The organism is Streptomyces sp. NPDC004788, assembly GCF_053601115.1.
Window position 1 is genome coordinate 1 of record NZ_JBSGBF010000022.1, and the last position, 55,919, is coordinate 55,919.

At 72.2% G+C, this 55,919-nt stretch carries 49 protein-coding genes, 1 tRNA gene and 2 pseudogenes (1 of these 52 running past the window's edge); 30 read left to right on the top strand and 22 right to left on the bottom strand.

The features are described 5' to 3' along the window. Positions 1-89: 89 nt before the first annotated feature. Positions 90-1,331: pseudogene (locus ACWEJX_RS12625) on the top strand (outer membrane protein assembly factor BamB family protein); the annotation flags it as partial. Positions 1,332-1,421: 90 nt separating this feature from the next. On the opposite strand, the gene ACWEJX_RS12630 reads toward ACWEJX_RS12625, so the two are convergent. Then, the gene (locus ACWEJX_RS12630) at positions 1,422-2,000 is read right to left on the bottom strand and encodes a hypothetical protein (RefSeq protein ID WP_451607439.1); all 579 of its coding nucleotides are present in this window, start codon (positions 1,998-2,000) and stop codon (positions 1,422-1,424) included. Between the two features lie 135 nt (positions 2,001-2,135). Here ACWEJX_RS12630 and ACWEJX_RS12635 point away from each other — a divergent pair, with 135 nt between their 5' ends. Next, complete coding sequence (locus tag ACWEJX_RS12635) at positions 2,136-2,732, top strand: hypothetical protein (RefSeq protein WP_451607440.1); 597 nt, start codon at positions 2,136-2,138, stop codon at positions 2,730-2,732. On the opposite strand, the gene ACWEJX_RS12640 is transcribed toward ACWEJX_RS12635, so the two are convergent. The 3 genes from ACWEJX_RS12640 to ACWEJX_RS12650 are packed head-to-tail and all read right to left on the bottom strand — an operon-like array spanning position 2,719 to position 5,068. Then, positions 2,719-3,495 carry an enoyl-CoA hydratase/isomerase family protein gene (locus ACWEJX_RS12640; RefSeq protein ID WP_451607441.1) on the bottom strand — a complete coding sequence of 259 codons (777 nt, stop codon included), beginning with the start codon at positions 3,493-3,495 and terminating at the stop codon, positions 2,719-2,721. The two genes, ACWEJX_RS12635 and ACWEJX_RS12640, sit on opposite strands and share 14 nt — an antisense overlap. Continuing rightward, on the bottom strand, positions 3,492-3,923 hold the full coding sequence (locus tag ACWEJX_RS12645) for a Zn-ribbon domain-containing OB-fold protein (RefSeq protein ID WP_451607442.1): 432 nt from the start codon (positions 3,921-3,923) through the stop codon (positions 3,492-3,494). Before ACWEJX_RS12645 ends, ACWEJX_RS12640 begins: the two co-directional genes overlap by 4 nt. A 2-nt stretch (positions 3,924-3,925) precedes the next feature. Then, entirely contained in the window at positions 3,926-5,068 is a 1,143-nt protein-coding gene (locus tag ACWEJX_RS12650) for a lipid-transfer protein (RefSeq protein WP_451607443.1), read from the bottom strand. 91 nt (positions 5,069-5,159) lie between these two features. Here ACWEJX_RS12650 and ACWEJX_RS12655 point away from each other — a divergent pair, with 91 nt between their 5' ends. Both ACWEJX_RS12655 and ACWEJX_RS12660 read left to right on the top strand, forming a co-directional pair. After that, the gene (locus tag ACWEJX_RS12655) at positions 5,160-6,695 is read left to right on the top strand and encodes a FadD3 family acyl-CoA ligase (RefSeq protein ID WP_451607510.1); all 1,536 of its coding nucleotides are present in this window, start codon (positions 5,160-5,162) and stop codon (positions 6,693-6,695) included. A 3-nt stretch (positions 6,696-6,698) separates the two neighbouring features. Next, positions 6,699-6,896 (top strand): annotated as a pseudogene (locus ACWEJX_RS12660) (hypothetical protein); the annotation flags it as partial. 393 nt (positions 6,897-7,289) lie between these two features. Here ACWEJX_RS12660 and ACWEJX_RS12665 read toward each other — a convergent pair. Together ACWEJX_RS12665 and ACWEJX_RS12670 are read right to left on the bottom strand one after the other, a co-directional pair. Beyond that, entirely contained in the window at positions 7,290-7,505 is a 216-nt protein-coding gene (locus ACWEJX_RS12665; protein WP_451607444.1) for a hypothetical protein, read from the bottom strand. 238 nt (positions 7,506-7,743) lie between these two features. Continuing rightward, positions 7,744-10,779 (bottom strand): BTAD domain-containing putative transcriptional regulator, encoded by a 3,036-nt coding sequence (locus ACWEJX_RS12670; RefSeq protein WP_451607445.1) that lies wholly within the window; start codon positions 10,777-10,779, stop codon positions 7,744-7,746. Between the two features lie 177 nt (positions 10,780-10,956). On the opposite strand from ACWEJX_RS12670, the gene ACWEJX_RS12675 reads away from it, so the two are divergent. Next, a complete protein-coding gene (locus ACWEJX_RS12675; protein WP_451607446.1) occupies positions 10,957-12,177 on the top strand; it encodes an amidohydrolase family protein in 1,221 nt (406 codons plus the stop codon). Positions 12,178-12,241: 64 nt separating this feature from the next. Here the strand turns inward: ACWEJX_RS12675 and ACWEJX_RS12680 are convergent, their stop codons facing one another. Next, the gene (locus tag ACWEJX_RS12680; protein ID WP_451607447.1) at positions 12,242-12,718 is read right to left on the bottom strand and encodes a DUF2690 domain-containing protein; all 477 of its coding nucleotides are present in this window, start codon (positions 12,716-12,718) and stop codon (positions 12,242-12,244) included. 31 nt (positions 12,719-12,749) lie between these two features. Next, the gene (locus tag ACWEJX_RS12685; protein WP_451607448.1) at positions 12,750-13,220 is read right to left on the bottom strand and encodes a DUF2690 domain-containing protein; all 471 of its coding nucleotides are present in this window, start codon (positions 13,218-13,220) and stop codon (positions 12,750-12,752) included. 253 nt (positions 13,221-13,473) lie between these two features. Here ACWEJX_RS12685 and ACWEJX_RS12690 point away from each other — a divergent pair, with 253 nt between their 5' ends. The 6 genes from ACWEJX_RS12690 to ACWEJX_RS12715 all read left to right on the top strand — a co-directional run bounded on the left by ACWEJX_RS12690 (position 13,474) and on the right by ACWEJX_RS12715 (position 21,630). Beyond that, positions 13,474-14,394, top strand: a complete 921-nt coding sequence (locus tag ACWEJX_RS12690) for a TIGR03619 family F420-dependent LLM class oxidoreductase (protein ID WP_451607449.1) — start codon at positions 13,474-13,476, stop codon at positions 14,392-14,394. A 14-nt stretch (positions 14,395-14,408) separates the two neighbouring features. Further along, positions 14,409-15,170 carry an SDR family NAD(P)-dependent oxidoreductase gene (locus ACWEJX_RS12695; RefSeq protein WP_451607450.1) on the top strand — a complete coding sequence of 254 codons (762 nt, stop codon included), beginning with the start codon at positions 14,409-14,411 and terminating at the stop codon, positions 15,168-15,170. A 103-nt stretch (positions 15,171-15,273) separates the two neighbouring features. Next, on the top strand, positions 15,274-16,398 hold the full coding sequence (locus ACWEJX_RS12700) for an LLM class flavin-dependent oxidoreductase (RefSeq protein WP_451607451.1): 1,125 nt from the start codon (positions 15,274-15,276) through the stop codon (positions 16,396-16,398). Between the two features lie 215 nt (positions 16,399-16,613). Next, complete coding sequence (locus ACWEJX_RS12705; RefSeq protein WP_451607452.1) at positions 16,614-18,353, top strand: N-acyl-D-amino-acid deacylase family protein; 1,740 nt, start codon at positions 16,614-16,616, stop codon at positions 18,351-18,353. Beyond that, positions 18,350-19,822 carry an aldehyde dehydrogenase family protein gene (locus ACWEJX_RS12710; protein WP_451607453.1) on the top strand — a complete coding sequence of 491 codons (1,473 nt, stop codon included), beginning with the start codon at positions 18,350-18,352 and terminating at the stop codon, positions 19,820-19,822. The genes ACWEJX_RS12705 and ACWEJX_RS12710 overlap by 4 nt, the downstream gene beginning before the upstream one ends. 227 nt (positions 19,823-20,049) lie before the next feature. Next, positions 20,050-21,630 carry an APC family permease gene (locus tag ACWEJX_RS12715; RefSeq protein ID WP_451607454.1) on the top strand — a complete coding sequence of 527 codons (1,581 nt, stop codon included), beginning with the start codon at positions 20,050-20,052 and terminating at the stop codon, positions 21,628-21,630. A 76-nt stretch (positions 21,631-21,706) separates the two neighbouring features. On the opposite strand, the gene ACWEJX_RS12720 is transcribed toward ACWEJX_RS12715, so the two are convergent. Then, on the bottom strand, positions 21,707-21,925 hold the full coding sequence (locus tag ACWEJX_RS12720) for a hypothetical protein (RefSeq protein ID WP_451607455.1): 219 nt from the start codon (positions 21,923-21,925) through the stop codon (positions 21,707-21,709). Between the two features lie 76 nt (positions 21,926-22,001). On the opposite strand from ACWEJX_RS12720, the gene ACWEJX_RS12725 reads away from it, so the two are divergent. Further along, the gene (locus ACWEJX_RS12725; protein WP_451607456.1) at positions 22,002-22,484 is read left to right on the top strand and encodes an N-acetyltransferase family protein; all 483 of its coding nucleotides are present in this window, start codon (positions 22,002-22,004) and stop codon (positions 22,482-22,484) included. Positions 22,485-22,490: 6 nt separating this feature from the next. On the opposite strand, the gene ACWEJX_RS12730 is transcribed toward ACWEJX_RS12725, so the two are convergent. Then, positions 22,491-23,249: a GNAT family N-acetyltransferase gene (locus ACWEJX_RS12730; RefSeq protein WP_451607457.1), complete on the bottom strand. Its 759-nt coding sequence runs from the start codon at positions 23,247-23,249 to the stop codon at positions 22,491-22,493. 38 nt (positions 23,250-23,287) lie between these two features. On the opposite strand from ACWEJX_RS12730, the gene ACWEJX_RS12735 reads away from it, so the two are divergent. After that, the gene (locus tag ACWEJX_RS12735) at positions 23,288-23,908 is read left to right on the top strand and encodes a hypothetical protein (protein ID WP_451607458.1); all 621 of its coding nucleotides are present in this window, start codon (positions 23,288-23,290) and stop codon (positions 23,906-23,908) included. On the opposite strand, the gene ACWEJX_RS12740 is transcribed toward ACWEJX_RS12735, so the two are convergent. After that, positions 23,890-25,377, bottom strand: a complete 1,488-nt coding sequence (locus ACWEJX_RS12740; protein ID WP_451607459.1) for a CehA/McbA family metallohydrolase — start codon at positions 25,375-25,377, stop codon at positions 23,890-23,892. The two genes, ACWEJX_RS12735 and ACWEJX_RS12740, sit on opposite strands and share 19 nt — an antisense overlap. A 92-nt stretch (positions 25,378-25,469) precedes the next feature. Between ACWEJX_RS12740 and ACWEJX_RS12745 the strand changes: the two genes are divergently transcribed. From ACWEJX_RS12745 to ACWEJX_RS12765, 5 genes are all read left to right on the top strand, one after another. Next, positions 25,470-26,300, top strand: coding sequence for a TIGR03619 family F420-dependent LLM class oxidoreductase (locus ACWEJX_RS12745; RefSeq protein WP_451607460.1), 831 nt, complete (start codon positions 25,470-25,472; stop codon positions 26,298-26,300). Positions 26,301-26,354: 54 nt separating this feature from the next. Further along, positions 26,355-26,816: a prevent-host-death family protein gene (locus ACWEJX_RS12750; RefSeq protein WP_451607461.1), complete on the top strand. Its 462-nt coding sequence runs from the start codon at positions 26,355-26,357 to the stop codon at positions 26,814-26,816. Beyond that, on the top strand, positions 26,813-27,166 hold the full coding sequence (locus ACWEJX_RS12755; RefSeq protein WP_451607462.1) for a hypothetical protein: 354 nt from the start codon (positions 26,813-26,815) through the stop codon (positions 27,164-27,166). Before ACWEJX_RS12750 ends, ACWEJX_RS12755 begins: the two co-directional genes overlap by 4 nt. A gap of 125 nt (positions 27,167-27,291) precedes the next feature. Continuing rightward, entirely contained in the window at positions 27,292-29,895 is a 2,604-nt protein-coding gene (locus ACWEJX_RS12760) for a bifunctional FO biosynthesis protein CofGH (protein ID WP_451607463.1), read from the top strand. A 140-nt stretch (positions 29,896-30,035) separates the two neighbouring features. Further along, positions 30,036-31,160, top strand: a complete 1,125-nt coding sequence (locus tag ACWEJX_RS12765) for an ADP-ribosylglycohydrolase family protein (RefSeq protein WP_451607464.1) — start codon at positions 30,036-30,038, stop codon at positions 31,158-31,160. 14 nt (positions 31,161-31,174) lie between these two features. Here ACWEJX_RS12765 and ACWEJX_RS12770 read toward each other — a convergent pair whose 3' ends face one another. Next, positions 31,175-31,957 (bottom strand): SDR family oxidoreductase, encoded by a 783-nt coding sequence (locus ACWEJX_RS12770; RefSeq protein WP_451607465.1) that lies wholly within the window; start codon positions 31,955-31,957, stop codon positions 31,175-31,177. An 87-nt stretch (positions 31,958-32,044) separates the two neighbouring features. Here ACWEJX_RS12770 and ACWEJX_RS12775 point away from each other — a divergent pair, with 87 nt between their 5' ends. Next, positions 32,045-32,935 (top strand): hypothetical protein, encoded by an 891-nt coding sequence (locus ACWEJX_RS12775; RefSeq protein WP_451607466.1) that lies wholly within the window; start codon positions 32,045-32,047, stop codon positions 32,933-32,935. Positions 32,936-33,089: 154 nt separating this feature from the next. Here ACWEJX_RS12775 and ACWEJX_RS12780 read toward each other — a convergent pair whose 3' ends face one another. The 3 genes from ACWEJX_RS12780 to ACWEJX_RS12790 all read right to left on the bottom strand — a co-directional run bounded on the left by ACWEJX_RS12780 (position 33,090) and on the right by ACWEJX_RS12790 (position 35,522). Next, positions 33,090-33,290, bottom strand: a complete 201-nt coding sequence (locus ACWEJX_RS12780) for a DUF397 domain-containing protein (RefSeq protein WP_403800380.1) — start codon at positions 33,288-33,290, stop codon at positions 33,090-33,092. A gap of 253 nt (positions 33,291-33,543) precedes the next feature. Then, positions 33,544-34,437, bottom strand: coding sequence for a helix-turn-helix domain-containing protein (locus ACWEJX_RS12785; protein ID WP_403800383.1), 894 nt, complete (start codon positions 34,435-34,437; stop codon positions 33,544-33,546). Between the two features lie 356 nt (positions 34,438-34,793). After that, positions 34,794-35,522 carry a GOLPH3/VPS74 family protein gene (locus ACWEJX_RS12790; RefSeq protein WP_451607467.1) on the bottom strand — a complete coding sequence of 243 codons (729 nt, stop codon included), beginning with the start codon at positions 35,520-35,522 and terminating at the stop codon, positions 34,794-34,796. A gap of 188 nt (positions 35,523-35,710) precedes the next feature. On the opposite strand from ACWEJX_RS12790, the gene ACWEJX_RS12795 reads away from it, so the two are divergent. Both ACWEJX_RS12795 and ACWEJX_RS12800 read left to right on the top strand, forming a co-directional pair. After that, positions 35,711-37,990, top strand: coding sequence for a D-alanyl-D-alanine carboxypeptidase (locus ACWEJX_RS12795; protein ID WP_451607468.1), 2,280 nt, complete (start codon positions 35,711-35,713; stop codon positions 37,988-37,990). A gap of 207 nt (positions 37,991-38,197) precedes the next feature. After that, a complete protein-coding gene (locus ACWEJX_RS12800) occupies positions 38,198-40,069 on the top strand; it encodes an MFS transporter (protein WP_451607469.1) in 1,872 nt (623 codons plus the stop codon). Positions 40,070-40,072: 3 nt separating this feature from the next. Here ACWEJX_RS12800 and ACWEJX_RS12805 read toward each other — a convergent pair whose 3' ends face one another. From ACWEJX_RS12805 to ACWEJX_RS12815, 3 genes are all read right to left on the bottom strand, one after another. Next, on the bottom strand, positions 40,073-40,903 hold the full coding sequence (locus tag ACWEJX_RS12805) for an oxidoreductase (RefSeq protein WP_451607470.1): 831 nt from the start codon (positions 40,901-40,903) through the stop codon (positions 40,073-40,075). Positions 40,904-40,969: 66 nt separating this feature from the next. Further along, positions 40,970-42,529 carry a sensor histidine kinase gene (locus ACWEJX_RS12810; RefSeq protein ID WP_451607471.1) on the bottom strand — a complete coding sequence of 520 codons (1,560 nt, stop codon included), beginning with the start codon at positions 42,527-42,529 and terminating at the stop codon, positions 40,970-40,972. Then, positions 42,510-43,190, bottom strand: coding sequence for a response regulator transcription factor (locus tag ACWEJX_RS12815; RefSeq protein ID WP_451607472.1), 681 nt, complete (start codon positions 43,188-43,190; stop codon positions 42,510-42,512). The genes ACWEJX_RS12810 and ACWEJX_RS12815 overlap by 20 nt, the downstream gene beginning before the upstream one ends. A gap of 94 nt (positions 43,191-43,284) precedes the next feature. Between ACWEJX_RS12815 and ACWEJX_RS12820 the strand changes: the two genes are divergently transcribed. After that, positions 43,285-44,700 carry a DUF2079 domain-containing protein gene (locus tag ACWEJX_RS12820; protein WP_451607473.1) on the top strand — a complete coding sequence of 472 codons (1,416 nt, stop codon included), beginning with the start codon at positions 43,285-43,287 and terminating at the stop codon, positions 44,698-44,700. 105 nt (positions 44,701-44,805) lie between these two features. Here ACWEJX_RS12820 and ACWEJX_RS12825 read toward each other — a convergent pair whose 3' ends face one another. Next, on the bottom strand, positions 44,806-45,243 hold the full coding sequence (locus ACWEJX_RS12825) for an RICIN domain-containing protein (protein WP_451607474.1): 438 nt from the start codon (positions 45,241-45,243) through the stop codon (positions 44,806-44,808). A 569-nt stretch (positions 45,244-45,812) separates the two neighbouring features. Next, positions 45,813-45,888, bottom strand: a tRNA-Arg gene (locus tag ACWEJX_RS12830). Between the two features lie 152 nt (positions 45,889-46,040). Between ACWEJX_RS12830 and ACWEJX_RS12835 the strand changes: the two genes are divergently transcribed. The 5 genes from ACWEJX_RS12835 to ACWEJX_RS12855 all read left to right on the top strand — a co-directional run bounded on the left by ACWEJX_RS12835 (position 46,041) and on the right by ACWEJX_RS12855 (position 50,770). Further along, positions 46,041-46,472 (top strand): SRPBCC family protein, encoded by a 432-nt coding sequence (locus ACWEJX_RS12835; RefSeq protein ID WP_451607475.1) that lies wholly within the window; start codon positions 46,041-46,043, stop codon positions 46,470-46,472. Beyond that, positions 46,472-46,906 (top strand): MarR family winged helix-turn-helix transcriptional regulator, encoded by a 435-nt coding sequence (locus ACWEJX_RS12840; protein ID WP_451607476.1) that lies wholly within the window; start codon positions 46,472-46,474, stop codon positions 46,904-46,906. The genes ACWEJX_RS12835 and ACWEJX_RS12840 overlap by 1 nt, the downstream gene beginning before the upstream one ends. Positions 46,907-47,097: 191 nt before the next feature. Further along, entirely contained in the window at positions 47,098-47,784 is a 687-nt protein-coding gene (locus ACWEJX_RS12845; RefSeq protein WP_451607477.1) for a ScbR family autoregulator-binding transcription factor, read from the top strand. Between the two features lie 239 nt (positions 47,785-48,023). After that, positions 48,024-48,758, top strand: coding sequence for a TetR family transcriptional regulator (locus ACWEJX_RS12850; RefSeq protein ID WP_451607478.1), 735 nt, complete (start codon positions 48,024-48,026; stop codon positions 48,756-48,758). Positions 48,759-48,991: 233 nt separating this feature from the next. Next, entirely contained in the window at positions 48,992-50,770 is a 1,779-nt protein-coding gene (locus ACWEJX_RS12855; RefSeq protein ID WP_451607511.1) for a class I adenylate-forming enzyme family protein, read from the top strand. Here ACWEJX_RS12855 and ACWEJX_RS12860 read toward each other — a convergent pair. Next, a complete protein-coding gene (locus ACWEJX_RS12860) occupies positions 50,743-52,017 on the bottom strand; it encodes a M6 family metalloprotease domain-containing protein (protein ID WP_451607479.1) in 1,275 nt (424 codons plus the stop codon). The two genes, ACWEJX_RS12855 and ACWEJX_RS12860, sit on opposite strands and share 28 nt — an antisense overlap. Before the next feature lie 382 nt (positions 52,018-52,399). Here ACWEJX_RS12860 and ACWEJX_RS12865 point away from each other — a divergent pair, with 382 nt between their 5' ends. Next, entirely contained in the window at positions 52,400-53,086 is a 687-nt protein-coding gene (locus ACWEJX_RS12865) for a TetR/AcrR family transcriptional regulator (RefSeq protein WP_451607512.1), read from the top strand. A 173-nt stretch (positions 53,087-53,259) separates the two neighbouring features. Further along, positions 53,260-54,780, top strand: a complete 1,521-nt coding sequence (locus ACWEJX_RS12870; protein ID WP_451607480.1) for an MFS transporter — start codon at positions 53,260-53,262, stop codon at positions 54,778-54,780. Between the two features lie 73 nt (positions 54,781-54,853). On the opposite strand, the gene ACWEJX_RS12875 is transcribed toward ACWEJX_RS12870, so the two are convergent. Beyond that, on the bottom strand, positions 54,854-55,342 hold the full coding sequence (locus tag ACWEJX_RS12875; RefSeq protein WP_451607481.1) for a MarR family winged helix-turn-helix transcriptional regulator: 489 nt from the start codon (positions 55,340-55,342) through the stop codon (positions 54,854-54,856). 158 nt (positions 55,343-55,500) lie between these two features. Between ACWEJX_RS12875 and ACWEJX_RS12880 the strand changes: the two genes are divergently transcribed. Next, positions 55,501-55,919, top strand: partial view of a dioxygenase family protein gene (locus ACWEJX_RS12880; RefSeq protein WP_451607482.1) — the 5' portion only. It continues 373 nt past the right edge of the window; the window shows 419 of its 792 coding nt (coding positions 1-419); it begins with the start codon at positions 55,501-55,503; the stop codon falls past the right edge of the window.

Here is a 55,919-nt window from a genome sequence, read left to right on the forward strand (position 1 = left end):
CAGCGTGGGCGTCACGGGGATGCGGATGAGGTGGTCGGCGTACGGGACGACGGCCTCGTCGCCCTCCTCCGCGATGACGATCGCGAAGCAGGCCGCCCGGCGCCCGCCCGCTGCCGGGAACGCAGCCCGGTCCGCTGCCCGGTCAGCAGCTCGGTTCGCTGCCCGGCCCGGCCCAGGCGCCCGACGCCCAGCAGGGGCCCGCGCACTGGCGCCCGTGGCGCTTCCGCATGTCCAACGACGTGTGGGGCACCCCGGTCGTCGACGGCGACCTGCTCTACGTCACCTCCTTCGAGGTGCACGCCCTGGATACGGCGAGCGGCCGGCGCCAGTTCAAGACGCGGGACGTGGCCTGGTCGATGGCCGTGGCCCAGGGCCGTATCCACGGCTCCGACGGACCCACCCTCTACGCGCTCGACGCCCACGACGGCAGCGAGCGGTGGCGGCTGCACACGGACGCCTGGGTGTACTCCCTCCGGGTGGACCGCGGCACCGTCGTCACCGGTACGCGCGGCGGCGGCGTCCAGGCCTGGGAGGCGTCCAACGGCGCCAAGCTGTGGGAGCTCAGCGGCGCCCAGACGGACTTCGAGACGCCGGAGGGCGGGCCGGCCGTGCACGGCGACACCGTGTACGTGTGGCGCGACGCCCGGCTGGTCGCGCTCGACGCCCGTACGGGCACGGAGCGCTGGTCGTACCCGATCGGGGACGCCGCCTCCTGCGCCCACGTGCCGGTGCGGGTGGCGCCGGCCGAGGACGGCTGCGTGTACGTGTCGGCCGGCACCCGGGTCCTCTCGGTGGACATCGCGAGCGGTCACGTGCGCTGGCACTTCGAGGCGCCGGCGGTCTTCCTCTCCCCGCCCGCCTTCGCGCCCGGCCCGGCCGTCACGGGCGGCGGGGTGTACCTCGCCGACCACCTCGGCACGGTGTACGCGCTCGACGCGACGACCGGCAAGGACCGCTGGCGGATCGCGACCGAGCCCCGGCAGTCGACGGAGCCGGTGCTCGTCGCGGCGGGCAACGTCCACGTCGGCAGCGGCAGCGCGCTCTACACCCTGGACGCGGTCACCGGCACCCCGAAGTGGCGCTTCGCGGCCGGCGGCGAGCTGATCGGCACGCCGGTCGTCGCCGACGGACGGGTGCACTTCGGTTCGGCCGACCACGTCCTCTACACGCTGGACGCGAGCGGCGGGCAGCTGCGCTGGAAGCTCGCGACGGGCGGCGAGATCACCGGCTCGCCGGTGGCGAGGAACGGTGTCGTGTACGCGTGCAGCAAGGACCGCTGCGTGTACGCGCTCGACGCGGTGAAGGGCACGGCGACGAACCGCACCTCGTAAGGCGGACCGCACGTCGTAAGGCGGACCGCACCTCGTAAGGCGGACCGCACCTCGTAAGGCGGACCGCACCTCGTGACCCGGTCAGGCCGGTCAGGCCCGGTGCTCGGGGGGCGGCGGTGTCTCGTCGCGCCCCGGGTCCCACGGCACGTCGGAGGACGGGGGCGGGGCGGTCCCGGGCGGTTCCGGGTGCTCCAGGTCCTCCCTCGGGTGCGTGGGCGGCGGCAGCCGGTCCACGCGGGTGGCGTGCGGCCTGGGCCGCCCGGACATCACGAACGCGCCGAGGAGCAGCAGCACCCCGCCGCCGAGGGCCAGCGCGACGCCGCTGCCGAGCCCCCGCCCGTCCGTATCGACGTTCAGCCCGTTCTCGGCCTGTCCGACCCGGGCCATCCACAGGATGGTGAAGCCGAGCACGACCACCCCGGCGACGGCGACGACCACGCGCGAGCGCAGCACGATCCCGATCAGGGTGAGCAGCGCGGCGAACGCCATGGGCAGGAAGACCGAGCCGATCAGCTCGGCCTTGACGTCGGTGATCCCGGTTCCGGTGAACAGGTCCTCGATGCGGTAGTCGCGCCCGTGACGGCCGTCGTACCAGGCGCGGAAGGGGCTCCATACGGCGGCCGTCGCTCCGGCGAGGGCCAGGACCGAGCCGACGATGTTGCGGATCACCGATCGGCCTCCTTCGGTCGGGACTCCCGTTCTCGACGCTACGCCGGGCGTACGGGGCCCGCCACGCGGCGGCGGTGCCGCCACGCGGCACCGCTAGGGTGACGCGCACACGACGACACGAGGGGGACGGGTCACATGGTCCGCACCAGGCTGAGGCTCGCGGCGACGCTCACGGTGGTGGTGCTCGCGCTGACGGGCTTCCAGACGGGCAAGGGCGGCCACGGCGGCCATGGCAGCCACGGCAAGAGCAGCGGAGGCGGGGGCGGCGGCTGCACCAGCTCCAAGAAGAAGAACAACGACTACGACGACTACGACGAAGACAACTCGGGCGGCTCGGGCGGCTCCACGTACACGCCGTCGCCGACCTCCTCCTCGACCTCCGACGACATCAGGGTCGAGGTGGTCGACTGCGTCGACCCTGCCCGGAGGAAGCAGAAGGGCAGGCCGGCCCGCAAGGCGGACACCGTCGCGACGGTGCGGGTCACGCCCATGGACAGCCCGCCGCGGACGATCTGGATCGTCCTGGAGTTCGAGCGGGCCGACGGCTCGCGGGTCGACCGGGGCGAGATCGCGGTACCCATCGACGGCAAGGGCGGTGCCAGGCTCTATGACGTCCCGATGGGCCACCCCGGCACCGTCGCCCAGGTGAAGAAGTGCGTCGTGGCGGAGGTGAACGACGTGCACGGGGATCCGCTCGCCGCCTCCGTGACCCCCTCACCTAGCGCGTCCTGAAGCCGCTCCCCCTCCTCGTGAACAGCGCCGCCTGCCGCTCCGGCGGCAGGTTTCCCAGTGTCACCAGGTGCGGCGCGTGGGCGAGGGCCTGGGCGCGGCCGGCCTCCCTGGCCGCCCACAGGGCCCGTACCGTGCCCTGCACCGCCTCCGTCGGGTAGCCGGCGATGACCGCGGCCGCCTCCCGCGCCGCGGCCTGCGCCCCGCCCCGTACCGTCAGCTCGGAGACCAGGCCGGTCTCGTGGGCGCGTCGGGCGGAGATCCGCTCGGCGGTGCCCATCAGGGCCATCCGGGCGACCTCGCCGAACGGCATCCGCTGCGCCATGTGGATGGTCTCGAAGGCGCTGACCATGCCGTAGGTGGTGTGCGGGTCGAAGAACTCGGCGCCCTCGCCCGCGATCAGGAACTCGGCCTCGCCGAGCAGGTAGAAGGCGCCGCCGCAGGCCATGCCCTCGACGGCGGCGACGACCGGTTTCCACAGGTCGTTGGCCTTGGGGCCGATGGCGACGAGCGGGTCGTCGATCGTGTACGGGGACGAGGGCTGCGGCACCCGGGCGGCGTCCTCGCGGTCGATGCCGGTGCAGAAGGCCCGCCCGCCGGCCCCGGTCACGACGATCGCGCGCACCTCGTCCTCGTACCGGAAGCCCCGCCAGACCTCGCCGAGCCGCCGCGCCATGTCGAGGGTGATCGCGTTGTGCTTGTCGGGGCGGTCGAGGGTGACGACGGCGACGCCGGTCTCCTTGTCGCGTTCCACGGAGATCGTCATCCGCGCTCCAGGAGCCAGCGGGGCACGGTGACGCCGTCGATCTCGGCGAAGGCGACCTTCACGGCGGCGCCGATGCGCAGCCGGGCCGGGTCGACGGAGTTCAGGGGCGCGTCGGGCGCGGCGACGACGTTGCCGGCGAGGCGGATGCGGGGCGCGTCGGCGAGTTCGACGAGGACCGCGTTGTACGGGGCCTGGGCGGCGTAGTCGGGGAGCAGCGGCGGGTGCGGGACGACGAAGGACCAGATGCGGCCGCGGCCGGACATGAGCCGCCACTCGCTGTCGAAGGACCGGCAGTGCGGGCAGCAGGGCCGGGGTGGGAAGCGGAGTTCGCCGCAGTCCGCTTCCGCGCATGCCTGGACGCGCAGTTCGCCCCGGGCGGCGTACTCCCAGAAGGGTGCGCCGTCCTCGTCGACGAGGGGTACGAGCATGTTCAGCTCCTCAACAGGATCGCGGAGGTGGGGACGCCCTCGCCGGCGGTGACGAGGCAGCCGGCGGCGTCGGGCACCTGGGCGGTGGAGACGCCGCGGAGCTGTTTGACGCCCTCGTTGATGAGGTTGAAGCCGTGGACGTACGCCTCGGAGAGTCCGCCGCCGCCGGTGTTGAGGGGCAGCCGGCCGCCGATCTCCAGGGCGCCGCCTTCGGTGAAGGCGGCGCCTTCACCGCGGCCGCAGAAGCCGTAGCCCTCCAGGGAGAGCGGGACGAGGGGGGTGAAGGCGTCGTAGATCTGGGCGACGTCGATGTCGTCCGGGGTGAGGTCGGAGTTCTTCCAGAGGTGCCGGGCGGCGGTCCAGGCGGGGCCGGAGAGCGGGTCGTCGTTCCAGTAGTTGACCATGCCGTGGTGCTGGGCGGGCAGGCCCTGGGCGGCGGCGTGGACATAGACGGGCTTCTGGCGGCAGTCGCGGGCGCGCTCGGCGGAGACGACGACGCAGGCGAGCGCGCCGTCGGTCTCCAGGCAGTTGTCGAAGAGGCAGAGGGGTTCGCTGATCCAGCGGGAGGTCATGTACATCTCGCGGGTCAGCGGGCGGTCGTACATGATCGCGGCCGGGTTCTGGTTGGCGCGGTTGCGGCAGGCGAGGGCGACGTTGAAGAAGTGGTCGCGGGTGGCGCCGTACTCGTGCATGTAGCGCCGGGCGAGCATGCCGATCTCGTCGGCGGGCCGCAGCAGTCCGAAGGGCCGGGTCCACTGCCCGGGGGTGGGGAGCTGGACGGCCGTGTTCTTCCAGGGCCGTGGCCCGCTGCCCCGCTTCCTGGACCGCCAGGCGACGCCGACGGTGGCCTGTCCGGTGGCGACGGCGGCGGCGAGGTGGCCGACGGTGGCGCAGGAACCGCCGCCGCCGTAGCCCACTTTGCCGAAGAAGGTGACGTCTCCGGCCCCGATGGCCTTCGCCACCTCCACCTCGTCGGTCTCCTCCATGGTGTACGAGGCGAAGGCGTCGACCTCGGAGGGTGCGATGCCGGCGTCGTCGAGGGCGGCGAGGATCGCCCGGCAGGCGAGGGTCTTCTCCGACTCCGGGAGGTGTTTGGCGAAGGGTGTCTGCCCTATTCCGACGATGGCGGTGCGGTCCTTGAGCACGGCGCCCCCTGGCTTGGCCCGATGGCTGACAGCGCGTCAGGCTACAGCTAATCTGACGGATAGTCAGCTACGGGGAGGGGTGGTGAGGTCCGTGGAGTGGAACTCGATACCGGAGTTGGTGCGCTGGTCGGCCGAGCGGTACGGCGAGCGGGAGGCGGTCGTCGACGGCCGCGCCCGCATCACGTACGCGGAACTCGGCGCGCGCGTCGAACGGGCGGCGGCGGCCTGCCTCGCCACCGGGATACGGGTGGGGGACCGGGTCGCGATCTGGGCGCCCAACACCCTCGACTGGATCGTCGCGTCGCTGGGTGCGGTCACGGCGGGCGCGGTCCTGGTCCCCCTCAACACCCGCTTCAAGGGCACGGAGGCCGCGGACGTGCTCGCGCGCTCGGGGGCGCGGCTGCTGTTCGTGACGGGCACCTTCCTGGGCACCTCGTACGTGGCGTCGCTGCGCCGGGCCGGGGCGGCGCTGCCGGACCTGGAGCGGGTGGTGGTGTTCGGGGACACGGCGCCGGACGAGGCGGGGTACGCGACGTGGAAGGCGTTCCTGGCGGAGGGCGCGGCGGTCGGGCCGGCGGAGGTCCGGTCGCGTGCGGCGGCCGTCGAGCCCTCCTTCCCCTCGGACATCATCTACACCTCGGGCACCACGGGCCGCCCCAAGGGCGCGGTCATCACCCACGAACAGACGCTGCGCTGCTACGCGGTGTGGAGCGAGCTGGCCGGACTGCGCGAGGGCGACCGCTATCTGATCGTGAACCCCTTCTTCCATACCTTCGGCTACAAGGCGGGGATCATCGCGAGTGTGATGCGGGGCGCGGTGATGGTCCCGCAGCCCGTCTTCAACGTCGACACCGTCCTCGCCCACATCGCGGCGGAGCGGATCTCGGTCCTCCCCGGCCCGCCCACCCTCCACCAGTCCCTCCTCGACCACCCGTCGCGCGCTGCCCACGACCTGTCCTCCCTCCGCCTGGTCGTGACGGGCGCGGCCGTCGTACCCCTCCAACTGGTGGAACGGCTGCGGGCGGAACTGGGCGTGGGTACGGTCCTGACGGCGTACGGCCTCTCCGAGGCGAGCGGCCTCGTCACGATGTGCCGCCGGGGCGACCGGCCGGAGGTGATCGCGAGCACGTCCGGCCGCCCGATCCCGGACACGGAGCTCCGCCTTTCACCATCGGGCGAGGTCCTGGTCCGCGGCTTCCACGTGATGCGCGGCTACTACCAGGACGAGGAGGCCACGGCGGCGGCGATCGACGAGGACGGCTGGCTCCACACCGGCGACGTCGGCGTCCTCGACGACGCCGGCAACCTCCGCATCACCGACCGGGTCAAGGACATGTTCATCGTCGGCGGCTTCAACGCCTACCCGGCCGAGATCGAGCAACTCCTCGGCCTCCACCCCGACATCGCCGACGTCGCCGTCATCGGCATCCCGGACCCGCGCCTGGGCGAGGTCGGCAAGGCCTTCGCCGTCCGCCGCCCGGGCGCCCGCCTCACGGCCGACGACCTGATCGCCTGGTCGCGCCGCGAGATGGCCAACTACAAGGTCCCGAGAGAGGTCGAGTTCGTGGCGGAGCTGCCGCGGAACGCGAGCGGGAAGGTGCTGAAGGGGGCGCTGCGGGCGCGCTGATTCGAGCCCGTCACGGAGGAGATCGCCGACTCGGCGATCACTCTCCTGAAGGGCGCAGGCCTCCACGGCCACAAGTACGCCATCGACGCGGCGCTCGCGGTGATCGCGGGGCGTCAGCTCGGGCTCGTGACGGTGTTCACCTCGGACGTGGACGACATGACCAAGCTGTGCCCGCCGCAGGTGTTGGTGCAGCGCGTCTGAACCCGACCCGCGCATGGCAAGGGCCCGGAACCGGTCACCCCGGTCCGGGCCCTTCCCCCCTCTGCGCGCTCGTGGCGTGCAATCCCCCACGGCGACGACCGGTCCCCACCAGCCGCCGCACGAGGCCCGCCGATCATGCGCCGACCTGGTCGCGGGTGACGAACCGGTCGAACGACTTCGTCAGGTCCGCGGACATGACGAAGGGGCCGGGCGGCTCAGCCCGGCCCCTCCTGTTCGGGTCCGTACGGTGCGCGTGGGCCCTGCCCGAGGATTCCCCCCGGTCCCCTCGGGCGTCCCCCGAGCCCCGCGCTTCCGTCCGGTCCCGCACGGTCCCGGCGACTCCCCCGATGGCGCCGCCGGAACCGTCCCCCGTCACCCCCGTGGTGAGACGGCTCAGATCTGCGTCGGCTTGAAGGGCTCCGACGTCGCGTGCATGTCCTTCGTGGTGATGAGCTCCTCGGCCGCACCGCCCACGACCTTCGCGGTGATCGCGTCGATCGCCGGCTCGGACGTGGCGTGCATGTCCTTGGTGGTGATCTCCTCGGTGCCGCCCGTGGCGTGCATGTCCTGGGGCGCCACGACCGCGTCGTTCTCGATCGGGTTGCTCATCTTGTCAACTCCTGCGTCTGGTGACTGGAATCCGTTGCGATCCGTCCGGCCGCTCCCCCGTGACCAGCCGGACGGATCGCTCGTGGCCGCTCACCCTAGTTGCCAGGAGTGACGGCTGTGCCTGCGACCCGTGTGCCCCCCGACGCGACGGATCGACAAGGAAGAGCATGCCGGGCGGCGATAAACGAACGATGAACGTGCTGGCGGAGAGGGCGAGGTGCCCTTCCCGGGCGGGTTCCTAGGCCGCTGCCGCGGGAGCCAGCAGCAGGCGCACGCCGGACGCCTCCGGGGCGGCGAGCGACTCGAAGATGTCGAGCGCCTCCTGCCAGCAGACCTGGGCGCGACCGGACTGTCCGATGCCCTGGAGTGCGCGCCCGAGCACCGTCAGGACGTTGCCGCGCCGCCACTCGCCGCCGATCCCGCGGAGGACGGTGAGCGCCATCTCGGCGTTCGCCGCCGCCTGGGCATGGCGTTGCGCCGCGATGTCGACCTCCGAGAGACGGAACAGGGTCATTCCTTCCCAGAGCCGTTGCCGGCTGTCGCGGAAGACCTCCAGCGCCTCGCTCAGCCGCTCCACGGCCTCGTCCAGACGCCCTGCCGCGGTGAGGGCGAGACCCAGCGCGTAGCGGCCGTTGGCGCCGCGCAGCGCGTGCCCCATCGAGTCGTAGATCTGGGTGCCTTCCTGGGCGAGCGCTATGGCCTTCGCGGTGCGCCCGGTCGCCAGGTGGATCCGGGACAGGTTGCACAGGGCGCTCGCCTCGCCCGGCCGGTCCTCGATGCCTCGGAACCGCTCGATGGCGTGGGCGAGATGCACCTCGCCCTCGTCGAAGCGGTTCTGGTACAGCGCGATGATCCCCCGCGCGTTGGCGGACCAGCAGGCGGGCAGCGGGTCCCGCGCCGCATCCGCGTGCGGCAGCGCCAGCTCGGCGTCGCGGTCGGCCTCGGTGAACCGGCCGGCGGTGTGGTGGACGCCCGCGAGCGCCGTCAGCGCCCGGCCCTCGGCCCGCGCGTCGCCGAGCTCGTGGGCCGCGTCGCGGAGCAGGGAGCCCACGGCCTCGAACTCCTTCGCGTTGGCGCCCGACTCGCCCAGGTCCAGCGCCGCCCACAGCAGGTCCACCGCCCGCCGCAGCGTCCCCGGCGTGGTCGCCGACTGGCGTACGCACGCCAGGAGGCAGTTGGCCTCGGCGTACAGCCAGTCCTGGGCGGCGTGGCGGTCGGTGAAGGTGAGGCCGGCGTAGTTCGTCGGCTCCAGGTGGTCGACGAGACGGTCGCCGGGGCGTTCGAGCGCGTACACGCGCGCCGCCGTCGACAGATAGAAGTCCAGCAGCCGCGACAGCGCCAGCTCCCGCTCCACCGGCGGGTGTTCGTCCCGCTCGGCGCATGCACGCGCGTAGAGGCGGACGAGGTCGTGGTAGCGGTAGCGGCCCGGGGCGGCGGACTCCAGGAGGGAGGTGTCGACCAGGGCCTCCAGGAGGTCCTCGGTCTCCCATTCCGGAAGGTCGACGACGGCCGCGGCCGCCGCCAGCGAGATGTCGGGGCCGTCGGCGAGGCCGAGGAGGCGGAAGGCGCGGGCCTGGGCCGGCTCCAGTTGGCCGTAGCCGAGTTCGAAGGTGGCCTTGACGGCGAGGTCGCCGGCCTGGAGTTCGTCGAGGCGGCGGCGCTCGTCGGCGAGCTTCGCGGCGAGGGTGGAGACCGTCCAGGTGCGGCGGGCGGCCAGGCGGGAGGCCGCGATGCGGATCGCGAGCGGGAGGAAGCCGCAGGCGGCGACCACGTCGAGCGCGGCCTCCCGCTCGGCGCCCACCCGCTCCGCGCCCACGATGCGGGTGAAGAGCTGCAGGGCCTCGTCGGGGGACATGACGTCCAGGTCGACGAGGTGCGCGCCGGCCAGGTCGAGCATGCGGATGCGGCTGGTGACGAGCGCGGCGCAGCCGGCCGTGCCGGGCAGGAGGGGGCGGATCTGGGCCGCGTCGCGGGCGTTGTCCAACAACACCAGGACCCGGCGGCCGTCGAGCGTGGAGCGGTAGAGCGCGGCGCGCTCGTCCAGGGAGTCCGGGATCGCCGAGTCCGGCGTGCCGAGGGCTCGCAGGAAGGCGCCCAGGACCGTCTCGGGGGCGGCCGCCCGCGCGCCGGCGCCCTGGAGGTCGACGTAGAGCTGGCCGTCCGGGAAGTGCGGGCGGGCCGCGTGGGCCACGTGCACGGCGAGCGTCGTCTTGCCGACGCCGCCGATGCCGGCGAGCGCGGACACCGCCATGACGGACCCCTCGGCGGTGGCGAGCCGGTCGCCCAGTTCCCGTACGAAGGCGGCCCGGCCGGTGAAGTCGGGCACCGTGGCGGGGAGTTGGGCGGGACGCGCGATGGGCGTGGCGGCCGGGGGCTGCTCCTCGACGGGCCGGGCCAGTTCGGCGTCGGCCTGGAGGATGCGCTGCTGCAGCCTGGAGAGCTCGGGGTTAGGGTCGACGCCCAGCTCGTCGGCGAGGAGGCGGCGGGTGTCGGCGTAGACGGCAAGGGCCTCCGCCTGCCGGCCGGACCGGTAGAGGGCGAGCATGAGGAGTTCCCGGAGCCGCTCCCGCAGCGGATGCGCCGCGGTCAGCGCGGTCAGCTCGGAGACCGCCTCCGCGTGCGCGCCGACCTCCAGGTCGAGGTCGAGCCGGCTCTCCAGGAGCTGCAGCCGCCACTCCTCCAGGCGGGTGCGCTGCGTCTCGGCGTACGGCCCCGGTACGGACGCCAGCGCCTCGCCGTCCCACAGCGCCAGCGCCTCGTTCAGCCGGTCGCGGGCCGCGCAGCGCTTCCCCGCAGCGCGCAGCTTGTCCGCCTCGGCGGCCAGGTCCTGCGCCCGGGTGACATCGAGGGCGGTGCTCGGGGTGCGGATCGCGTAACCGCCCGACTCGCTGACGAGGACGCCCGGGTCGAGCACCTTGCGCAGCCGGGAGGCGTACGTACGGACCGCGGCCAGCGCCTGCGAGGGCGGCTCCTCGCCCCAGATCGCGTCGATCAGCTCGGCGGCGGTGGCGGTACGGCCGTCGCGCAGGAGCAGGGCGGCGAGCAGGGCGCGCTGCTGGGGCGAACCGGTGGGCAGGGTCGTCTCGCCGCGGGACGCGCGTACGGGTCCGAGCACGCCGAAGCGCAGGTCGGCGCCGCCCTTGTCGGCAGCGTCCGCCGGATTCGCCGCTTCCGCGCGAGGCGCGGCGACCGTCCCGGCCGCCTCCGCCGCACCTGCCGTACCCGTCGTCGGAGTCCGCTGCTCCGGAACTCGCGGCCCGTTCTCACGGTCCATAGCTCCCCCTGCCCGTACCGCTGGTTTCGCCCAAGACAGTCTGCCTTGTCCGGAGGGGGTGCGTCAGCATCGGGTCGGTCGATCTCGGGCATCGAACCGGTCGATGGACCCCCTCGTCACCGGCGACCGTACCCGGCAAAGCTGACGGATCGTCAGATCGGCGCTACCGTGAAACGCATGGAGAGCTTCCCCAAGATCATTTCGGTGGACGACCACACCGTGGAGCCCCCGCACGTCTGGCAGGACCGGCTCCCGTCCCGTCACCGCGACACCGGCCCCCGGATCGTCCGCGCACCCCTGAAGGAAATGACCTTTCTGGGCGGAAAGTTCGCCCCCGTGATGGGCGCCAAAGGGGACGAAGGCCCCATCGGCGACTGGTGGGTCTACGAGGACCTGCACCGCCCCCTCACCCGCCTCGACACCGCCGTCGGCTACGACCGGGACGAGATCCGGCTGGAGGTGATCACGTACGAGCAGATGCGCCCGGGCTCGTACAGCGTCCCGGACCGCCTCGCCGACATGGACGTCAACCACGTCCAGTCGGCCCTCTGCTTCCCCACCTTCCCCCGCTTCTGTGGACAGACCTTCACCGAAGCTTCCGATCGTGAACTCGGTCTCCTCGGCGTCCGGGCCTACAACGACTGGATGGTCGAGGAGTGGTGCGGCCCCGAGGCGCGCGGGCGGCTGATCCCGCTCACCCTGATCCCGCTCTGGGACCCGGAGCTCGCCGCCGCCGAGGTCCGCCGCAACGCGGCCCGCGGCGTCCGCGCGGTCGCGTTCTCCGAGATACCGCCGCACCTCGGGCTGCCGTCGGTCCACACCGACCACTGGGACCCGTTCCTGCGCGCCTGCGACGAGACCGGCACCGTGATCGCCATGCACATCGGCTCGTCCAGCCGCATGCCGTCCACCTCCGCCGACGCCCCGCCCGCCGTCGGCTCCACCATCACCTTCGCCAACTGCTGCTTCTCGATGGTCGACTGGCTGATGAGCGGCAAGTTCGAGCGCTTCCCCAACCTGCGGATCATGTACGCCGAGGGACAGATCGGCTGGATCCCCTACATCCTCGAACGCGCGAACGTCGTCTGGGAGGAGAACCGCGGCTGGGGCGGCGTGGCGGAGAAGGTGCTGCGCCCGCCGTCGGAGCTCTTCGCCGAGCACGTCTTCGGCTGCTTCTTCGACGACGCCTTCGGCCTGCGGAACCTGGACTCGATCGGCGTCGGGAACGTGCTCTACGAGACCGACTACCCGCACTCGGACTCCACCTGGCCCAAGTCCCGCGAGGTGGGGGAGGCCCAGATGGGCCACCTGGCGCCGGACGTCGTCGAGCGGATCGTCCGCGGCAACGCCATCGAACTGCTCGGGCTGACGCAGGACGGCCTCTGGCCCGGCCCGTGAACGGTCCAGGAGACGACGAGCCCCCGCGAACCACCTGCCGGCGGCCGTGCGGGGGCTCGGGCCATCAGTAGCTGCCGGTCCGCGTGTACTTCAGACCGCCCGCGCCGTCGACCATGCCCTCCGCGTACGACGTGACACCCGCGTCGTTCACCATCGGCGTGTAGCAGGAGCTGGAGCCCACCGACACGGTGCAGGAGTAGCTGCGCCCGTCGGAGTTGCGGATGACCTTCGCCTGGGCGCAGGCGTGGCCGGCCGAGGCGTTGCCGCAGTCGGACTGCGTGTAGTTCAGGCTGATCCGCGCCCAGGTGGTGCGGCAGCCCGAGTTGTAGCGCAGCTCGATCGAGCCCTGGTAGGTGCCGAAGTAGGGGTCGTACAGACCGGCCGACTGGACGGTGCTCGTCGTGCCGCCGCAGCTGGTGGACGCCGGGTCCCAGCCGTCGTAGGTGGCGGCCTGGGCCGAGCCGCCGGTGGCGACCAGGCCGCCCGCGGCGAAGAGGAGGGCGGTGCCGACCTGGGCGGTGCGGCGCAGAAGGGTACGCATCAGTTCTCTCCCGGGGTGTGGGGCGGGCGGATCAGTAGCTGGCGGTGCGGGTGTACTTGTCGCCGCCCGCGGTGTCCGTGTAGCTCTGCGCGTACGAGGAGACGCCGGCGTCGTTGACCATCGGCGTGTAGCAGGAGCTGCGGCCCTCGGTCACGGTGCAGGAGTAGCTGGTGCCGTCGGAGTTGCGGATGATCCACGCCTTCGGGCAGGCGATGCCGGCCGACGAGGTGCCGCAGGCGCCCTGCGTGTAGTCCATGGTGATGCGCGCCCACGTGGTGCGGCAGCCCGAGCTGTAGCGCAGCTCAAGGGTGCCCAGGTGGTTGCCGTGCGGGTCGGTCATCGCGGCCGAGGAGACGGTGCTGATGCCACCGCAGCCGCTGCTGGCCGGGTCCCAGCCGTCGTAGGTGGCGGCCTGGGCCGAGCCGCCGGTGGCGATCAGGCCGGCGGCGGCGAAGAGGAGGGAGGTGCCGGCCAGGGCCGTGCGGCGCAGGAGGGTACGCATGGAGGGGTCCGATCGTGCGAAGGGTCAACCGTTGGGGGGTGCGATCACGGTGCGGCACGGCCCCGCCCGCCGTCTTGGACGAACGCGCACACCTGTCCGCCGTGGGGGCTCCGCCGCCGTGAAAGCGGTGCCGGCCGGAGGGGGCGGCCGGGGCGGTGGCTGTCGCGACCCTTGTCTGACGGGGCATCAGAGGACAGCATGGGGCGGTCACCTCAACTGACGGAACGTCAGATAATGAGCCGAGGGAGTCCCCATGGTGGTCTACGGGATGCAGCTGCCCGTCCAGTCCCAGAGCACCCTCTACGCCGAGTCCTGGGAGGCCGCCGCCGGCCCCGCGGACCTGCTCGCGGTCGCCCGCGCCGCCGACGCCCTCGGCTTCGACTACGTCGCGTGCTGCGACCACGTCGCCATCCCGCGCCGGCTTTCCGCCGCGATGAGCACCGTCTGGTACGACCCCGTGGCCACCCTCGCGTACCTCGCCGCCGCCACCGAGCGCGTCCGGCTGCTCTCGCACGTCGCCGTCGTCGGCCTGCGGCACCCGCTGGTCACCGCCAAGGCGTACGCGACCCTGGACCACCTCTCCGGCGGCCGGCTCGTCCTCGGGGTCGGGGCCGGGCACGTGCGGGAGGAGTTCGAGGCGGTCGGGGCCGACTTCGCCGGGCGCGGCGGTGTGCTCGATGAGACGATCGACGCGCTCCGGGCGGCCCTCGGGCCCGAGGAGTACCCGGCGCACGACGGCCCGCGCTTCGCCTTCCGCGACCTCGGCCAGCGGCCCCGGCCCGCCCAGGACCGGGTGCCGGTCTGGGTCGGCGGCTCGTCGCCCGCCGCCGTGCGGCGCGCCGCGCTCAAGGGTGACGGCTGGCTGCCGCAGGGCGACCCGCGCGGCCGGCTGCCCGAGCAGATCGCGAAGCTGCGGCGGCTGCGCGAGGAGGCCGGGATCGAGGCGCCGATCACCGTCGGCGCCATCACCGAGGCGCTGTACGTCGGCGAGCCCGGCTGGGACGCGGGCCGCCGCACCCTGAGCGGCAAGCCGCAGGCGCTCGCCGAGTCGCTGCGCGCGTACGGCGAGATGGGCGTGCACCAGATCCAGGTGCGCTTCCGCTCCCGCAGCCGCACCGAACTCACCGACCAGATGGCGGCGTTCGCCGCCGAGGTCGCCCCCCATCTGAACTGAGGAGTGTGCTGCACATGGGCAAGCTGGACGGGCGCGTCGTCGTCATCACGGGCGCGGCGCGCGGGCAGGGCGAGCAGGAGGCGCGGCTCTTCGCCGCCGAGGGGGCGCGGGTCGTCCTCGGGGACGTCCTGGACGACCAGGGCGAGGCACTCGCCAAGGAGCTGGGCGCCGACAAGGCCGCGTACGTCCACCTGGACGTGACGAGCGAGGCTGAGTGGGCGGCGGCCGTGGCGAGCGCCAAGGAGCGCTTCGGCCGGATCGACGGGCTCGTGAACAACGCGGGCATCCTGCGCTTCAACGAGCTGGTGTCGACGCCGCTGGCCGAGTTCCAGGCGATCGTGCAGGTCAACCAGGTCGGCTGCTTCCTGGGCATCAGGTCGGTTGCCCCGGAGATCGAGGCGGCCGGCGGCGGCACGATCGTCAACACCGCCTCGTACACCGGTGTCACGGGCATGGCGGGCGTCGGCGCCTACGCCGCCACCAAGCACGCCGTCCTCGGGCTCACCCGGGTCGCGGCCCTGGAGCTGGCGGGGAAGGGGATCCGGGTCAACGCGGTCTGCCCGGGCGCCATCGACACCGCGATGAGCAACCCGGAGGGCGTGGACCCGGCGGCGACGGCGGAGCTGTACCGCAGCCTCGTGCCGCTGGGCCGGATCGGGCGGCCGGAGGAGGTGGCGGCGCTCGCGCTCTTCCTGACCGCCGAGGAGTCGTCGTACATCACGGGGCAGCCGTTCGTGATCGACGGCGGCTGGCTGGCGGGCGTCAGCCTCTTCTGACCGACCCGGCGCACATAGCTGACGCTTCGTCAGGTATTGACACGCGGGACCTCATCCAAGAATCTGACGGAACGTCAGAAACTCACAAGGGCGGTGAACTTCCTTGGAATTCGGGATCTTCGTACAGGGATACGTCGGCAAGCGCGCCGAGACCGATCCCGAAGCCGAGCACAAGGCGCTCATGGAGGAGACCGAGTACGTCATCCAGGCGGACCGGTCCCACTTCAAGTACGCCTGGGCCTCCGAGCACCACTTCCTGGAGGAGTACTCCCACCTCTCCGCGAACGACGTCTACCTGGGCTACCTCGCCCACGCCACCGAGCGCATCCACCTCGGCTCCGGCATCTTCAACCCGCTCGCGCCCGTCAACCACCCGGTGAAGGTCGCCGAGAAGGTCGCCATGCTCGACCACCTCTCCGGCGGCCGCTTCGAGTTCGGCTCCGGCCGCGGCGCCGGCTCCCACGAGATCCTCGGGTTCATGCCGGGCATCACCGACATGAACCACACCAAGGAGATCTGGGAGGAGACCATCGCCGAGTTCCCCAAGATGTGGCTCCAGGACGAGTACGAGGGCTTCCAGGGCAAGCACTGGTCGCTCCCGCCGCGCAAGGTGCTCCCGAAGCCGTACGGAAAGTCCCACCCCGCCATGTGGTACGCGGCCGGCTCCCCGTCCTCGTACGCCATGGCCGGCAGGAAGGGCCTCGGCGTCCTCGGCTTCAGCGTCCAGAAGGTCTCCGACATGGAGTGGGTCGTCGAGTCCTACAAGACCGCGATCAAGGAGGCCAAGGCGGTCGGCGACTTCGTCAACGACAACGTCATGGTCACCTCCACCGCGATCTGCGCCGAGACCCACGACAAGGCCGTCGAGATCGCCGTCGGCGGCGGCCTCAACTACCTCCAGTCCCTCCTCTTCCGCTACCACGACACCTTCCCGCGGCCCGAGGGCATCCCGGAGTGGCCCGAGCTGCTCCCCGAGTACTCCGCCGAGATCATCGAACTCCTCATCGCCGAGGAGCTGATGATCTGCGGCGACCCCGGCGAGGTCCTCGCCCAGTGCCGGCGCTGGGAGCGGGCCGGCGCCGACCAGCTGTCCTTCGGCCTGCCGATCGGCATCTCCTACGAGGACACGATGAACACGATCAAGCTGATCGGCGAGCACGTGATCCCGGAGATCGACACGGACCCGGTGCACCGGACGACGCGCTTCCGGCAGTCGGCCGGCAGCTGACCAGGGCGGCCGACCAGGGCGGCCGACACAGGACAGCTGCCCCAGGGCGGCTGACCCAGGGCAACCGACGTACGGCTGACCTACGAGCACGGGGCGGCGTCTTCCCGGACCGCCGCCCCGTACCGGCCCCGGCGCCGGAGACCGTTTCCGCGGCGGCCTCCGGTCCGGGGCCCGTTCATGCACCGAGGCAGCGCACTCCCGCAGAAAGGGACGCCATGCTCGACCACCTCATCAAGGGCGCCACCGTCGTCGACGGCACCGGCGCCCCCGCCGTCACCGCAGACGTCGGCCTGCGCGACGGCCGGATCGCGGTCGTCGCCGCGCCCGGCACCGTCACCGAACCGGCCCGTACGGAGGAGGACGCCACCGGGCTCGTCCTCGCGCCCGGCTTCGTCGACCCGCACACCCACTACGACGCCCAGCTGTTCTGGGACCCCTACGCCACCCCGTCCATGAACCACGGCGTCACCACCGTCGCCGGCGGCAACTGCGGCTTCACGCTCGCGCCGCTGCACCCGGACCGCCCCGAGGACGCGGACTACACGCGCCGGATGATGTCGAAGGTCGAGGGCATGGCGCTCGCCGCCCTGGAGGAGGGCGTCGACTGGTCGTGGTCGTCGTTCGCCGAGTACCTCGACGCGCTCGACGGACGCATCGCGGTCAACGCCGGCTTCATGGTCGGGCACTGCGCGCTGCGCCGGTACGTGATGGGGCCGGACGCGGTCGGCGGACAGCCGAGCGAGGAACAGCTCGCGCAGATGGTCCGGCTGCTCAAGGAGGCCATGGAGGCCGGCGCCTGGGGCCTGTCCACCACCCAGTCCTCGACCCACTCCGACGGCGACGGCGCCCCCGTCGCCTCCCGCCACGCCGGCCCCGCCGAGCTGATCGCCCTCTCCCGCGCCGTCGGCGAGCACGAGGGCACGCAGATCGAGGCGATCCTGGCCGGCTGCCTCGACCAGTTCTCGGACGCCGAGATCGACCTGTTCGTGGAGATGACGGCCGCCGCCGGGCGCCCGCTCAACTGGAACGTCCTCACCATCGACGCCACCGTCCCCGAACGCGTCCCGCGCCAGCTCCTCGCCTCCGAGCGGGCCCGCAAGTCCGGCGGCCGGATCGTCGCGCTCACCATGCCGATCCTCACGCCCATGAACATGTCGCTCGGCACCTTCTGCGCCCTCAACCTCATCCCCGGCTGGGGCGAGATCCTGGGCCTGCCCGTCCCCGAGCGCATCGCGAAGCTCCGCGACCCCGACGTCCGCGCCGGGATGCTGCGCCGCGCCGACTCCAGGGAGGCCGGCGTCTTCCGGCGGCTCGCGAACTTCGGGCGCTACGTCATCGGCGACACGTACAGCCGCGAGAACCGCGGCCTGACCGGCCGGGTCGTCAAGGACATCGCCGCCGAGCGCGGCCAGGACCCCTTCCAGGCGCTCGTCGAGATCTGCGCCAACGACGACCTGAAGACCGTCCTGTGGCCGATGCCCACCGACAACGACCCGGCCTCCTGGGCGCTGCGCCGCGAGACCTGGCAGCACGAGGACGTCCTGCTCGGCGGCTCCGACGCGGGCGCCCACCTGGACCGGATGTGCGGCGCGCCGTACACCACCCGCTTCCTCGGCGACTGCCTGCGCGGCCGGAAGCTCGTCCCGCTGGAGCAGGCCGTGAGGATGCTCAGCGACGACCCGGCCCGCCTCTTCGGCCTGCGCGAGCGCGGCCGGATCGCCGAGGGCTTCCACGCCGACCTGGTCCTCTTCGACCCCGAGCGGATCGACGCGGGTCCGGCGACCCTGGTCCACGACCTGCCGGGCGACAGCCCGCGCCTGGACTCGCGCGCGGTCGGCATCGTGTCGGTGCGGGTCAACGGCGTGGAGACGGTGCGGAACGACGAGGTGACGGGCGCGATCCCCGGGCGGGTGCTGCGCTCGGGCCGGGACACGAGGACGGTGAGCACCCGATGAGCCACGAGACGTCCGGGATCACGGAGCGGCTGTACATAGGGGGTGAGTGGGTCGAGCCCGAGGAGGGCCATTACGAGGTGATCAACCCCGCCACCGAAGAGGTCGTCGGGCTGGCCCCGGAGGCGAGCCGGCGCCAGGTGTACGAGGCCGCCGAGGCCGCCCGTACCGCCTTCGCCGGCTGGTCCCGCACGAAGCCGGAGGAGCGCGCCGCGATCCTCGACCGGGCCGCCGACCTGATGGCCCGCGACGCCGAGCGGAACACGGACCTCGCCCGCGCCGAGACCGGCGCGACCACGGCCACGGCCCGCGGGATGCAGGTGGCGGTCGGCGCGGCCCGCTTCCGGCGCTATGCGCGCGGCGCCCTGGAGCCGGTCGAGGAGGCGCTGCCGCCGCAGATCAACGAGGCCGGGCCGATGGGGAGGGCCGGGGTGTTCGGGGCGGTGGCGGTACGGCGCCCGGTGGGCGTGGTCACCTGCATCACCTCGTACAACAACCCGTGGGCGAACCCGGCCGGCAAGATCGCCCCGGCGCTCGCCATGGGCAACACGGTCGTCGTGAAGCCCGCCCCGCAGGACCCGCTCTCCGTGTACGCGATGACCCGCGCCCTCGCGGAGGCGGGCGTCCCGGCCGGGGTGGTCAACGTGGTCACCGGTGCCTCGTCCGCCGTCGGCGAGGCGGCCGTGGACTCGCCGGCCGTCGACATGGTCTCGTTCACCGGCTCCACGGCCGTCGGCCAGGCGATCGGCGAGGTGTGCGGGCGCGCGATGAAGCGGCAGCTGATGGAGCTGGGCGGCAAGGGCGCGGCGCTCGTCTTCGACGACGCCGACCTGGACGCGGCCGTGACGGGGATCGGGACGACCTTCTCCTTCTACAGCGGGCAGATCTGCACGGCCCCGACCCGGGTGATCGCCCAGCGCGGGATCTACGAGCGGCTCGTCGAGAAGCTGGCGGGCTACACCGGCTTCCTGAAGGTCGGCGACCCGGCGGAGCGCGGCACGGTGGTCGGCCCGGTGATCTCGGCGGCCCACCGCGACCGCGTCGAGTCGTACGTGGAGCTGGGCCGCAAGGAGGGCGCGCGGGTCGTCGCGGGCGGAGATCGGCCGGACTTCGCGAAGGGCTTCTACGTGGCGCCGACGCTGCTCGCGGAGTGCACGAACGAGATGCGGGTGGTCCGGGAGGAGATCTTCGGCCCGGTGGTCGTGGTGGTGCCCTTCCACGACGAGGAGGAGGGGATCGCGCTCGCGAACGACAGCGACTACGGGCTGATCGACTACGTGTGGTCCGGGGACGTGGCCCGGGCGTTCCGGGTGGCGGGGCGGCTGCGGGCCGGCGGGGTCGGGATCAACACGATCGGCCGGAACATGGAGGCGCCGTTCGGCGGCTTCAAGAAGAGCGGGGTCGGGAGGGACGTCGGCTCGTACGCGCTGCACGCCTACAGCGAGCTGCAGGCGGTCGTCTGGCCGGGGTGACGCACGTCACGGGAAAATCCGGCAACGGACATTCCGGGCGCGGCTGCGGTTTCCGCATATCGGACACTCGGTTCCGGCTCGCCAGGTTGGCCGGTCGTCCTCGGTAGTCGATCTTTCAATCATTGGCGGGTGTCCGATTCGACCCGCGCAATGCAAGGTTAAGATCGATCGGCCGGGCGGATTCCGACCTTCCAGATGTGGAAATCGCAGCATTTAACGTCGAGTTCATGACTCAGGTGGATGTGCGGCCCCCGGCCGGAGACGCGGTGGCCGGAGACGCGGTGAGGGGCGTCCCGGCACAGGCCGGCGGCGACGGCATGCGCGGCAAGGGCCTCGGCGGCAACTCCGTCGGCCTCGTCGGCAGCGCCGTCATCGGCGTCTCCACCGTCGCCCCGGTCTACTGCCTGACCTCGACCCTCGGCTCCACCGCCGGCGAGGTCGGCCTCCAGATGCCCGCCGTCTTCCTCGCGGGCTTCCTGCCGATGCTGCTCGTCGCGTTCGCGTACCACGAGCTGAACAAGGCCATGCCGGACTGCGGCACCTCCTTCACCTGGACGGTGAAGGCGTTCGGCCCCAAGGTCGGCTGGATGTGCGGCTGGGGCCTGGTGATCGCCACGATCATCGTGCTCTCGAACCTGGCCGGCGTCGCCACCTCGTACTTCTGGCTGCTCGCCGGCGAGATCAGCGGCAACCCGTCGATCGCGGCCCTGGACGACGACAAGGCCGTCCACATCGTCACCTGCCTGGCGCTGATCGGCGCCGCGACCGCCATCAGCTACCGCGGCATGACCGCCACCAAGGGCGTGCAGTACGCGCTCGTCGGCCTCCAACTGCTCGTCCTCGCCGTGTTCGTCGGGATGGCGCTCTCGAAGGCGGGCTCCTTCGAGACCTCGGTCCACTTCTCCTGGTCCTGGATGAACCCGTTCGCGGTGCGGTCGTTCGCCGCGTTCACCGCCGGGCTCTCCCTGTCGATCTTCATGTACTGGGGCTGGGACACCTGCCTGACCGCCAACGAGGAGACCGTCGGCAGCGAGAAGACCCCCGGCCGCGCCGCGCTCATCGCGATGGTCGTGCTGGTGGGCTCGTACCTCGCCACCGGCATCGCCGCCCAGATGGTCGTCGGCTCCGGCGGCCAGGGCCTCGGCCTCGGCAACCCGAAGACCTCCGACAACGTCTTCGCCGCCCTCGCCGGCCCGGTCATGGGCCCCGCGCTCGGCATCCTGCTCTTCGTCGCGGTCCTCGCCTCGGCCGCCGCCAGCCTCCAGACCACCTTCATCCCGGTGGCCCGCACGGTCCTGGCCATGTCCACGTACGAGGCGCTGCCGGCGTCGTACGCCAAGGTCCACCCGCGCTTCAAGACCCCCGGCAAGGCCACGGTCGTGGCCGGCGTCGCCACCGGTGTCTTCTACACGGTGATGACCCTGGCCAGCGAGCACGTCCTCGTCGACACGATCTACGCGCTCGGCGTGATGATCTGCTTCTACTACGCGCTGACGGCCTTCGCCTGCGCCTGGTACTTCCGCCGCGAGCTGACCCGCTCCGCCCGCGACCTGGTCTTCAAGGGCGTGTTCCCGCTGCTCGGCGGGGTCCTGCTCGCGGCGGTCTTCGGCAAGACGCTGTACGACATGTGGGACCCGGCCTACGGCTCCGGCTCCGCGGTGTTCGGCGTCGGGTCGGTGTTCGTGATCGGCGTCGGGCTGCTGCTGCTCGGCGTGGTGATCATGCTGGTGATGCAGCGCAGGAGCCCCGCGTTCTTCCGGGGAGCGGTGCTCACCAAGGAGACTCCGTCGCTGGTCGTCGAGGACTGACCGGTGATGGACAGCGGCGAGGTGGCGGGCCCGTGGGGGGTCCCGCCACCTTCGTCTTCCCATGGCTTCCCGAGTCCTACGGGTTCCCGACCGGGAGCAGGTTCTCGACCATCCTGTTGGCGGCCGGCATCTGATCGGCCGAGGCAGGCTTCGCCTTGGGCGTGAGGACGCCGCTCAGGGGCACGACGGAGGGCAGGTTGGCGCCGGCCGTGTCGGCGGCGGCGGTGCCGGCTGCGGACAGTCCGCCGGTGAGGGCGAGGCCGGTCAGGGCGGCTGCGGTGAGGATCTTCTTCATGCCGCGAGAACGCCGGAGGGTGGGACGTGGTTACGCCGCCTTCCACTCCTCTGCATTCCTATGCGACACTCGGCATATGAATGCATTGGGGGAGTGGTCGTTCCGGCCTGCGCGGGACGAGGACGTGGAGCCGATCGCCGAGCTGAAGGCGGTCGTCATGCGTGACGACCTGACGCGGCTCGGCCGGTACGACGATCAACGCGTCCGGCAGCGGCTGCGGGACGGCTTCCGCCCCGCGCACACCTCGGTGATCGAACTGGCCGGCGCCTTCGCGGGCTGCGTGGCCTTCGGCCCGTACCCGCACGGCCCCGGCCGCTACCTGGAGCACTTCTACCTCGCCCCCGAGGCCCAGGGCCGCGGCCTCGGCACGGCCGTGCTGCGCACGCTCCTCGCCCGCGCGGACGCGGAGTCGGCCCCGGTCCGGCTGACGGTGGTCCAGGGCAGCGCGGCCCGGCGCCTGTACGAGCGGGAGGGCTTCCGGGTCGAGGCGGAGGACCCGATCGACGTGCTGATGGTGCGGGAGCCGGTGGTGGCGGCCGCGCCGGCGGTCACCGGCTAGGGGTGGCTATCCGGCCTCCTCCGCCGGCTCCGCGATCAGCGCCGTGCCGATCGTGCGGAAGCCCAGGCGGGCGTAGAGGCGGGCCACCGTCTCGTCCGTGGCGGACAGGAAGACCGTTTCCGCGCCTGCCGCGCGGGCGTCCGTGACGAGGGCGGCGGTGACGGCGAGGCCGAGGCCCCGGCGGCGGTACCCGGGACGGGTCCCGACGCCGACGACCTCGGTGACGGCACCGACGGGCTGGTGCTGGCCGGCCGCGAGGGCGGTGCCGGAGGGGTCGAGGGCGGCGGCGAGCCGGGTGAGGCCCGCGTCGAGGCGGGCCGCCACCTGGGCGGCCGCGGCGGGTGTCGGGGTGGCGCCGAAGGCGGCGTACGGGGCGGCGACGGCGGCCTCCAGGGCGGGGTCGGTGGCGCCCACCATCCGTACCGTGACGCCCTCCGGGAGCGCGGGCAGCTCCTCCGCCGGCTCCGTCAGGACCATCAGCGGGTGCTCGCGCACCACGAGCCCGCTCGCCTCGACCGCCGCCCGCAGCCCCGGCGTCGTCTCCGCGACCCACTCGAAGGCCTCGGGCACCCCGAGCTCCCGCTGCCGGGCCCGTACCTTCTCCACTGCCTCGACCGGCACCTCGCCGGCGTGGCCGAGCGCGGGCCGCGCGTAGTACGGCCAGCCCGCCCCCTCCCGTACGAAGAGGGTGAGCGGTCCGAACTCCTCGGCGCGGGCGGCGGACCGGGGTACGGAGTCGTAGTAGGTCTCAAGGCGCTTCAGCATGCGGGTTACCGTACGGAAACCGACCAACGGGGGGAAACATGAATACGAACAGCGGCCGCGCCTGCCCGGGCTGCGGGCGGGACGACCTGGTGCAGGCGGTGCCCGCCGCGTACCTGGCCGGGCGGGACTCCGTCACCAGCCGGGAGCGGAACGGCGACGGGCACGTGCGGACGGTGACGCGGCGGGTGACCACCGCGCTCGCCGAGGCGCTGGCGCCCGTGCCCAAGGAGCCCGCCCAGGGACTGGCCGGGGTCGCCGCCTTCGCGGGGTTCGTGGCGGTCGGCTCCTTCCTGGGCTGGGTCTTCGCCGGGCGGGCCTTCGAGGAGGTGCCCGACGGCGCCTACTTCGGGGCGCCCGACAGCCTGGGCCCCGACCTCTCCTTCCTCGGCTGGGTCTCGGGCCTCGCGCTGTGCGTCGCCGTCCTGGCGACGCTCGTCCTGGTCCGGCGCCGGGGCGAGTTCGCGCGGCGGACCCGCGGGCGGCAGCAGGCGGAGGAGCTGTGGGCGCACGGCTGGTACTGCCACCGCTGCGGCACCGTCCACCTCGTCGATGTGCCCGGCGAGGACACCGTCCCGCTCACCCTCCAGCGGTTCCGCGAGCGGGTGTGGGAGCGGGGCGGCTACGGCGAACTGGCGGGGCGTCAGCGGGTCGCGGGCTGACCGGCTGCGAGGAAGACCGGGTTGGTGAAGGCGGCCAGGGCGCCCGGGAGCGGCGGCGCGGTGACCGGGTGGCGGACCTCCGCCCGTACATACGCGGCGTTGGCGGCCGTCGTCGTCCACTCGGCGGCGCCGTCCCGCGGCTGCGTCGTGAACAGCACGCCCTGGTCGGTGACGAAGCGGACCGTGCCGCCCTCCGGCGCGCCCGTGACGCGCAGCCGGGCGGTCACGGGCGCGTCGGCCGGGACGGTCAGGCGTTCGCCGAGCCCGGCGGAGCGCCCGCGCCCGTCGGTGAGGGTGAAGTCCAGGGAGACGGCGGCGGATTCGGCGACGTACGAGCGTCCGGCGCGCAGCCCGTCGAGGATCGCCGTGCGGCTCAGTTCCTCGGCGAGGACGACGGTCTGCGGGGTGCCGACCCGGTCGGGGTCGCGGTGCGCGTCGCTGTTGCCCATGGCGGGCGTCCAGCGGCCCGCCGCGAGCGCCCCGTCCCAGCCCGCGAGCGAGACCTCGTCGTCGGGTGTGTACGGGCCGTTCCACACCTCCACCGCGTCGGCGTCGCCGAAGCCGAACCGCCAGGCGCAGCCGATGCAGGTGGCGTGCGGGTGCGCGGGGACGACGAGGCCGCCGGCGCGGCGGATCTCGCGGGCGAAGCGCCCGAAGCGGTTGTCGCGGGCCCGGTAGCGCCAGTCGACGAAGGTGCCGGGGTCGGTGCCGAGGGCGAGGACGTGGCCGGTGCGGGTGGTGACCTCCTCGCCGAGCAGGATGAGCAGGTCGTCGCCCGCGCTGCCGGCCCAGGCGCCGTGCCCGGCGTGGGTGTTGTGCTCGGTGCCGGCGATGAAGTCGAGCCCGGCGGCGCGGGCGAGCGCGGCGACCTCGGCGGGGGTGCGGCGGCCGTCGGAGTACACGGTGTGCAGGTGGCAGTCGCCGCGGTACCAGTCGCGGCCGCGGCCGCGGGCCCGCTCGGGCGGGTGGACCGGGCGGGGAGTGGGCGCGGAGGGCCCGAGCCGCAGGGTGACGGTCACGGTGTAGGTGAGCCCCTGCGGGGCGACGGTGTACGGGGCGAGGGCCACGTGCCAGGTGCCGGGGTGCAGCGGCCCGGCGACATAGCCGGGCGTGGCGTCGTCGGCGCGGACGAAGAACTCGGTGCGGGCGCCGCCCGACCAGCCCCGGAAGCCGCGGCCGCCGAGGGCGGTGCCGCGCTGGTCGAAGAGGCCGATGTCGAGGGCGTTGCCCTGGGTGCCGGCGGGGACGGCGGGGCGGTCGTAGGCGTAGCCGACGTGCAGCTCGCGGACGCCGGGCGGGAGGTCGACGGGGAGGTAGAGGAAGTCGGGGGCGCCGGGCGGCAGGGTGCCGGTGACGGTGCGGACGAGGTCGGCACCGTTCTCGGCGGCGTGCGCGAAGCTCACGCTGCCTAAGGTAAGGGCGGTGGCGGCGCCGGTCACGAGGACGGCGCGGCGGGAGGTCGTGGTCATGCGGACGACTGTCCGGGCGCCGCGTGAACATCGGAACCCCGGGCGGGGGAACAACCGCAGACATCGCGCGCCGCACGCCCTACCGTGCCCCCATGCGGATCTCGACCACGATCTTCCTGACCGACGAGACCATCACGCCCGTCCGCCTCGCCCGCGAGCTCGAACAGCGCGGCTTCGCCGGGCTCTACCTCCCCGAGCACACCCACATCCCCGTCTCCCGCGACACCGCCCACCCGGCGGGCGTCGCCCTCCCGCGGGAGTACGCGCGCACGCTCGACCCCTTCGTGGCGCTCGGCCAGGCCGCCGCCGTGACCGAACGCCTCGGCCTCGGCACCGGCGTCACGCTGGTCGCCCAGCACGACCCGATCGCCCTCGCCAAGCGGATCGCGACCCTCGACCACCTCTCCGGCGGCCGCTTCACCCTCGGCGTCGGCTACGGCTGGAACCGCGAGGAGGCCGCCGACCACGGCGTCACCTGGTCCACCCGCCGCGCCCTCACCTCCGACCGCCTGGACCTGATGCGCGCCCTGTGGGCCCCCGAACCCACCGCCCACGCCTCCTCCTTCGGCCCCTCCCTCCGCCCCTCCGAAGCCTGGCCCAAGCCCGCGGGCGGCGCCCCGCGCACCCTCCTCGGCGGCGCCGCCGGCCCGAAGCTCTTCGCCGAGATCGCCGCCCGCACGGACGGCTGGATGCCGGTCGGCGGCCGCGGCCTGACGGAGACGCTCCCCGTGCTCCGCGAGGCGTGGGAGCGGGCCGGCCGCGACCCGAAGACCCTCCAGGTCGTCCCCTACGCGGTCCTCCCCACCCCCGGCAAGCTCGCGCACTACGAGCAGCTGGGCTGCGAGGAGGTGGTGCTCCAGCTGCCGCCGGGCGACGAGCGGGAGGTGCTCGGTGTTCTCGACGACTTCGTCCGATACCTGTGAGCGACTGACTCCGCGCGATTGACTTCGGAATACGTTCCGAAGTATGGTCGGTTCATGCTGACCCCCACTGTCTCCTTCTCCGAGCTCTCCAAGAACTCGAAGCGGGTCGCCGAGAGGCTCGACAGGGCGTACCGGCTGCTCGTCACCCGTCGCGACGGACAGGACCTCTACCTCACCACCGCGAGCTACGACCAGGAGCGCGGGGAGACGGCCGACGTCACGGCCCGGCTCCTCGCCGCGCTCCTCACCGCCGACGACGGCGCCCGCGTGATAGGGCGTGCGCTTCCCTCGGTCTTCCCCTGGGCCCGCCACCTGTCGCCCGAGGAGCTCCGCGAGTTCGCACAGGACCTCGTGGACGCGACGTACGACGCCGCGCAGTTGGACGTCCATGCCACGCTGCACCGCACGATCGTGGAGTGGCGCGCGACGGCACGAGTCCTCGCCGATCCGGCCCTCACCGCCCAGCTCACCCGCTCCCTCCCCGACGAGGACCACGGAGAGGTGACAGCTCCGTGACGCCGAAGCGCGGCGACGACGTCGCCCCACCACCGGTAGGCGGCGAATGGCGGTTGCGCTTCGCGACGAACGAGGCGGCCAAGGGCTGGGGCGAGCTCGGTGCCGAGGCTCCCGGCAACACCAGACGGTGCTTCGAGGCCCTGCGCCGCGATCCGCTGCGGCAGGACGACCCGGACCGGCAGCACCGGCTGCGCGGCCGGCTGGCGACCGCGACCCTCGGTGGGCGGGCGTATCCGCAGTGGGAGTACGAGGTCACGGCCGGCGGCCGGGTGCGGTATCTCGTCGACGAAGAGCGGAGGACGGTTCATCTCGTGTACGCCGCACCCCGGCATCCGAAGGACACCGACTGACCGGCCACTGCCGCCCGCGGTCCGGCCGGGACGGCGGGCCGGGCGACGAGCGGGAGGTGCTCGGTGTTCTCGACGACTTCGTCCGATACCTGTGACCTGCATCGACCCGCTCGTATGCTCGGTCCATGACGGATCACCAGGCACCACGCAACTCCGCCCCGACCGAGAACGCCATGCGCCGGGCCCTCAGGCGGGCCCGGGACGGGGTGGCGCTCGACGCGGCCGAGGCCGCCGTGCTGTTGCAGGCGCGGGGGGCGGATCTGGAGCAGTTGGTCGCGGTGGCCGGGCGGGTGCGGGACGCGGGGCTCGCGCAGGCCGGGCGGCCGGGGGTCATCACGTACTCGAAGAGCGTGTTCATACCGCTCACGCGGCTGTGCCGGGACAAGTGCCACTACTGCACGTTCGCGACCGTGCCCGGCAAGCTGCGGCGGGCCGGGCACGACATGTTCATGAGCCCCGACGAGGTGCTCGACATCGCGCGACGGGGCGCCGAACTCGGCTGCAAGGAAGCCCTGATCACCCTCGGCGACAAGCCCGAGGACCGCTGGCCCGAGGCCCGGGAGTGGCTGGACGCGCACGGGTACGACGACACCGTCGCGTACGTACGGGCCATGGCGATCCGGATCCTGGAGGAGACCGGGCTGCTGCCGCACCTCAACCCCGGGGTGCTGTCGTGGACGGACTTCCAGCGGCTCAAGCCCGTCGCGCCGTCGATGGGGATGATGCTGGAGACGACGGCCACCCGGCTGTGGAGCGAGCCCGGCGGGCCGCACCACGGCTCGCCGGACAAGGAGCCCGCCGTGCGCCTGCGCGTCCTGGAGGACGCGGGCCGGTCCTCCGTCCCCTTCACCAGCGGGCTGCTGCTCGGCATCGGGGAGACGTACGAGGAGCGCGCCGACTCGCTGTTCGCGCTGCGCCGGATCGGCCGGGCCTACCACGGCATCCAGGAGCTGATCATCCAGAACTTCCGCGCCAAGCCGGACACGGCCATGCGCGGCATGCCGGACGCCGAGCTCGACGACCTCGTCGCCACCGTCGCCGTCGCCCGGCTCATCATGGGCCCGAGCGCCTGCCTGCAGGCCCCGCCGAACCTGGTCGACGCCGAGTACGAGCGCCTGATCGGCGCCGGCATCGACGACTGGGGCGGGGTGTCGCCGCTCACCATCGACCACGTCAACCCCGAGCGCCCCTGGCCGCAGATCGACGAGCTGGCGGAACGCTCCCGCGCCGCCGGCTTCGAGCTGCGCGAACGCCTCTGCGTCTACCCGGAGTTCGTCCGGCGCGGCGAGCCCTGGCTGGACCCGCGGATCGTGCCCCACGTGCGGGCGCTCGCGGATCCCGAGACCGGTCTCGCCCGGCCCGACGCACCCGTCCGCGGCCTGCCCTGGCAGGAGCCCGACGAGGCGTTCACCTCCGTCGGCCGCACCGACCTGCACCGCACCATCGACACCGAGGGCCGAACCGGCGACCGCCGCGAGGACTTCGACGAGGTGTACGGGGACTGGGAGGCGCTCCGCGAGGCGGCCGCGCCCGGCATGGTGCCGCAACGGCTCGACGGTGACGTGCGGGAGGCCCTCGCCGTCGCCGCCGACGACCCGACCCGGCTCACCGACCCGCAGGCCCTCGCCCTCCTGCACGCCGACGGCCCGGCCCTCGACGCCCTGTGCGGCATCGCCGACGACGTCCGGCGCGCGACGGTCGGCGACGACGTCACGTACATCGTCACCCGCAACATCAACTTCACCAACGTCTGCTACACCGGCTGCCGCTTCTGCGCCTTCGCCCAGCGCCGCACCGACGCCGACGCCTACACCCTCTCCCTCGACCAGGTCGCCGACCGGGCCGCGCAGGCCTGGGACGTCGGCGCGGTCGAGGTCTGCATGCAGGGCGGCATCCACCCGGACCTGCCCGGCACCGCGTACTTCGACATCGCGCGCGCGGTGAAGCAGCGCGTCCCCGGCATGCACGTGCACGCCTTCTCGCCGATGGAGGTCGTCAACGGCGCCTCCCGCACCGGGCTCTCGATCCGCGAGTGGCTGACCGCCGCCAAGGAGGCCGGGCTCGACTCGATCCCGGGCACGGCCGCCGAGATCCTCGACGACGAGGTCCGCTGGGTGCTCACCAAGGGCAAGCTGCCCACGGCCACCTGGATCGAGGTCGTCACGACCGCCCACGAGCTGGGCCTCCGCTCCTCCTCGACGATGATGTACGGCCACGTGGACCAGCCCCGCCACTGGCTCGGCCACTTGCGCACCCTGGCCCGCATCCAGCAACAGACGGGCGGATTCACCGAGTTCGTGACGCTCCCGTTCATCCACACCAACGCGCCCGTCTACCTCGCGGGCATCGCGCGCCCCGGCCCGACCGTCCGCGACAACCGGGCCGTCACGGCGATGGCCCGGCTGCTCCTCCATCCGTACATCCCCAACATCCAGACCAGTTGGGTGAAGCTGGGCACCGAGGGCGCCGCCGCGATGCTGCGCTCGGGCGCCAACGACCTCGGCGGCACGCTGATGGAGGAGACCATCTCCCGCATGGCCGGGTCGAGTTACGGCTCGTACCGCTCGATCCGCGACCTGGAGGCGATCGCCGAGGCCGCGGGCCGCCCGTCCCGGCCGCGCACGACGCTGTACGGGGAGGTCCCGGAGGAGCGGCGGCGCGCGGCCCGCGCCTCGGACGGGCACCTTCCGGAGCTGCTGCCGGTCCTTCCGCTGCCGTCGCAGGAATGAGGGAAAACTACGGTCAAATACGGCCTGAAGGGCGCCGGAACACATAACGTTCCGGCCCCTTAACGAGTGCATCCGGTCCATTACAGTGCTGGGACGGACCAGTGAACGGACCAGTGACCGGTATACGGAAAGGGCGCGTCGTGACCACCACAGCCGCCGCCGTGTGGGGCCGCACCGAGCAGCAGGACTTCCGGGCCCGGGTCCGCGGCTGCCTCCTGGGCGGGGCGGTCGGCGACGCGTTCGGCGCCGGCGCGGCCGGCCGCACCCTCGCCGCGCTGCGCGAGGCGCACGGCCCGGGCGGCCTGACCGAGCTGGTCCCCGGGTACGGCCGCCGGGGCGCGATCACGGCCGCCACCCAGATGTCCCTGTTCACCGTCGACGGCCTGATCCGCGCCCAGGTCCGCCGCGACACCGGCGTCTGGCACCCGCCGACCGACGTCCACCGGGCCCATCTGCGCTGGGCCGCCACCCAGCGCGACTGGGGCCCCGACGAACGGCGGCGGGACCTGGGCTGGCTGGCCCGCGAGGAGTGGCTGTACGCCCGCCGCGACCCGGCCCGGGCCTGCCTCACCGGCCTCGGCGACGACGTCCTCGGCACGCTCGACCGGCCCAAGAACCCGGAGGCCGCCGACTCCGGCGCCCTCGTCCGCTCGGCGCCCTTCGGCCTGCTCGTCGGCTGGGAGCCACAGCTGGTCTGCCAGCTCGCCGTCGAGTGCGCCGCCCAGACGCACGGCGCCCCCGCCGCGTACCTCTCGGCCGGCGCCCTCGCCGTCGTCGTGCACGGCGTGGCCCGCGGCGACAGCGTCGACGGCGCCGTCCGCACGGCCCAGGCGCAACTGGCCCCGCGCCCGGGCCACGAGCCGGTCACCGAGGCCCTGGAGGCCGCCCTCGCCGCCGTACGGGAGGGCGTGCCGGACGCGGAGCGGGTCACGGCCCTCGGGGCGGGCGAGGACCGCGCGGAGACCCAGCTCGCCGCGGCCGTCTACTGCGCCCTGGTCGCCGAGGACATCCGTCACGGCCTGCGCCTCGCGGTCAACCACGACGGCCCGTCGGCGGCCACCGGCACCCTCACGGGCGCCCTCCTCGGCGCGCTCCACGGCGAGACGGCCCTGCCGCCCGCCTGGCTGGTCGAGCTGGAGGGCCGGGCCACGGTCCTGGCGCTCGCCGACGACTTCGCGCTGGAGATGACCCAGGGCCCGGCGCTGCACGGTCCGTCGGTCCCGGACCCGGCCTCGGGCTGGCTCGCCCGCTATCCGAGGGGATAGCCGCGGCCCAGGGGCTATCTCATCAGCTCGCCGGCGTTGACCAGCAGTGACTGTCCGGTGATCGCCCGCGCCCGGTCCGAGGCCAGGAAGGCCGCCGCCTCCGCGACGTCGCCGTCCGTCGCCAGCTCCGGCAGCGCCATCCGCTCGGTGAGCCGGGCGAGCACCTCCGCCTCCGGGACCTGCTCGGTGTGCGCGGTGAACCGGACGTACGCCTGCACCGGCGGCCCCCACATCCAGCCCGGCAGCACGGTGTTGACCCGGATGCGGTGCGGGCCGAGCTCGCGCGCCAGCGAGTACATGGCCGAGGTCAGCGCGCCCTTGGACGCCGCGTACGCCGCCTGCCGCACCTGCGAGGGTGCGGCCACCGCCGACTGCGTGCCGATCAGGACGACCGAGCCGCCCCGTTCCTTGAGCGCGGGCAGGCAGGCCCTGGTCATCCGCAGGGTGCCGAGCAGGTTGACGTCGAGCACGCCCTGCCAGGTGGTGAAGTCGGCGTCCTCCAGCCCGCCGAAGTACGAGTCCCAGGCGGCCACGTGGACGACGGCGTCGATCCCGCCGAACCGGTCCACCGCGAGCGCGGCCAGCGCCTCGCACTGCGCCTCGTCGGTGATGTCGGTGGGGCGGTAGGCGGTGCTGGTGCCGTCCGGGTCGATCTCGGCGGCCGACTTGGCCAGGTTGGCCCCGGTGCGCGCGCCGAGGACCGCGCGGCCCCCGTCCCGTACCACCGTCTCGGCGATCCGGTGCCCGAGCCCGGCGCCGACGCCCGAGACGACGACGGTCTTTCCCTGAAGCAGCATCGACGCCCTCCCGGACCCTGGTCATGTATCTGACGGTCCGTCAGAGTAGGTCCGTGTCGCCGACAAGGGAAGGGAAGGGGAACGAGGATGACCGAACCGAGGACGAGCGAACCGGGCGCGAGCGAACCGAGCGCGAGCGAGCCGCGGACGAGCGATCCGCGGACGAGCGAGACGTACGGGGAGCTGGCGGCGGTCGGGCCGTACGGCGTGCGCCCCGGGCACGCCCTGATCACCATGGTGGAACCCCACCCGGGCCACGAGTACGCCTACAACCGCTGGTACGAGGACGACCACTACTACGCGGGCGCCATGGCCATGCCCTGGATGTACGCGGGCCGCCGCTGGGTCGCGACGCGCGAGCTCCAGCTCCTGCGCGGCCCGGAGAAGTCCGCGGTCGCCCAGCCGGTCACCGCCGGCTGCTACCTCTCCACGTACTGGATCACCGACGGCCGCTACGACGAGCACATGAAGTGGACCGTCGCCATCAACAAGCGCCTCAACCGGGACGCCCGGGTCTACCACGACCGCACCCACGTCTTCACCTCGTTCCAGGACCACGAGGTGACCGTCTACCGCGACGGGGCCGCCGGGCCGCGCGACTTCCACGCCCTCGACCATCCGTACGGCGGGCTGATCCTCCAGGTCATCGACACGGAGGGGCCCGAGCGGCGGGCCGAACTGGTCGAGCGGCTGCGCTCGCGCGAGCTGCCGCGGCGGCTCGCCGGCTCGCCGGCCGCGATGGTCACGGTCTTCCGGCCCACGCCGCTGCCCGGCGACCGGATGACGTACGTGAAGCAGGTGGAGGGCGTCGACACCCGGCTGACCCTGCTGTGGTTCCTGGAGGCCGACCCGCGCACGTGCTGGGCGGACCGTTTCGCCGACCTCGCCTCCGTGGAGTGGGGCGGCCGGGTGGAGCTCGTGGCGCCGTTCGTCCCGACAATGCCGGGGACGGACCGGTACGTGGACGAGCTGAGGTGACGGCGACCGTGACGGTGACGGTGACGGTGACGGCGGCGCCGGTCGGTGGCGGCGGAAAAACGCCGAGCCCCCTCGGCCAGGACGGCGGACCGGTCGAGAGGGCTCATTCCGTACTGCGCTGATTGCGCCAATGCGGTGCGAAGTGCGCGCGGGGTCACACGGCCCCGGCGCTCACCTCGCCCACGAACGCGTTCCACGAGGCCGGGCCGAAAGAGAGGGAAGGGCCCTCCGGTGCCTTCGAGTCGCGCACGTCGATCGCGTTCACGACGGGGGACTTGACCTCGACACAGGCGCCGTTTCCGCCGGAATACGAGGACTTCGTCCAGCTGTCGGTCGCGCCCTGGATAATGGCCATTCTGCTCAACTCCGGTTCTACGAGTGGTGCGTCGGGTTTCCGCCAATGTTCCTGGCGGACGTGATCGACGCTACTCGCACCGCCCCGTCCTGCGGGACCGGCGTTCACTCGACCGGATGGCATATTCCAAGTGAGCTTCCGCCGCGGTGAGTCGGGGGTGTACCGTACCGGCCTCTTCCCCCGCGCCCCGGCCGAATGGCCGCCGAATGACGGGATTCAGGCCGGGACGCCCGCGGAGTTCCTCATTCGCCCCTCAATCGTCCGATTCTCCGTCGAGGTCGGTTCCGGCGTCGGCGTACCGCTTCGCCATTTTCATGATGTACGCCCGGGTGTCGTCCGCATTCAGCGCCTGTGCCCGCAGGTGCTCGTACATCACGCTGTACTTGCCGACGTCCTGCGCCTTCTCCAGATAGAGGTCGCTCGTCACGCCCTCGATGTAGACCACGCTGGAGTCCGAGGTGTCCGGGAATTCCAGAATCGCGTAATGCCCGCTGATGCCCGGGTGCGCGCCCATGTGGAACGGCAGCACCTGCACGGTCACGTGCGGCAGGTGCGACTGCTCGACCAGGTGCTCCAGCTGCTCCACCATCACCTGCCGGCCGCCCACCACCCGGCGCAGCGCACCCTCGTCGATGACCGCCCACAGCCGCAGCGGACGCTCGCCGTCCTCCCTGATCCGCTCCTGGCGGCGGGTGCGCACCTGGACCCGCTTCTCGATGTCGGCCTGCGTCGACTCCGGCAGCGCGCCCGCGATCACCGCCTCCGCGTAGGCATGGGTCTGCAACAGCCCCGGGATGATCTGCGGCTCGTAGACCCGCAGGCTCTCCGCGTCCGTCTCCAGACCGATGTAGACGCTGTACGGGATGTCGCCGAAGGCGTGCCACCAGCCCTGCTGGCGCGAGTCCTTGGCCATTTGCATCAGCGAGTCGACCACGCGCTCGTCCTCGACCTCGTACACCCCGCACAGATCGCGGACGTCACGCTGGCTGATCGAACGCCGGCCGTTCTCGAGGCGGCTGATCTTGGACTGGGAGACGAGCAGACGCTCGGCGACCTGCTCGGCCGTCATGTTCTTCGCCTCCCGGAGCCGGCGCAGCTCCTGGCCCAATCGGCGTCGCCTGACGGTGGGGTTGACACTGGACGCCACGGAAACTGCACCTCCGGCTGTCGGCTGCGTAGCTGTGAGTATCTACTGCTTGGCAGACTGCCACCAAAGGTGCGGTGTGCGCTGGGAAACGACCAGAGATGCGCGGGCGGGGCGGTCGTGAGACGACCGCCCCGCACACGTATGCGGCTCCCGGTGCGGACCGGTGCGGACCGGTGGTGAACCGGTGGTGGACCGCTGGTGAGTGGGGCCCGGGGCCCGGGCGACCGCGTGGGGGCGGGACCGGGGGCCGGGGGCCTGGGTGGTTCGGGTCTTGCGGTGAGGTGCGGTGTGGTGCGGTGTGGTGCGGTGTGGTGTCGCGACGTGACGTGTTGCGGTGTGTTGCGGTGGGTCCGTCGTCACATGGCGACGCGCGCCATGGTTGCGCGGCGCGGCTGGGACGGCACCGCGCCGCCCGCCGTCGTGCTGCCGGCGTTGCCCGTCGCGCTACGGCGGGGCTGGGCGCCCGCACCGTTCTGGACGTCGAGGACGGCGTGGGCCACGAGGCCGCCCATCGGGTCGTGCCGGATCAGGTCGCGCAGCCGGGACCGCGACGACCGTCCTTCGTTGCCGGGGTACAGGTGCTTGCCGAGACCGACCGCGTGGGCCAGCGCGGCGAGCGCCGCGGTCCGCGGGTCCGGCGGTACGCCGGTGCGGATCGCACTGTCCAGCCGGGCCCTGATCTCCCGGCTGATGGCCGTGTCCGTCGCCTGGTAGCGAGTCGTCGGCAACACCCCGCACATCTGGCTCTCCACGGCATGGACCATGCCGCATCGCTCCAGATGCGAGAGATACGTCTGGCGCAGCCCCAGTCGGGGCCCGCCGATCCAGTGGACGGCCCGTACCGGACTGCCGCGCCTGCGCAGCAGTTCCAGTGCGGAGTCCAGAGTCGGATCTCCGGTCGGCCGTGGCATCACCACGGCGATACGATCCCCGTCAGGGGCTATCCGTCCTGCCAGAGCCAGCTCCACTAGCTGTGCTCCGGCCAGGCCGAGGTCGAGCGACTGCGGCTGCGCTGTGGTACCCGTGGCCGGGTCCAGAGCGAGCAGCAGAAGCTCCTCCGGAATAGTTCTGCGGCTCCTGCCCATCCATGCCTCCCCGCGTGGATGAATGACAGGGTGACCCCTCTCACATTCATCTGTCGAGAGTGCCTGGGTGCTTCGTCCGGGAACCAGTAGGTATGTCGTTCTCGTCTAGCACGGGAGCCGAGGGGTTCGCACAGGACACTGTTGGTTGTTCGTTCGTAGTAGTCATGTGAAGGCACGGAGGAGGCACGGTGGCGGGCGAGTCCCCCGACAAGGCGGAGCAGGGTGAGGGCCGGGACCCGCGGCTGTCGGTCGTCCAGGACCGCGACCGCGACCGCGACCGGGTAGACCAGCCGACGGCGGTCTTCAAGGCGCTGGCCCCGCGCACGGCCCCGGAGGACGAGCCGGGGGAGCCGGAGGCGGCCGAGGAGCCCGTGGAGCCGGCCGGGGAGGCGTCGGCGAAGGCGGAGGACGAGGACGAGGCCGGGGAGTCCTCGGCGCCGGCCGGAGGCGAGGACGAGTCCGAGGTCGCGCCCGAGGACGAGTCCGAGGTCCAGGAGAAGTCCGGGCCGGAGGCCGGGGCGCCCGCCGCGAGCGAGTCCTGGTTCGCCGTGCGCAAGCCCGTCGAGAGCGAGCCGAAGTCCGGGCCGGAGTCCGAGCCGGAGCCCGAGCCGGAGGCGAAGCGCGAGCCCGAGCCGAAGTCCGAGCCGAAGGCGGAGGAGAAGCCGAAGCCTGGGCCGACGGACGACGCCGAGGGCCAGGCGAAGGCCGAGCCGAAGTCCGAGTCCAAGCCGGAGCCGAAGGCCGAGTCGAAGCCGGAGCGGGAGCCCGCGCCGAAGGCCGAGCCCAAGCCGCAGCCCGCGCCCGAGTCGAAGCCGGAGCGGGAGCCCGCGCCGAAGGCCGAGTCCGAGCCGCAGCCCGCGCGCGAGTCGAAGGCCGAGTCGAAGCCCCAGCCCGTCGACCAGCCGACCGCCGTCTTCAAGGCGGTCAAGCCGCCGGTCGTCGACCAGCCGACGACCGCGCTCAAGCTGCCGCCGAGGTCCACCTTCCGCCCGCTCCAGGGCGACATCACCCAGGAGCAGGCGAAGCCGGCGTCCGCCTCCGCCTCCGGGTCCGCCTCCGCGCCCGCAACTGCGCCCGCCCCCAAGGCGGAGCCCCAGGCGGCGCCGAGGTCCGCGCAGGCCGCACCCGTCCCCGTACCCCCGTCGCTCACCGAGCCCGAGCGGACCAAGCAGCAGCCGCTGCCGCCGCGCCCGCCGCTGGAGATCCTCGCCGAGCTGACGAACACCCCGCCGCCGCCGGAGACCACGCTGCGGACCACGGTGCGCCGGGTGAAGATCTGGACCCCGCTGGTCCTGCTCCTCCTGGTCGTGTTTGCGGTCGTACAGATCGTGCGTCCGCTCCCGGACCCCAAGCTGGTGCTCTCCGCCGCTCCTCAGTTCTCCTTCGAGGGCGGTGAGCCGAACATCCCGTGGCCGTCCGAGGGCCAGGGCGCGGCCGAGGTCGAGGGCGTCGGTTCGCTCGGTACGTACGGGGCGCAGCAGCCGGCTCCGATCGCGTCCATGGCGAAGACGATGACCGCGTACGTGATCCTGCGCGACCACCCCATCAAGGGGAAGGACGAGGGTCCGCAGATCGAGGTCGACAAGACCGCCGGCGAGCAGGCGAAGGCGAAGGACGAGTCGACGGCCCCGATCAAGGAGGGCCAGCGCTACTCGGAGAAGGAGCTCCTTGAGCTCCTCATGATCCCTTCGGGCAACAACGTGGCCCGGCTGCTCGCCCGCTGGGACGCCGGTTCGGAGGAGGCGTTCGTCGCGAAGATGAACGCCGCCGCCAAGGAGCTGGGGATGACGGGGTCGACGTACACGGACCCGTCCGGTCTGCAGTCGACGACCATGTCGACCCCGCTCGACCAGCTGAAGCTGGCGAAGGCGGTCATGCAGTTCGACGTGTTCCGCGAGGTCGTGGACATGCCGAACGTGACGGTCGAAGGCATCCCGACCCGGATCGAGAACAACAACACGATCCTGCTCGAACCGGGTGTGGCGGGCATCAAGACGGGTTCGTCGACGCCGGCCGGCGGCAACCTGCTGTGGGCCGCGTACACGGTGGTCGACGGCGAGAAGCGCCGGATCGTCGGCGTCACGATGGGCGCCAAGAACGCGACGCAGCTCTACCAGAAGCTGGACCTGGCGATCGCGTACAGCCTCAAGGTCATCCAGAAGGCGCAGAAGGTCGTCACCTCCGCCGCGGTGGTGAAGAAGGGGCAGGTCGTCGGCTATGTGGACGACGGCCTCGGCGGCCGTACGCCGGTCGTCGCGACCAAGGACGTCAAGGCGATCGGCTGGCCGGGGCTGAAGGTCTCCCTGGCGCTGGGCACCGGCAAGGCCGTACCGCACAAGGGCAAGGCCGGGGACGTGGTCGGCGAGGTGTCGATCGGCACGGGCACCGGCAAGGTCAGCGCACCGGTGGCCCTGGAGAAGGACCTGGCGGAGCCGGGTTACGACAAGAAGCTGACCCGCCTGGGCTGACTCGCCTGGGCCGACCCGGCTGGGACCGACCCGCCTGAGCCGACCCGGCCGGGATCACCCCGGCTGGGCCGACCCGGTCGCGTCGCATGACCCGACTGGACCGATGTGGACAGGCGCCCGGGAGCCACCCGGGCGCCTGCCTGTTAGCGTTCGGTCGGGGACGAGAGAAGGGCAGCAGAGGCAGGGGACAGGGGAGAGGGCCGCAGTTTGACCACCGTCGAGCCGACACGCGCCACCGAGGCCGGACCCATGGACTCTGCTTCACCATCGCGAATAGATCTGCCGTCTCCGCGGCCGCCCGCGCCCGTGGACGTCGTGTCCCCGTCCTGGCGGGACAAGCGCCGCTTCACGGTCCTGGTGGCGACGGCCGCGGCCGCGCTCACCCACCTCCTCTGGTTCTTCTTCTTCGCCAACAGCGGCGGGGACCTGGCGGCGCAGGACGCCTGGGCGGAGTTCGTCGGGCGGCACCCGGACTCGGCGTACAACCTCGCCTGGTACGGCGGGATGCACCCGGTCTCGTACAGCGTGGTGTCCCCGTACGTCATGTCCCTGCTCGGCGTGCGGACGACGATGATGATCGCCGGGACGCTGTCGGCGGCTCTGACCGCGCTGATCCTGGTGCGGGTGCGGGCGGTGCGCAATCCGCTCGCGTGCGCGCTCGCCGGGGTCTTCGCGTTCCTGTGCAACGCGCTGTCGGGGCGGGTGACGTTCGGGCTCGGCATGATGTTCGCGCTGGGGGCGGTCGCGGCGGTGTTCTGCTGGCCGCACCGCTGGCGCTACCGGCGCTGGGCGAAGGCGGCGGTCGCCGCGCCGTTCGCCGGGATCGCGACGGCGTGCAGCCCGGTGGCGGGGCTGTTCCTGGGCGTGGTCGCGGCGGCGCTCTTCCTCAACAAGCGGCGGCCGGGCGCGTACGCCCTCGGGCTCGCCCCGGTCGCGGTCGTGGCGCTGTCGGCGTGGCTGTTCCCGTTCTCGGGCACGCAGCCGATGTCGCTGATGTCGATGAGCCTGCCGTTCCTCTTCGGCGTCCTGGTGCTGGTCCTGGTCCCCCGGGAGTGGCGGACGGTGCGGACGGCGGCGGCCGTGTACGCGGCCGGCACGCTGCTGACCTGGCTGATCGACTCGCAGATCGGCTCGAACGTCTCCCGGCTCCCGATGCTCTTCGCGGGCGTGGTGCTGCTCGCCGCCCTGCCGTACTCCTCCGGCCACCGCCGGGAGGGGCGCTCATGGCCGCGCTCGCGCCGCTGGTACGCGATCGTGCTGGCCTTCGTCGGCCTCAACGTGTGGATCGGCTTCAAGGGCGTCGACGACGTGATCCGCACCGCCCCGGACGCCTCGTGGGCGCGCGAGGTCGCCCCGCTGATCAACCAGCTCCAGGTGCGCGGCGCCGAGCAGGCCCGCGTCGAGGTCGTGCCGGCCTCCAGCCACCGCGAGTCCTCGGCCCTCGCCCCGTACATCAACCTGGCCCGCGGCTGGAACCGGCAGGCCGACATAGAGCGCAACCCGCTCTTCTACGACGACACCCTCAACGCCGCCAACTACCACGACTGGCTCGACCGCTGGGCCGTCCATTACGTCGTCCTCCCGACCGGCGCCCCGGACTCGGGGGCCGAGCACGAGGCCGAGCTGGTCGACGACGGCCTGCCGTACCTCAGGCAGGTCTGGTCCGACGACAACTGGCGGCTCTACGAGGTCACCGACCCGATGCCCCTCGCCGACCCGCCCGCCCGCGTCGAACGCGCCGGTGCCAACGAGGTCGTCCTCCACCTCGACGCCCCCGGCCGCGTCCGCATCCGCGTCCCCTACTCCCCGTGGCTCGCGCTCCTCGACGCCGACGGCGCCAAGATCGAACCCCCGCAGGAGACGGAGGCGTCGAAGAAGGCCCGCGAGTCCGCCACCGACTCCGGCAAGGAGCCGCCCAGGGTCTTCGCCAACGAGCAGGGCTGTCTGCTGAAGTCGGCTCCGGACGCGGACGGCGACGAGTGGACCGAACTGCTGGCCCCGAAGCCGGGCACGTACCGCCTGGGCGCCCCGTACAAACTGTTCCCGCGCGGCACGGCCTGCCCGGAAGAACTGCGCTGACCGCTACGCGAGGTCGGTGGAGAGGGCGACCTGCCGCCACCGGTCGAGTTCCCGCCGGACCAGATCCAGCTTCGCCTCGACGCGCTCGACGGCGTCCGCGCCCAACTGCAGCCGCAGCGGCGGCTCGGCGGCCTCGGTGACGTCGACGATCGCCCTGGCGGCCTTCACCGGATCGCCCGGCTGACGCCCGTCGACCTGCGCCAGCGCCTCGCGCACCGGCCCGGCGCCGGCGGCGTAGTCACCGATGGAGGCCGGCTCGATCCGGATGCTGGAGCCGTTCAGGAAATCGGTACGGAAGCCCCCCGGCTCGACGATCGTGACGCGGATCCCCAGCGGGGCCAGCTCGGCGTGCAGCGCCTCGGAGATCCCCTCGACGGCGAACTTCGACGCCCCGTAAAGCCCGACCGCCGGCGCGGTGGCGAACCCGCCGACGGAGCCGATGTTCAGCACGTGCCCGGACCGCTGCGCCCGCAAGGTCGGCAGCGTCGCCCGCAAGGTGTTCAGCACCCCGAACACGTTGACGTCGAACAGCTCCCGCACCGCCTTGTCGGACGTCTCCTCCACCGCGCCCACGAGCCCGTATCCGGCATTGCAGACCACCACGTCGATCCGCCCGAACTCCGCGACTCCGGCCTCCACCGCGCCGGCCAGCTCCCCGGCCTCGGTCACATCCGCCCGCAGCGCCAACAGCCCCGCCGGCCGCTCCGGATAGGCCCGCAGCACCGCCGCCACGTCCCGGGCCGTAGCGATCACACGATGCCCCCGCCCCAACGCCTCCCGAGTGACCGCGGCCCCGAGCCCCCGCGCCGCCCCGGTGACAAACCACACGCCCATGTTCTCCCCTGCCTGATCGGTCTGCCGTTCGACAGCGCGACGCTAGACGTTGGAGTGCGCTCTAGATCAAGCCCGCGCGGGCGTGGGAGCAGGCGGAGGAGCAGGCGGAGGAGCAGGCGGCGGAGCTTCGGTCTCGCTGCTCAGGGGGAAGCGGACGACGAGTCGGGCTCCCTCGGCGCTGTCCGCGACCACGAGCGTTCCTCCGTGCCGAGTGGCGATCTCCCGGGCGATGGGCAGGCCCAGGCCGGCACCGCCGTCGGAGCGCGCGCGTGCCTCGTCGAGTCGGGTGAAGCGCTCGAACACCTTCTCCCTGTCGGCGGGCGGGATGCCGGGCCCGTCGTCGATGACCTCGGTGACGATCGTCCCCGCCTCGACCGATGAGCGGACGGTGACGCGGTGGCGAGCATGGCGGCAGGCGTTGCCGAGCAGGTTGCGCAGCAGGCGCTCCAGTTGCACGGCGTTTCCGCGGACCGTCGCGTGGGCGGGAACGTCGCACGTCAGGGTCAGCCCTCGGGCCGTGGGCAGGTGTTGGTGCTCCCGGACCAGATCTTCCGCGAGCGGGGAGAGGTCGACCTCCTCCGCTGCCGGCGCAGCACGCGGAGAGCCGTCCATGCGCGCGAGCAGAAGCAGATCATTGGCCAGAGCCTGCAGGCGAACGACGTCCGCCACCGACTCGCGCACGACGGACGGCCAGTCGACGCCTTCCGGGTGCCGAAGGGCTGACTCGAGTTGCGCACGCATGGCGGCCAGCGGACTGCGGAGCTCATGGGCGGCATCCGCGACGAACTGCTGTTGCCGGGTGGACGCCTGCTCCAGTCGGTCGAGGGTGTCGTTCGTCGTGCACGCCAGCCTGGCGATGGCGTCGTCCGTCTCCGGGACGGGGACGCGCTGGTCCAGGGAGTGGCTGGTGATGTGGGCCAGCTGCTGACGGATCGCCTCGACCGGTCGGAGGGAGCGACTCGCGGTGACATGGGTGAGCAACCCGGTGAGCATGCCGACGGCTGGGGCGCCGGTGGACAGCGCCACCCAGTAGACGGTGTCGATGTTGCCCCACTCGTACTGCACCTGACGCAGCAGATGGACCGCGAGGAGCAGCAGCGCCGCGCTGGTGACCGCGGCTGTGAGGACGAGACGGCTCCGGAACGGGATGCGCGGTGCGCCGTTGCCCAGGGCGGTCCACGCGGCCATGCCGGTGAGGAGCCCGGTCGCCGGTGCGATGAAGAGGGGTCCCCACGAGAGTGCGGCGTCCGCAGTGTCGAAGGGGAGGACGGAGTTGTAGTGCTCGACCCACTGCACCTGGGTGAAGTAGAGCACCGACACCGAGCCGGCGGCGGCTGCCGACGTGCGGGCGCGTACCGCTGCGGTGTGGCCCCTGGCGGAGAACCAGCACGCCAGTGCCACGCCGGCCGTACCGAGGAGCAGGCCCGGCCGGCTCAGCAGCTCGATCTGCGGTCCGATGCGATCGGTGGCGAAACGCTCGGGCCCCGCGGGCGCGAGTGGTCCGGCCAGGTGGTCGGCGTATTGGAGCCATGCGACCGCCAGAACGACCCCGAGGGCCGACGTGAGGGCCGTGACCCAGGCGGGGCGCGGCGGCCGGGTGCCGAAGTCAGTCGCTGCTCGTATCACGGATGCGATAGCCCCCTCCTCTGACCGTTTCGATGGACTCGGTTCCGAAGGGCACATCTATTTTCCGCCGGACCGCGCTGATGTAGACCTGCACGATGTTCGGGTCGCCCAAGAAATCCGCGGACCACACCTCTTCCAGTAGATCGCGCTTGGTCACTACTTCACCACTGTGCCGCAGCAGGCTTTCCAGTACGCCGAATTCTTTCGGGGTCAAGGAGATCGGCGTCTGTTTTCGGCCGCATGCCCGTCGGGCGGGATCCAGCCAGAGATCGCCTGATTCGAGAATTGTCGGGGTTCGAGAGCCGCCGCGACGGAGCAGAGCGCGGAGCCGCGCCTCAAGAACCACGTACGAGAAGGGTTTGGCCAGATAGTCGTCGGCGCCCGTGTCCAGCCCCTCGGCCTCGTCGTACTCGCCCGACTTCGCCGTCAGCATGAGCACGGGCACGTCGTTCTTCTCGGCGCGGAGCCGTGAACACACCTGGTAGCCGTTGAGTCCGGGAAGCATGATGTCCAGCAGCACCGCGCTGTACGGGAACTCCCGTGCCATGTGCAGTCCCGTGACGCCGTCGTGGGCCACGTCCACGGCGTAACCGATCGCCGACAGGCCACGCTGCAGAGAGGCCGCCAGCCGCTCTTCGTCCTCGATCACCAGCACTCGCACGGCCTCAGTATGTCGCGCGCCGGGCAACCGGAGCTGAGGAAATCCTCAGCCTTCTTCAGCCCATCCTCAGCGCACGCCCCGCACCATCTGGCCCATGCTGTCGACCACCGCACGTGTCCTGCCCCGTCCGCCGAGCGATCCCCGCAGGATCCAGCGGCCACATTCCGCGGGGTCGCGGTCGCTGCCGGCTGTTCTGGCCCTGGCGGTGTTTCTCGTCTACGCGGCCTATGCCCTCCGTGAGCACGGCCGGTTCGGCACGACCGGCTACGACCTGGGAATCTTCGACCAGGCGGTGCGCTCCTACGCGGAGGGCGGATGGCCGGCCTCCGAGATCCGGACGGCCACCGCTCCCCCTGGCTTCACGGGCGACGCGTATCCGCTCCTCGGCGACCACTTCCACCCCGTGCTCGCCCTCCTCGCCCCCCTCTATCTGGTCGCGCCCCACGTGGAGACGCTGCTCATCGCGCAAGCGGCACTCGTGGCGGGCTCCACGTACGTGATCACCCGCGCGGCCCGGCTCCATCTGCGACACCGCTGGGCTGCTCCGTCGCTGGGCCTGGCCTATGGCTTCTCCTGGGGACTTCAGCAGCTGGTCGCGTTCGACTTCCATGAAGTCGCCTTCGCGGTGCCGCTCTTGGCGTTCGCCGGCCGCTCCTACCTCGACGGGAGGTGGGTTGCCGCCGCCTGGTGGGCAGCCGCCCTCCTCCTGGTCAAGGAAGACCTGGGTGCCACGACCGCCGTCTTCGCCCTCCTGATCGTCCGCCATCATCGCCGGGCCGGCCTTCTGCTGGGCGCAACGGCGATCGTCGGTACGGCGTTGACCGTCCTGGTGGTGATTCCCGCCCTCGCCCCTGACGGCCGGTACGGCTATCTGAGCCAGCCGCAGGCGTACGGGATGCTGGACGGCTGGCCGGTGAAGACCCTCACCCTCGCCGCGCTTCTCGCGGTCACCGCGGGCCTGGCGCTCCGCAGCCCTTTCGCCCTGCTCTTGTTGCCGACCCTGGCATGGCGCCTCTTCTCGTCGAACCCCGCGTACTGGGGGACGGAGCTGCACTACTCCGCCGTTCTCATGCCCATCGCCTTCATCGCCCTCGTCGACGTCCTACGGAGGGGAGCGCGCCTGCCGGTACTCGTCCCGTTGGCGGTCGCCGTGGCGTTGCTCCCGGCGCAGCCGCTTCGCGACCTGGTCACCCCGGGGTTCTGGCGGGACGGCGACCGCCAGACGGCGGCCCGGACGGCGATCGGCCTGGTCCCCTCAGGCGCACGGGTGGCCGCGAGCAACAGTCTCGCCCCGCACCTCAGCGACCGGGCGACCGTGCACCTTGTCGCCGATGGTGTGCTGACCAGGCACAAGGGCATCACCTGGATCGTGGCCGACACCAGCGATTCCTTTCCCTCCGGCGGGGTCGTTGCCGTCATCCGGCAGGCCGAGGAGAATGGCTGGCGCAGCGTCTACGACGAGGGCGGAATGATCGTCCTGCGGAGCCCCGCGGACCCGGCGCGTTCCTGAGCGACCGACATCCGCAACCGTCATGAGCCGTTGCCTTGAACGGGCCGAGGCCCGCCCTCTGCGACAGGGCGGGCCTCGGTCTTGCTCACACTCACAGCGTGAAGGTCAGCTCCACTTCTGGTAGTTGCCCCCGTTGTAGGAGTGCGTGTAGACCTGCTGGGCGGCGTTGCTGTCGAGCACGTAGCCGGTGGCGACGTTCCTCAGCACGTAGCCGGAACCGTTGTAGCTGATGGTCCACTTCTGGTAACTGCCGCCGTTGCAGGAGAGGGTGTAGACGGCCTGGGCGGCGTTGCTGTCGAGGCAGAACCCGGTGGCCTGGTTCTTCACGGTGTAGCCCCCACTGACGGACGAGACCGTCCACTTCTGGTAGGCGCCGGTGTTGCAGTCGTGCGTGTAGACGGCCTGGGCGGCGTTGCTGTCCAGGCAGAATCCGGTGGCGACGTTCTTGAACTGCTCCGTGCCCGGAACAGCGGCCTGCGCGGGCGCCGTCATGACCAGAACTCCGGCGCCGGCCACGGCCACGGACGCTAACGCAGAAGCCACGGTCTTTCGCGCGAACATAACTTTCCTTTCGTCGGAGGCTAATTGCCGCGTTGAACGTAACTGAGGCTGATCGAATGAGACAACGACAGTTATGAATATCGCCGGTGCGAACGCCGCCGTGCGTCAACAGTTCCCATTCCGACGTGCCGGGTGCGCACCATGTGATACGTGCGTGACTCGCGGCGATCGAGGGGCGCGGAATACCTCACTCTGGGCAGCGAAAATGGAATGGGCCGCCCCGCTCTCAAGGCCTCGGTGCCGAAGAAAGGCGCCGATTGTCCTCATTGTTCATATCTGGGGTATTGATCCGGAGTGCGGAATTCCTCCTGCGGGATAGGCGAGATCCCACGACCCCCGCCTCGAAAACAGGTCGGCCTCTCGGGTGGCCCTGCCGAGACCGACCCGCCGACAGGCGCCATCACAGGCCGGCGGTTCGAACGGGGTGGCGATCCACTGCGTCGGGCGCGGGCGACGCTCGCCGGCGAAGGCATGAAAACGGCCCCGGACGGGTCGTCCGAGGCCGAGTGGGACCCCGCTCCAGGGAGGAGCCCAGGTCAGAGCCATGCGCTTGGTGCCCCCGGCAGGATTCGAACCTGCGACACCCGCTTTAGGAGAGCGGTGCTCTATCCCCTGAGCTACGAAGGCGGGATACAACGCTCGACAGTGTAGCGGGTGGGCCGGGCGGGGCCGGGGAGTCGGGGAGTTCGGGAGGAAGTGGGGGAAGGTCTCGACAGATGGTCTGCGCGAAGATAGTCTGCGCGTAGGGTAACTTCGGTACGAGGGGAACGGGGATCGCTATGTGGGCGTACGAGCACAGTGTCGAGACCGAGGCGACCGGGCAGGCCGTCTGGGAGCTGTGGGCCGATGTGGAGAACTGGGGGGAGTGGAACGCCGACATCAAGGGCATCGCGATCGACCGGCCCTTCGGTGAGGGGGCCGGGATCGTGATGAATCCGGGGACAGAGGAGGCGGTCGAGCTGGTGGTCACCGAGGCGGTGGCCGGGGAGCGGTTCGTGGACGAGGCGCGGTTCGGGGGGCTGGTGTTGCGGACGATGCACCGGGTCGAGGCGGGCGAGCGGGCGCGGACGCGGGTCACGTACCGGATGGAGATCACCGGGGACGGCGTGGGCGAGTTCGGGCCGCAGGTGGGGCCCGCGGTGACCGGGGACTGGCCCGAGACGATGGCCGCGCTGGTGAAGGCCGCGCTGGCGAAGGTGGCGGAGCGCTGATGGCGGCGCTCGAACCGGAGGAGAGCCCCGGGTTCCTGCTCTGGCACGCCACGCTGCGCTGGCAGCGGGACATCGGGGCCGCGCTCGCGCCGCTGGGGCTGACGCATGTGCAGTTCGTGCTGCTCGCCTGTGCCTGGTGGCTCAACGGGCGCGGCGAGCGGCCGCAGCAGCAGGCGCTGGCCCGGCAGGCCGGGACGGACGTGAAGATGACGTCGCAGGTGCTGAAGGCGCTGGAGGCCAAGGGGCTCGTCGAGCGGGAGGTCGACCCGGCGGACACCCGGGCCAAGCGGCTGCGCGTGACGGCGGCGGGGGCGGAGCTGGCGCCGCGGGCGATCGCCGTCGTGGAGGAGGTCGACGCGCGGTTCTTCCCCGCGGACGTACGAGCGGGGGCCGTGGCCCTGCTCCGGCGCATCGCCGAGCCGGCGGAAGGCTAACTGCGCGGCTCCGCAAGGAGGCTGGTGACCTGCCACACGGGAACGTTTACGATACGGACCAACCGGTTTTGTTTCCGCTTCCTTGTCGAACCGGTTGGGTGGTTTTATTCTCGAATTGTGGACGCGTGAAGCATCCGGTTGGAAACGCCAGCCTTACGGTCTACTTCGCACCGTGAGGTACGGAGGATGTAGTGGCACAGCAAGAACGCGCCATCCGCACACGCCAGAAGATCGTGCTCGCGGCGGCCGAACTGTTCGACGAGGTCGGCTACGAGGCCGCGACGATCTCCGAAGTGCTGAAGAGGTGCGGGGTCACCAAGGGGGCCCTCTACTTCCACTTCTCCTCCAAGGAGGAGCTCGCCCAGGAGGTCCTCGCCGGTCAGGTCGCGGCCCTGCCTCCCGTGCCGCAGCGTGAGCTCTTCCTCCAGACGCTCACCGACGAGGCCCTCGTCCTCGCCCATCTCCTGCACATCGCCGACCCCATGGTGCGCGGCAGCGTCCGCCTCACCGTCGACCAGGGCTCCCCGCTCGACGGCCTCGACCGCCGCGTCCCGATGCAGGGCTGGATCGACCACAACGTCGACATCCTGACCAAGGCGAAGGCGGCCGGCGAGTTGCTGCCGCACGTGGACATCCCCGCCACCGCCAGCCTCTTCACGGGCAGTTTCACCGGCGTGCAGGTCCTCTCCAAGATCATGACCAAGCACGCGGACATGGTGGAGCGGGTCTCCGACCTCATGCGCACCATCGTCAGTGCCATCACCGTCCCCGGCGTACTCGTCCGCCTCGACTTCTCACCCTCGCGCGCCGAGCGCGCCTACGGGGAGGCGCTCCAGGCGCGCGGCGGGGCTGCGAGCCCTTCCGGCGCGGTGAGTTGACCTCGCGCCAGGTCCCCTACAGCTCACAGCTCACGGCTCACTTTTGGCCATCATGAGAGGCGCCGGTCGAGAGGTGGTTCGCTCCTGAACTTTGTTGCGTTCTCGGGGTGTTGGGGTCGCTCCCGAGGCTCCGCCGTGACCGTATGGCGGGCGAGGTCTTTTCCGTAACGCGAAATACCGCTGGGCCGGTTTGTTAAAGTGCTGGCAAAGTGACGGTTGGCGCTGCGTACGGAGGTCCCTTGGCCAAGCAGGAGCGGGCGATTCGGACGCGCAACGCCCTCGTCGAGTCGGCGGCCGCGCTCTTCGACCGGGACGGCTTCGAGGTCGCCTCGCTCGCGACCATCAGCGCCCGTGCCGGGGTCAGCAGCGGCGCCCTGCACTTCCATTTCCCCAGCAAGGCGGAGCTGGCCGACGCCGTCGTCGCCGCGGCCGGCGAGCGGCTCGTACGGATCATCCGGGAGCGCGAGGCGCTCCCGCTGCAGACCCTCATCGACGCCAGCCACGAACTCGTCCAGGGGCTCCGATCCGACGCCGTCCTCCGCGCCGGTTTCGCCCTCGCCTCCGCGAACGGTGGACACGGCCGGCCGGCGACGGAAGCTGCGGCGGCGGAACCGGCGCCGGCGGAAGCGGCGACGGAACCGCCGGCGGAAGCGGCGGCGACGGACTTACGGCGACTGTGGTGCGAGTGGGTCGGGTCCGTCGTGGCACGGGCCGAGCGCGAGGGCCTGCTCGCGCCCGACGTGACGGCCGAGGAGGTGGCGGCGACGGTGGTCGCGGTCGCCGCCGGCCACGCGGCCCTCGGGCATCAGGACCCGAGCTGGCTGGAACGGGCCCCGCTCACCCGGTTCTGGACGTTCCTGCTGCCCCGGGTGGTCGGCGCGGCCCGGGCGGGGCTCTTCGTGGCCTCGGGAACGGGGACGGGTACGGGTATGGGGACGGGGATGGGGATGGGGGCGAAGGCGGAGACGAGATAGGGGGCGAGAGCGGGAGCGACGGCGGCTCCGCGGACCTCTCCTGACGTGTGCTGCCGGGCGCTGGGTAGCGTACGGGCGACGGAGACGGGCAAGAGGCGGGAGCAACCGTGGACGAGTCGCACACCGGCCGACAGTCGACCGACCAGGACCGGCCGGCCGCCCCGCCCACCCCCGCCGCCCCTCACCGGCGGTCGCCCGACCACCCCCACCCTCACCCCGACCCCCACACCCTCCTGTCCGGCCCCGGCGCGCCCTTCGCCGTCGACGAGTACGGCGTCTACGCCTCCGGCCCCCGCACCCTGCGCGAGTTCGTCGAGGCCACCTGGGCCTTCGGCGACCGGCCCTTCCTCGTCGCGGAGGACGGGCGGACGACGAGCTACCGCGCCTTCTTCGACGCCGCCTGCGGCCTCGCCCGCCGGCTCGTCGGCGCGTACGGGCTGCGCCCCGGCGACCGGGTCGTCGTCGCGATGCGCAACCACCCCGAGTGGCAGACCGCCTTCTGGGCCGCGCAGCTCGCCGGCCTCGTCGCCGTACCGCTCAACGCCTGGTGGACCGCGGAGGAGTTCGCGTACGCGCTCGACGACTGCGCGCCCCGCGTGCTGCTCGTGGACGGCGAGCGGGTGCCGCGCGTCGCCGCCTGGGCCCGCGCCCACGCCGTACCCGGCATCGTCTTCCACGGCGAGGGCGGGGAGCGGGTCGAGGGCTTCGAGGCGTACGTCCCCGACACCGACCCGCTTCTCGGGCCGCCGCCCGTCGACGTGCTGCCCGAACACGACGCCACGATCATCTACACCTCCGGCACCACCGGCCGCCCCAAGGGCGCCGTCGCCACCCACCTCGCGCAGGCGGGCGCGGCCATGAACCCCGGCTACTTCGCCGCCGCCTCCGCCCTCCGTCGCGGGGCGCGGCCGGGCGCCGGGCCCGTACCGGTCTCGCTCAGCACGTACCCCTTCTTCCACGTCGCCGCCTTCACCTCCTTCTACTCGGTCATGGCGGCCGGCGGCACCCTCGTCCTGATGCGCAAGTGGGACCCGGCGAAGGCCCTGGAGCTGATCCGGACCCATCGCGTCACCCACTACGCGGGCGTCCCCACCACCGCGCTCCAGCTGCTCGACCTCGCCGAACGCACCGGCGACCCGCTGGAGTCGGTCACGATGTTCAACACCGGGGGAGCGGCGGCCCCGCCCGGGCTCGCCGCGCGGATCGCCGCCGCGTACGGGGAGCGGATCGAGCCGCGCAACGGCTACGGCCTCACCGAGACCTGCGGCGGTGTCCTCGCGAACTTCGGCGCCGAGTACCGCGCCCACCCCGGCAGTGTGGGCCGGCCCACGCCCGCCACCGAGGTACGAGTTGAGCGGCCGGACGCGGACGGCGTCGGCGAACTGTGGCTGCGCGGTCAGGCACTCGTACGCGGCTACTGGCGCGACGAGGCCGCCACCCGCGAGGCGTTCACCGCGGACGGCTGGTTCCGTACGGGCGACCTGGCGCGCATCGGCGACGGCGGCCTGGTGACGATCGTCGACCGGCTCAAGGACATGGTGATCCGGGGCGGCGAGAACGTGTACTGCGTCGAGGTCGAGGGCGTGCTCCAGGACCACCCGGACGTCGTCGAGGCCGCCGTCCTCGGCGTCCCGCATCCCGTCCTCGGCGAGGAGGTCGCCGCCGTGGTCCGGCTCCGCGAGGGCGCGACGGCGGGCGCGACGGCGGGCGCGACGGCGGGCGCGGGAGCCGGGGCGGGGGCCGGCGCGACGGTCGGAGCCGCTGAGCTGCTGCGGGAGTACGTGGGGACGCGGCTCGCAGCGTTCAAGGTGCCCGCGCATGTCGTCATACGGGAGACGGCGCTGCCCCGCAACGCGGGCGGGAAGGTCCTCAAGCGCGAGCTCCGGGACGGTGTGGGCGGCAGTGTCGGCGGCCGGCTCCGGGACGGTGTCGGCGGCCGGCTCCGGGACGGTGTCGGCGGTCAGCTGCAGGACGGTGTCGGCGGTCAGCTCCGGGACACGCGGACGCGGTAGCCGCCCGTCGCCGGGTCCTCGTCGAGGACGGTGATCCGGATGCCGTTGGCCCGGTCGGTGAAGGACTCGCCGGGCGCGTACGGGGCGTCCGACAGCTCCGCCTGGACGTTGGGGCGCCGGGTGCAGCCGCCGCTCTCGTGGTCGCTGTCGGTCACGGTGATCGGGCCGTGCCCGGTGTCGACGTCCGTGTCGACGCGGTAGACGAGGACGCCGGGCTTGCAGACGGCCTCGTCGTTGCCCTCGCGGGTGCGGACCTCGACGGCGTAGCCGGAGGTGCCGGAGAACGGGACGAAGGCGAGCTTGGGGCCGCCGGTGACGGCCAGCGGGGTCAGCGTGTACTCGAAGTCGCCGGGCCGGGAGGCGCAGCCGACCTGGTCGTCGTCGAGCCAGCCGAGCTTCCACTTGTGCCAGCCGAGCAGGTCGTTGTTGGCCCCCCAGTCCTCGGACATGATGTCCCAGTGCCCGACCGTGCCGCCGCCGTCCGAGGTGTAGAGGTCGGGGAGTCCGAAGACATGACCGTTCTCGTGCGGCAGCACCCGGTAGCCGGTGTCGGCGTAGCTGCCCGAGCCGTCGTCCTGGCGGCTGTAGACGAAGGACGTGTTGGAGAGCGGCACGCCGTCCGCGTAGGGCGCGTCGTCGTTGCCGGAGAAGGTCACGGACAGGACGGTGTCGAGCGCGGAGGGGCCGGCGTTCGGGGTGACGAGGACGTTGACCAGGTCGTACGCGCTGAAGTCCACGCGCGCGTCGGCGGCCTTCACGATGTCCTCGACGAGCTTGCGGTAGCCCGGTTCGTACGGTGAGCCGCGCTCGACGCCGTACGAGGAGAAGGGGCGTGGCATCCGCAGCCAGTCGGGTATCGGGGTCTCGGGGCGGTACTGGAGGCGGCCGTACGAGCTGACGCGGAACCAGTCGGACGTCCGCGGGAAGAACTCGCGGAAGCGGCTCATGGCCGTGCCCTGCCCGGGCGTGTCCGGGAAGTCGATCATCAGGTTGAGCGCCTTGATCAGGCCGGTGGAGCGGGCGTACCCAGGGGTGGTGGGGACTCCCTCCGACATCTGCACACCCATCGTCGTGGCGATCCGGCACGGCTCCAGCGGCGCCTTCCGGGGCCCGCTGGCCACGGGGCCCGCGGAGGCGGGGGCCGGGCCGGGGAGGGTCGTGCTGGCCGTTGCCAGCGCGGCGATCGCGAGGACGGCCGACGCGGCCAGGGCGATGGGTCTGCGTATCCGCCGGGGCGTCTCCTGCATGCGGTCGCCTCTCCGAGCTCCGTCGGCTCCGTCAGCTCCGACAGCTCTGTCAGTCAGCTCTGTCAGTCAGCTCCGTCAGTGCGATCAGCCTCTGGCGGGCGGTCGGGGCGCGCGCGTCGGGTGGGCCGACCGGGGGATGTGACTCAGGTCACAAGCGGGCGCGGAAATAACCGGGGATCCGTTCCCCGTTTATGCCTGTGTTCGACGAAGTGGGGACTCGGTCCCCGGATCACTCGGGAGAGGTACCGCAGTGAGCATCAGCACGGCTGACACGGCTGACACGGCTGACACGGCTGGCTCCGCTGGCGCGGCTGCCACCGCTGGCACGGCTGACACCGGTGGCTCCGCTGGCACGGCTGGCTCCGCCGGCGCGGCTGACACCATTCGCGCCGCGGTCACCGGCGGGCATGCCACGGCCGACGCCGCGCCCGCGCGTCGCGTCCCCCGCCCCCGCGCGGACGCGCTGCGCAACCGCGAGCGGATCGTGACGGCGGCGCGCGAGATGTTCGTCGAGTTCGGCGCCCAGGTGCCGCTCGACGAGATAGCCCGCCGCGCCGGCGTCGGGAACGCCACGCTGTACCGCAACTTCCCCGAGCGCTCCGACCTCGTCCGCGAGGTCGTCGTCTCCTCCATGGCACGGATAGCCGAGCGGGCCCGGGAGGCGGCGGAGGAGGAGAGCGACACCTTCGCCGCCCTCCGCCGCTTCACGCATGCCGCCGCCGACGAGCGGGTCGGCGCCCTGTGTCCGATGCTCGACGGCGCCTTCGACAAGGACCACCCGGACCTCGTGGCCGAGCGCACCCACCTGGAGGAGGTCGTACAGGGCCTCGTCGACCGGGCGCAGGAGGCCGGCCGGCTCCGGGCCGACGTGGGCGTCGGTGACCTGATGGTGGCGGTCTCCCAGCTGACCCGGCCGCTGCCCGGCACGGCCTGTCTGAACATGGACCGGTTCGTCCACCGCCACCTGCAGGTGTTCCTGGACGGTCTGGAGGCGCCCGTGCGCTCCGAACTCCCCGGCGCCGCCGCGACCCTGGAGGACCTGAGGAACAGCTGCGCCGCCCGCGGCTGACGGCCGGCCGCTGACGCCGGCCGGCCCCCGCCTCGTAACTCCCTGACTTCCCTTTCCTTTTCCCTCCCCTCCCTCCTCCCTTTCCCGCCGCTCCTCCCTCCCCCCGTTCCTCCGTCCCTCCCCCCTGACTTAAGTCCTTTTTCACCGTTCTGCGCCAAGAGGTGGCTACCCCCATGTCAAAAATCGCCCAGACCCAGGCCGACCCCAGCCGCTGGAGAGCTCTGCTCTTCATCGCCCTCGCCCAGCTGATGGTCGTGCTCGACGCGACGATCGTGAACATCGCGCTGCCCTCCGCCCAGCACGACCTCGGGATATCCGACGGCAACCGGCAGTGGGTCATCACGGCCTACGCGCTCGCCTTCGGCGGTCTGCTGCTCTTCGGTGGCCGGGTCGCCGACCTGTGGGGCCGTAAGCGCACCTTCGTGGTCGGTCTGATCGGCTTCGCCGCGGCTTCCGCCCTCGGTGGCGCCGCGACCGGCGAGGCGATGATGCTCGGCGCCCGTGCGCTGCAGGGTGCGTTCGGCGCGCTGCTCGCGCCGTCGGCGCTGTCGCTGCTCGCGGTGATGTTCACGGACGCCAAGGAGCGTGCCAAGGCGTTCGGCATCTACGGTGCGATCGCCGGTGGCGGTGGCGCGGTGGGTCTGATCCTCGGCGGCTTCCTCACCGAGTACCTGAACTGGCGCTGGACGTTCTTCGTCAACATCCCGTTCGCGATCGTCGCGGCGGCCGGTGCCTTCTTCGTGATCCGCGAGCCGGCCGGCGGCCGCAACCGCTCCGCGCTCGACCTGCCGGGTGTGGTGCTGTCCACCCTCGGTCTGGTGTCCCTGGTCTACGGCTTCACGCGCGCCGAGTCCGACGGCTGGACGGCCCCGGTGACCATCGGCCTGTTCGTCGCCTCGGTCCTGCTGCTCGCGACCTTCGCCCTCGTCGAGGCGCGGGTGAAGTCGCCGCTGCTGCCGCTGCGCGTCGTCACCGACCGCAACCGCGGCGGTGTGTACCTGTCCCTCGGTCTCGCGGTCATCGCGATGTTCGGCCTGTTCCTGTTCCTGACCTACTACCTCCAGGTCGTGAAGGGGTACTCGCCGGTCAAGACGGGCTTCGCGTTCCTGCCGATGATCGCGGGCATGATCACCGGTTCCACGCAGATCGGTACGCGGCTGATGACCCGGGTCCCGCCGCGCTGGCTGATGGGGCCGGGCTTCCTGACCGCCGCGACCGGCATGCTGCTGCTGACGCAGCTGGAGATCGGTTCGTCGTACGCCGGGCTGATCCTGCCGGCGCAGCTGCTGCTCGGCCTCGGCATGGGTACGGCGTTCATGCCGGCGATGTCCCTGGCGACGCTCGGCGTGGATCCGCGGGACGCCGGTGTGGCCTCCGCGATGGTCAACACCTCGCAGCAGGTCGGCGGCGCCATCGGTACGGCCCTGCTGAACACCATCGCCGCCTCCGCGACCACCGCGTACAAAGCGGACCACGTGGCCGGCGCGAGCACCCCGTCGGCGCAGAAGCTGCTGCAGCTCCAGGGCATGGTCGAGGGCTACTCGGCCGCCATCTGGTGGGCGGTCGGCATCCTGGTCGTCTCCGCGACCATCGCGCTGACCTTCATCACCACCGGGAAGCCGGGCGGCGGCGTCGTGGCGCGCTCCGGTTCACCCGTGGAGGACGAGGTGAAGATCCCGGTCATCGCACACTGAGCCCCGGCCCCACCGCTTCACCTCTGCACCTCTTCCGGCGCCCCTCTGCCCTGGTTCCGCTCGGCGTTCTCGCTCAGCGGAGCCAGGGCAGATCCGCGTTCGGGTCCGTGGGCTGAAGTCCCTCGGAGACCGTCCGCATGATCGCGCCGAGCTGCTCCACCTGCTCAGGGGTGAGCCGGTCGAAGAGCGCCTGCCGTACGGCGCCGACGTGGCCGGGCGCGGTGCGGCGCAGCACCTCGTACCCCTCGTCCGTCAGCGTGGCGAACTGCCCGCGCTTGTCGGAGGGGCACTCCTCGCGCGAGACCCAGCCGCTCTTCTCCAGGCGGGCGACGGCGTGCGAGAGTCGCGAGCGGGTGATCTTGGCGTCCTTGGCCAGCTCGGTCATGCGCATCCGGCGGCGCGGCGCCTGGGAGAGCTGGACGAGCAGCCCGTAGTAGATGTGGGGCATCCCGGCGTCACGCTGCAACTGGCGGTCGAGATGGTCCTCCAGGAGGGTGGTGGCGTGGAGGTAGGCGCGCCAGGTGCGCTGCTCCTCGTCGCTGAGCCAGCGGGGTTCGGTCATGAAGCCATGGTACGACCAATCCTTGAAAGTTGAACTAGATCCGGTCTAAGCTGGGCGCGAGCTTGGAGCTTGAAACTTCAAGGAATCTCGGGAGCCCCAAGGAAGTCCAGGGGCTCCAAGGAAGCAACGCCAGACTCGCGCTGAAGGAGGCGGACGCCATGGACGACGCCACGCTTGAACGAATGCCGGCCCTCTACCTGTCGCACGGCGCCCCGCCGCTCGCCGACGACCCGGTCTGGCCGGGCGAGCTCGCCGCCTGGTCCGCCGGCCTGCCCCGGCCCAAGGCGATCCTCATGGTCTCCGCGCACTGGGAGGAGGCCCCGCTCGCTCTCGGCGCGACCGAGACCGTGCCGCTCGTCTACGACTTCTGGGGCTTCCCCGAGCACTACTACCGGGTCCGGTACGCGGCACCCGGCGCACCCGAGCTCGCCGAGTCCGTGCGCAAGCTGCTCCGCGCGCCCGGTACGCCCGTCCAGGACATCCCGGACCGCGGGCTCGACCACGGCGCGTACGTGCCGCTCGTCGAGATGTACCCCGGCGCCGACATCCCCGTCCTCCAGATCTCGATGCCCACCCT

What these genes read in the sequence shown, in the direction of transcription:
- ACWEJX_RS12640 (WP_451607441.1), bottom strand. Translation starts at nt 3,495, where the DNA reads ATGACGATCTCCGTGGAACGCGACAAGGAGACCGGCGTCGCCGTCGTC.
- ACWEJX_RS12730 (WP_451607457.1), bottom strand. Translation starts at nt 23,249, where the DNA reads ATGCTGAAGCGCCTTGAGACCTACTACGACTCCGTACCCCGGTCCGCC.
- ACWEJX_RS12840 (WP_451607476.1), top strand. Translation starts at nt 46,472, where the DNA reads ATGGCGGCGCTCGAACCGGAGGAGAGCCCCGGGTTCCTGCTCTGGCAC.
- ACWEJX_RS12720 (WP_451607455.1), bottom strand. Translation starts at nt 21,925, where the DNA reads ATGAAGAAGATCCTCACCGCAGCCGCCCTGACCGGCCTCGCCCTCACC.
- ACWEJX_RS12740 (WP_451607459.1), bottom strand. Translation starts at nt 25,377, where the DNA reads ATGACCACGACCTCCCGCCGCGCCGTCCTCGTGACCGGCGCCGCCACC.
- ACWEJX_RS12760 (WP_451607463.1), top strand. Translation starts at nt 27,292, where the DNA reads ATGACGGATCACCAGGCACCACGCAACTCCGCCCCGACCGAGAACGCC.
- ACWEJX_RS12675 (WP_451607446.1), top strand. Translation starts at nt 10,957, where the DNA reads ATGGAGAGCTTCCCCAAGATCATTTCGGTGGACGACCACACCGTGGAG.
- ACWEJX_RS12745 (WP_451607460.1), top strand. Translation starts at nt 25,470, where the DNA reads ATGCGGATCTCGACCACGATCTTCCTGACCGACGAGACCATCACGCCC.
- ACWEJX_RS12805 (WP_451607470.1), bottom strand. Translation starts at nt 40,903, where the DNA reads ATGGGCGTGTGGTTTGTCACCGGGGCGGCGCGGGGGCTCGGGGCCGCG.
- ACWEJX_RS12780 (WP_403800380.1), bottom strand. Translation starts at nt 33,290, where the DNA reads ATGGCCATTATCCAGGGCGCGACCGACAGCTGGACGAAGTCCTCGTAT.
- ACWEJX_RS12820 (WP_451607473.1), top strand. Translation starts at nt 43,285, where the DNA reads ATGCTGTCGACCACCGCACGTGTCCTGCCCCGTCCGCCGAGCGATCCC.
- ACWEJX_RS12635 (WP_451607440.1), top strand. Translation starts at nt 2,136, where the DNA reads ATGGTCCGCACCAGGCTGAGGCTCGCGGCGACGCTCACGGTGGTGGTG.
- ACWEJX_RS12680 (WP_451607447.1), bottom strand. Translation starts at nt 12,718, where the DNA reads ATGCGTACCCTTCTGCGCCGCACCGCCCAGGTCGGCACCGCCCTCCTC.
- ACWEJX_RS12860 (WP_451607479.1), bottom strand. Translation starts at nt 52,017, where the DNA reads ATGCAGGAGACGCCCCGGCGGATACGCAGACCCATCGCCCTGGCCGCG.
- ACWEJX_RS12735 (WP_451607458.1), top strand. Translation starts at nt 23,288, where the DNA reads ATGAATACGAACAGCGGCCGCGCCTGCCCGGGCTGCGGGCGGGACGAC.
- ACWEJX_RS12770 (WP_451607465.1), bottom strand. Translation starts at nt 31,957, where the DNA reads ATGCTGCTTCAGGGAAAGACCGTCGTCGTCTCGGGCGTCGGCGCCGGG.
- ACWEJX_RS12705 (WP_451607452.1), top strand. Translation starts at nt 16,614, where the DNA reads ATGCTCGACCACCTCATCAAGGGCGCCACCGTCGTCGACGGCACCGGC.
- ACWEJX_RS12715 (WP_451607454.1), top strand. Translation starts at nt 20,050, where the DNA reads ATGACTCAGGTGGATGTGCGGCCCCCGGCCGGAGACGCGGTGGCCGGA.
- ACWEJX_RS12690 (WP_451607449.1), top strand. Translation starts at nt 13,474, where the DNA reads ATGGTGGTCTACGGGATGCAGCTGCCCGTCCAGTCCCAGAGCACCCTC.
- ACWEJX_RS12710 (WP_451607453.1), top strand. Translation starts at nt 18,350, where the DNA reads ATGAGCCACGAGACGTCCGGGATCACGGAGCGGCTGTACATAGGGGGT.
- ACWEJX_RS12870 (WP_451607480.1), top strand. Translation starts at nt 53,260, where the DNA reads ATGTCAAAAATCGCCCAGACCCAGGCCGACCCCAGCCGCTGGAGAGCT.
- ACWEJX_RS12835 (WP_451607475.1), top strand. Translation starts at nt 46,041, where the DNA reads ATGTGGGCGTACGAGCACAGTGTCGAGACCGAGGCGACCGGGCAGGCC.
- ACWEJX_RS12695 (WP_451607450.1), top strand. Translation starts at nt 14,409, where the DNA reads ATGGGCAAGCTGGACGGGCGCGTCGTCGTCATCACGGGCGCGGCGCGC.
- ACWEJX_RS12645 (WP_451607442.1), bottom strand. Translation starts at nt 3,923, where the DNA reads ATGCTCGTACCCCTCGTCGACGAGGACGGCGCACCCTTCTGGGAGTAC.
- ACWEJX_RS12665 (WP_451607444.1), bottom strand. Translation starts at nt 7,505, where the DNA reads ATGAGCAACCCGATCGAGAACGACGCGGTCGTGGCGCCCCAGGACATG.
- ACWEJX_RS12685 (WP_451607448.1), bottom strand. Translation starts at nt 13,220, where the DNA reads ATGCGTACCCTCCTGCGCCGCACGGCCCTGGCCGGCACCTCCCTCCTC.
- ACWEJX_RS12790 (WP_451607467.1), bottom strand. Translation starts at nt 35,522, where the DNA reads ATGGGCAGGAGCCGCAGAACTATTCCGGAGGAGCTTCTGCTGCTCGCT.
- ACWEJX_RS12875 (WP_451607481.1), bottom strand. Translation starts at nt 55,342, where the DNA reads ATGACCGAACCCCGCTGGCTCAGCGACGAGGAGCAGCGCACCTGGCGC.
- ACWEJX_RS12670 (WP_451607445.1), bottom strand. Translation starts at nt 10,779, where the DNA reads ATGGACCGTGAGAACGGGCCGCGAGTTCCGGAGCAGCGGACTCCGACG.
- ACWEJX_RS12725 (WP_451607456.1), top strand. Translation starts at nt 22,002, where the DNA reads ATGAATGCATTGGGGGAGTGGTCGTTCCGGCCTGCGCGGGACGAGGAC.
- ACWEJX_RS12775 (WP_451607466.1), top strand. Translation starts at nt 32,045, where the DNA reads ATGACCGAACCGAGGACGAGCGAACCGGGCGCGAGCGAACCGAGCGCG.
- ACWEJX_RS12750 (WP_451607461.1), top strand. Translation starts at nt 26,355, where the DNA reads ATGCTGACCCCCACTGTCTCCTTCTCCGAGCTCTCCAAGAACTCGAAG.